General features: G+C 69.9%; 48 protein-coding genes and 3 pseudogenes (1 of these 51 cut by a window edge). 21 read left to right on the top strand and 30 right to left on the bottom strand.

The window, feature by feature from the left end; genetic code table 11:
• Positions 1-130: 130 nt before the first annotated feature.
• The 6 genes and pseudogenes from G4D86_RS39185 to G4D86_RS39210 all read right to left on the bottom strand — a co-directional run.
• Positions 131-668 (bottom strand): annotated as a pseudogene (locus tag G4D86_RS39185) (IS3 family transposase); the annotation flags it as partial.
• Positions 669-1,459: 791 nt separating this feature from the next.
• Complete coding sequence (locus G4D86_RS39190) at positions 1,460-2,866, bottom strand: transposase (RefSeq protein ID WP_240360724.1); 1,407 nt, start codon at positions 2,864-2,866, stop codon at positions 1,460-1,462.
• Between the two features lie 68 nt (positions 2,867-2,934).
• A pseudogene (locus tag G4D86_RS54350) lies at positions 2,935-3,459 on the bottom strand (AMP-binding protein); the annotation flags it as partial.
• Between the two features lie 132 nt (positions 3,460-3,591).
• Entirely contained in the window at positions 3,592-4,536 is a 945-nt protein-coding gene (locus G4D86_RS39200; protein WP_163999420.1) for an efflux RND transporter periplasmic adaptor subunit, read from the bottom strand.
• Between the two features lie 9 nt (positions 4,537-4,545).
• Positions 4,546-5,217: an ABC transporter ATP-binding protein gene (locus G4D86_RS39205; RefSeq protein ID WP_163999421.1), complete on the bottom strand. Its 672-nt coding sequence runs from the start codon at positions 5,215-5,217 to the stop codon at positions 4,546-4,548.
• A 13-nt stretch (positions 5,218-5,230) separates the two neighbouring features.
• Positions 5,231-6,313 (bottom strand): ABC transporter permease, encoded by a 1,083-nt coding sequence (locus G4D86_RS39210; protein WP_163999422.1) that lies wholly within the window; start codon positions 6,311-6,313, stop codon positions 5,231-5,233.
• A 322-nt stretch (positions 6,314-6,635) separates the two neighbouring features.
• On the opposite strand from G4D86_RS39210, the gene G4D86_RS54355 reads away from it, so the two are divergent.
• Positions 6,636-7,049, top strand: a complete 414-nt coding sequence (locus tag G4D86_RS54355; protein ID WP_420821884.1) for a hypothetical protein — start codon at positions 6,636-6,638, stop codon at positions 7,047-7,049.
• A gap of 105 nt (positions 7,050-7,154) precedes the next feature.
• Here G4D86_RS54355 and G4D86_RS39220 read toward each other — a convergent pair whose 3' ends face one another.
• Positions 7,155-7,814: a hypothetical protein gene (locus tag G4D86_RS39220; RefSeq protein ID WP_163999424.1), complete on the bottom strand. Its 660-nt coding sequence runs from the start codon at positions 7,812-7,814 to the stop codon at positions 7,155-7,157.
• Between the two features lie 230 nt (positions 7,815-8,044).
• Between G4D86_RS39220 and G4D86_RS39225 the strand changes: the two genes are divergently transcribed.
• Entirely contained in the window at positions 8,045-9,622 is a 1,578-nt protein-coding gene (locus G4D86_RS39225; RefSeq protein ID WP_163999425.1) for a DUF262 domain-containing protein, read from the top strand.
• 18 nt (positions 9,623-9,640) lie between these two features.
• On the opposite strand, the gene G4D86_RS39230 is transcribed toward G4D86_RS39225, so the two are convergent.
• From G4D86_RS39230 to pdxR, 4 genes and pseudogenes are all read right to left on the bottom strand, one after another.
• A complete protein-coding gene (locus tag G4D86_RS39230) occupies positions 9,641-10,255 on the bottom strand; it encodes a cupin-like domain-containing protein (RefSeq protein WP_163999426.1) in 615 nt (204 codons plus the stop codon).
• A 133-nt stretch (positions 10,256-10,388) separates the two neighbouring features.
• Positions 10,389-10,748 (bottom strand): annotated as a pseudogene (locus G4D86_RS54360) (DUF4304 domain-containing protein); the annotation flags it as partial.
• Positions 10,745-11,752: an alpha/beta hydrolase family protein gene (locus tag G4D86_RS39240; protein ID WP_163999427.1), complete on the bottom strand. Its 1,008-nt coding sequence runs from the start codon at positions 11,750-11,752 to the stop codon at positions 10,745-10,747. The gene G4D86_RS39240 and the pseudogene G4D86_RS54360, both read right to left, overlap by 4 nt.
• A gap of 105 nt (positions 11,753-11,857) precedes the next feature.
• Positions 11,858-13,300 (bottom strand): MocR-like pyridoxine biosynthesis transcription factor PdxR, encoded by a 1,443-nt coding sequence (gene pdxR, locus G4D86_RS39245; protein ID WP_163999428.1) that lies wholly within the window; start codon positions 13,298-13,300, stop codon positions 11,858-11,860.
• A gap of 108 nt (positions 13,301-13,408) precedes the next feature.
• Between pdxR and G4D86_RS39250 the strand changes: the two genes are divergently transcribed.
• From G4D86_RS39250 to trxA, 7 genes are all read left to right on the top strand, one after another.
• Entirely contained in the window at positions 13,409-13,867 is a 459-nt protein-coding gene (locus tag G4D86_RS39250) for a cupin domain-containing protein (protein ID WP_163999429.1), read from the top strand.
• Positions 13,868-13,872: 5 nt separating this feature from the next.
• A complete protein-coding gene (locus G4D86_RS39255) occupies positions 13,873-14,334 on the top strand; it encodes a DoxX family membrane protein (protein WP_163999430.1) in 462 nt (153 codons plus the stop codon).
• A gap of 80 nt (positions 14,335-14,414) precedes the next feature.
• Entirely contained in the window at positions 14,415-15,071 is a 657-nt protein-coding gene (locus G4D86_RS39260) for an LON peptidase substrate-binding domain-containing protein (RefSeq protein ID WP_163999431.1), read from the top strand.
• A 131-nt stretch (positions 15,072-15,202) separates the two neighbouring features.
• Positions 15,203-17,095, top strand: coding sequence for an NAD(+) synthase (nadE, locus tag G4D86_RS39265; RefSeq protein WP_163999432.1), 1,893 nt, complete (start codon positions 15,203-15,205; stop codon positions 17,093-17,095).
• A gap of 149 nt (positions 17,096-17,244) precedes the next feature.
• A complete protein-coding gene (locus G4D86_RS39270) occupies positions 17,245-18,372 on the top strand; it encodes an outer membrane protein (RefSeq protein WP_205520183.1) in 1,128 nt (375 codons plus the stop codon).
• A gap of 151 nt (positions 18,373-18,523) precedes the next feature.
• Positions 18,524-18,847: an FKBP-type peptidyl-prolyl cis-trans isomerase gene (locus tag G4D86_RS39275; protein WP_163999434.1), complete on the top strand. Its 324-nt coding sequence runs from the start codon at positions 18,524-18,526 to the stop codon at positions 18,845-18,847.
• 17 nt (positions 18,848-18,864) lie between these two features.
• The gene (gene trxA / locus G4D86_RS39280; protein ID WP_163999435.1) at positions 18,865-19,242 is read left to right on the top strand and encodes a thioredoxin; all 378 of its coding nucleotides are present in this window, start codon (positions 18,865-18,867) and stop codon (positions 19,240-19,242) included.
• A gap of 77 nt (positions 19,243-19,319) precedes the next feature.
• Here trxA and G4D86_RS39285 read toward each other — a convergent pair whose 3' ends face one another.
• Complete coding sequence (locus G4D86_RS39285; RefSeq protein ID WP_163999436.1) at positions 19,320-19,910, bottom strand: DUF2378 family protein; 591 nt, start codon at positions 19,908-19,910, stop codon at positions 19,320-19,322.
• Positions 19,911-20,149: 239 nt separating this feature from the next.
• On the opposite strand from G4D86_RS39285, the gene G4D86_RS54000 reads away from it, so the two are divergent.
• Positions 20,150-21,370 carry a hybrid sensor histidine kinase/response regulator gene (locus G4D86_RS54000; RefSeq protein ID WP_163999437.1) on the top strand — a complete coding sequence of 407 codons (1,221 nt, stop codon included), beginning with the start codon at positions 20,150-20,152 and terminating at the stop codon, positions 21,368-21,370.
• A gap of 6 nt (positions 21,371-21,376) precedes the next feature.
• Here G4D86_RS54000 and G4D86_RS39295 read toward each other — a convergent pair whose 3' ends face one another.
• Complete coding sequence (locus G4D86_RS39295) at positions 21,377-21,661, bottom strand: hypothetical protein (RefSeq protein ID WP_163999438.1); 285 nt, start codon at positions 21,659-21,661, stop codon at positions 21,377-21,379.
• Positions 21,662-21,794: 133 nt separating this feature from the next.
• Positions 21,795-22,682, bottom strand: coding sequence for a hypothetical protein (locus G4D86_RS39300; protein WP_163999439.1), 888 nt, complete (start codon positions 22,680-22,682; stop codon positions 21,795-21,797).
• A 90-nt stretch (positions 22,683-22,772) separates the two neighbouring features.
• Here G4D86_RS39300 and G4D86_RS39305 point away from each other — a divergent pair, with 90 nt between their 5' ends.
• The 3 genes from G4D86_RS39305 (at position 22,773) to G4D86_RS39315 (ending at position 27,512) form a co-directional block, all read left to right on the top strand.
• Positions 22,773-25,451, top strand: a complete 2,679-nt coding sequence (locus G4D86_RS39305) for a TonB family protein (RefSeq protein WP_163999440.1) — start codon at positions 22,773-22,775, stop codon at positions 25,449-25,451.
• Entirely contained in the window at positions 25,448-26,296 is an 849-nt protein-coding gene (locus G4D86_RS39310; RefSeq protein WP_163999441.1) for a hypothetical protein, read from the top strand. Before G4D86_RS39305 ends, G4D86_RS39310 begins: the two co-directional genes overlap by 4 nt.
• A 190-nt stretch (positions 26,297-26,486) precedes the next feature.
• On the top strand, positions 26,487-27,512 hold the full coding sequence (locus G4D86_RS39315) for an NAD-dependent epimerase/dehydratase family protein (protein ID WP_163999442.1): 1,026 nt from the start codon (positions 26,487-26,489) through the stop codon (positions 27,510-27,512).
• A 12-nt stretch (positions 27,513-27,524) separates the two neighbouring features.
• Here G4D86_RS39315 and G4D86_RS39320 read toward each other — a convergent pair whose 3' ends face one another.
• From G4D86_RS39320 to G4D86_RS39335, 4 genes are all read right to left on the bottom strand, one after another.
• Positions 27,525-28,559 carry a polyprenyl synthetase family protein gene (locus G4D86_RS39320; protein ID WP_163999443.1) on the bottom strand — a complete coding sequence of 345 codons (1,035 nt, stop codon included), beginning with the start codon at positions 28,557-28,559 and terminating at the stop codon, positions 27,525-27,527.
• Between the two features lie 13 nt (positions 28,560-28,572).
• Positions 28,573-29,358 carry a hypothetical protein gene (locus tag G4D86_RS39325; protein ID WP_163999444.1) on the bottom strand — a complete coding sequence of 262 codons (786 nt, stop codon included), beginning with the start codon at positions 29,356-29,358 and terminating at the stop codon, positions 28,573-28,575.
• A gap of 36 nt (positions 29,359-29,394) precedes the next feature.
• Complete coding sequence (locus G4D86_RS39330) at positions 29,395-31,563, bottom strand: NAD(P)-binding protein (protein WP_163999445.1); 2,169 nt, start codon at positions 31,561-31,563, stop codon at positions 29,395-29,397.
• 103 nt (positions 31,564-31,666) lie between these two features.
• Positions 31,667-32,722 (bottom strand): saccharopine dehydrogenase family protein, encoded by a 1,056-nt coding sequence (locus G4D86_RS39335; protein ID WP_163999446.1) that lies wholly within the window; start codon positions 32,720-32,722, stop codon positions 31,667-31,669.
• A gap of 119 nt (positions 32,723-32,841) precedes the next feature.
• Between G4D86_RS39335 and G4D86_RS39340 the strand changes: the two genes are divergently transcribed.
• The 3 genes from G4D86_RS39340 to G4D86_RS39350 all read left to right on the top strand — a co-directional run bounded on the left by G4D86_RS39340 (position 32,842) and on the right by G4D86_RS39350 (position 38,967).
• A complete protein-coding gene (locus G4D86_RS39340; protein ID WP_163999447.1) occupies positions 32,842-34,047 on the top strand; it encodes a hypothetical protein in 1,206 nt (401 codons plus the stop codon).
• Positions 34,048-34,379: 332 nt separating this feature from the next.
• Positions 34,380-34,760 carry a hypothetical protein gene (locus G4D86_RS39345; RefSeq protein WP_163999448.1) on the top strand — a complete coding sequence of 127 codons (381 nt, stop codon included), beginning with the start codon at positions 34,380-34,382 and terminating at the stop codon, positions 34,758-34,760.
• A gap of 46 nt (positions 34,761-34,806) precedes the next feature.
• Positions 34,807-38,967 carry a protein kinase domain-containing protein gene (locus G4D86_RS39350; protein ID WP_163999449.1) on the top strand — a complete coding sequence of 1,387 codons (4,161 nt, stop codon included), beginning with the start codon at positions 34,807-34,809 and terminating at the stop codon, positions 38,965-38,967.
• A gap of 121 nt (positions 38,968-39,088) precedes the next feature.
• On the opposite strand, the gene G4D86_RS39355 is transcribed toward G4D86_RS39350, so the two are convergent.
• A complete protein-coding gene (locus G4D86_RS39355; RefSeq protein ID WP_163999450.1) occupies positions 39,089-39,685 on the bottom strand; it encodes a TetR/AcrR family transcriptional regulator in 597 nt (198 codons plus the stop codon).
• 189 nt (positions 39,686-39,874) lie between these two features.
• Here G4D86_RS39355 and G4D86_RS39360 point away from each other — a divergent pair, with 189 nt between their 5' ends.
• On the top strand, positions 39,875-41,230 hold the full coding sequence (locus G4D86_RS39360; RefSeq protein WP_163999451.1) for a TPM domain-containing protein: 1,356 nt from the start codon (positions 39,875-39,877) through the stop codon (positions 41,228-41,230).
• A gap of 30 nt (positions 41,231-41,260) precedes the next feature.
• On the opposite strand, the gene G4D86_RS39365 is transcribed toward G4D86_RS39360, so the two are convergent.
• From G4D86_RS39365 to G4D86_RS39390, 6 genes are all read right to left on the bottom strand, one after another.
• Positions 41,261-41,590, bottom strand: coding sequence for a c-type cytochrome (locus tag G4D86_RS39365; RefSeq protein WP_163999452.1), 330 nt, complete (start codon positions 41,588-41,590; stop codon positions 41,261-41,263).
• Positions 41,587-43,068 carry a PQQ-dependent sugar dehydrogenase gene (locus tag G4D86_RS39370; protein ID WP_163999453.1) on the bottom strand — a complete coding sequence of 494 codons (1,482 nt, stop codon included), beginning with the start codon at positions 43,066-43,068 and terminating at the stop codon, positions 41,587-41,589. Before G4D86_RS39370 ends, G4D86_RS39365 begins: the two co-directional genes overlap by 4 nt.
• A 435-nt stretch (positions 43,069-43,503) precedes the next feature.
• The gene (locus G4D86_RS39375) at positions 43,504-44,733 is read right to left on the bottom strand and encodes an Ig-like domain-containing domain (protein ID WP_240360725.1); all 1,230 of its coding nucleotides are present in this window, start codon (positions 44,731-44,733) and stop codon (positions 43,504-43,506) included.
• A 173-nt stretch (positions 44,734-44,906) separates the two neighbouring features.
• Entirely contained in the window at positions 44,907-45,596 is a 690-nt protein-coding gene (locus G4D86_RS39380) for a hypothetical protein (RefSeq protein WP_240360726.1), read from the bottom strand.
• Positions 45,597-45,708: 112 nt separating this feature from the next.
• Positions 45,709-46,368 carry a hypothetical protein gene (locus G4D86_RS39385; RefSeq protein WP_163999455.1) on the bottom strand — a complete coding sequence of 220 codons (660 nt, stop codon included), beginning with the start codon at positions 46,366-46,368 and terminating at the stop codon, positions 45,709-45,711.
• 16 nt (positions 46,369-46,384) lie between these two features.
• Complete coding sequence (locus G4D86_RS39390; RefSeq protein ID WP_240360727.1) at positions 46,385-46,987, bottom strand: hypothetical protein; 603 nt, start codon at positions 46,985-46,987, stop codon at positions 46,385-46,387.
• Positions 46,988-47,295: 308 nt separating this feature from the next.
• On the opposite strand from G4D86_RS39390, the gene G4D86_RS39395 reads away from it, so the two are divergent.
• Both G4D86_RS39395 and G4D86_RS39400 read left to right on the top strand, forming a co-directional pair.
• Positions 47,296-48,159 (top strand): exonuclease/endonuclease/phosphatase family protein, encoded by an 864-nt coding sequence (locus G4D86_RS39395; RefSeq protein WP_163999456.1) that lies wholly within the window; start codon positions 47,296-47,298, stop codon positions 48,157-48,159.
• Positions 48,156-50,006: a carboxypeptidase-like regulatory domain-containing protein gene (locus G4D86_RS39400; protein WP_240360728.1), complete on the top strand. Its 1,851-nt coding sequence runs from the start codon at positions 48,156-48,158 to the stop codon at positions 50,004-50,006. Before G4D86_RS39395 ends, G4D86_RS39400 begins: the two co-directional genes overlap by 4 nt.
• 41 nt (positions 50,007-50,047) lie before the next feature.
• Here G4D86_RS39400 and G4D86_RS39405 read toward each other — a convergent pair whose 3' ends face one another.
• Positions 50,048-50,653 carry a MarR family winged helix-turn-helix transcriptional regulator gene (locus tag G4D86_RS39405; RefSeq protein WP_240360729.1) on the bottom strand — a complete coding sequence of 202 codons (606 nt, stop codon included), beginning with the start codon at positions 50,651-50,653 and terminating at the stop codon, positions 50,048-50,050.
• Positions 50,654-50,983: 330 nt separating this feature from the next.
• On the opposite strand from G4D86_RS39405, the gene G4D86_RS39410 reads away from it, so the two are divergent.
• Complete coding sequence (locus G4D86_RS39410; protein WP_163999457.1) at positions 50,984-51,739, top strand: NlpC/P60 family protein; 756 nt, start codon at positions 50,984-50,986, stop codon at positions 51,737-51,739.
• Positions 51,740-51,761: 22 nt separating this feature from the next.
• Here G4D86_RS39410 and G4D86_RS39415 read toward each other — a convergent pair whose 3' ends face one another.
• The 4 genes from G4D86_RS39415 to G4D86_RS39430 form a co-directional block, all read right to left on the bottom strand.
• Positions 51,762-52,394 carry an EcsC family protein gene (locus tag G4D86_RS39415; protein WP_163999458.1) on the bottom strand — a complete coding sequence of 211 codons (633 nt, stop codon included), beginning with the start codon at positions 52,392-52,394 and terminating at the stop codon, positions 51,762-51,764.
• A 29-nt stretch (positions 52,395-52,423) separates the two neighbouring features.
• Entirely contained in the window at positions 52,424-52,867 is a 444-nt protein-coding gene (locus tag G4D86_RS39420) for a hypothetical protein (protein WP_163999459.1), read from the bottom strand.
• Positions 52,868-52,956: 89 nt separating this feature from the next.
• Positions 52,957-53,349 (bottom strand): aspartate 1-decarboxylase, encoded by a 393-nt coding sequence (panD, locus tag G4D86_RS39425; RefSeq protein WP_163999460.1) that lies wholly within the window; start codon positions 53,347-53,349, stop codon positions 52,957-52,959.
• Between the two features lie 106 nt (positions 53,350-53,455).
• Positions 53,456-54,298, bottom strand: coding sequence for an LEA/WHy family protein (locus G4D86_RS39430; RefSeq protein ID WP_163999461.1), 843 nt, complete (start codon positions 54,296-54,298; stop codon positions 53,456-53,458).
• 116 nt (positions 54,299-54,414) lie between these two features.
• Between G4D86_RS39430 and G4D86_RS39435 the strand changes: the two genes are divergently transcribed.
• Positions 54,415-55,798: the 5' portion of an alpha/beta hydrolase gene (locus G4D86_RS39435; protein WP_163999576.1), read on the top strand. Its footprint extends 143 nt past the window's final position; only the first 1,384 of its 1,527 coding nucleotides appear in the window; its start codon is at positions 54,415-54,417; its stop codon lies beyond the right edge, outside the window.

Raw genomic sequence — 55,798 nt, forward strand, 5'->3', positions numbered from 1 at the left:
CCGGCGCCCGCCGCAGCCAGGACAGGTGAAGACGTCGAAGTCGAAACTGCGCTTCAGTAGCGTCGCCCAGTCCAACCGCGCAACGCGCTGCTTGCTCTGCACCTCCGCAGCGCCAGCAGGGGCCTCAACGGAGCACGACGGCCAGGTAGAGGAAGCCGCTCCACGCGGGCACATAGGTGATATCGGCTACCCAGAGCAGGTCGGGCCCGGGCGCCTCGAAGTCGCGGTCCACGAGGTCTGGAGCCGGCCGCGCCCGCTCATCCCGCACCGTGGTGGTGCACCCCTTTCGTCGGCTCGCCCCTGAAGGCAGGCTGCTCGCATCAGTCGAGCGACGCGCTTGCGGCCCACGCAGACGCCCTCGGCGGCCAGCTCGGCGTGGATGCGCGGTGCCCCGTACGTCTCGCGGCTCTTGGAATGGATGGCGCGGATACGTCCGGTCAGCTCCGCGTCGGCTACCGCCCGCTTTGAGGGCAGGCGCGTGCGCCAGGCGTGGTAGCCGCTCTCGGAGACGCCCAGCACCTGCTACCCGCCTGCTTGCTCCAGTTACGTACGCTCTGCTCGGTGCAGCCGAACTCGGCAGCCAGGCTCTTCGCAGACCACCCAGCCCGGTGCAGCTCTACCATCCGCTGCCGGAACTCCGGGTCATACGGTGGACGTGTCTTCGGCATCGTGGGGTCCTTTTCGCACAGCGAGTGGGACTCCGCGAAAACGGTACAACTTCACTGAGGAGCAGCGCCGCGTGCGCGGAAAACAGGTGCGCTTGTGCGGCGCTGCAGGAAGCGCCTTCATTCGCTGTACGGCGGCGCCTTACAGATTTCCGCGAGTTCCGCACGCGAGGAGTGAAGGCTGGGCGCATACAAGAGCCATCCAGTTCCGCATTTGAGTCGCCAGAATGAAATCTTCTCATGGCGGCACCGGTCGCCGCCCTTGGGACACATGGCGTCAAGAGCGCGTTGCAACGGCCCCTGCGACGCTTCGGGCTCGGCCCCCTGCCTCTCTCGAAGAAACACTCGTGTCAGAAGCTGCTCATCACCGGTTGAGTTAACGCTGAGACGATAGGTATCTGAGCCAAAAATCCTGGCGGAAGCCCAGAATCCGTCTTCTTCAGATTGATTCAACCACCCAGCCTCCATGAGACTTGCAACCGTGTGTCCTGGAATCGGAAGGCAGAGTCCAAGAATCGCGAGTCCCCCACAAAGAATGTTCATCTGGGATTAAACCTTTCAATCCAGTAGAAGTTCAGGTCCTGATACGTATACGTATAGGCGGAATGGGCGGCCACTTTCACCTCGGCGTCCGGTAGCCGCTCTGTGCGCTCCCTCGGACGCAGGCGGGCCGTGGCCCTCGAGGGGTGCGCGGCCCCCCGCCACCTGCCTGCGCGCGCACTCCTTGCCTGTCCGGCGGCCTGTGTGGCCCAGCCGGTGCCGCTGAAACCGAGGTGTCGGGGGGCCTCTGCCCTTCAGTGCAGCCACTCGCCTTGGGGAGGGCCCCGTGCAGATGCCAGGGGCAAGGGGACGGAGGGCAACCCCAGGTGCCTCAACACCTCCTTGACGCCGGGGCCTTTGAGCACCGCCAGTACCCTCCGGCGCCCGCCGCAGCCAGGACAGGTGAAGACGTCGAAGTCGAAACTGCGCTTCAGTAGCGTCGCCCAGTCCAACCGCGCAACGCGCTGCTTGCTCTGCACCTCCGCAGCGCCAGCAGGGGCCTCAGCTGAAATTGGCGCTGGCGCCTCGGACTTGGGCACCACCCGGGGCCGCAGCGCCGCTCCCGGGGCAAAGAGGCCATGGAAGCGGACAAGGTTGCTGCCGGGCGGAGGTACCAGCGCGGCCAGCCGCCGCAGGAAGGCGTCCACCGGCAGCACCAGGTGCCTGGTGCCGTCCGGCAGCGGCCGCTTCATGCGGTAGGAGAGGCGCCCATCCTCCAACCTCGTCAGCCTCTCCATCGCCAGGGCCCCTCTCGCCCCGTAGCGGCACAGCCTCTCCAGCCCCTCCCTGTCATTGGCATGCAGGTGGGTGTTGGCGTGCAGGGAGAAGCCCTCCAGTTGCGCGCAGCGAGGGCGACTCCTCGGCGGCGCTCGCACCTCCGCCTTGGCCCACGGCAGCAGCTGCTGCAGGCTGGCGGCTTGCAGGGCCTCGAGGGCGTTTTCGGGCCCCTCCGCCGGCAGCACGCCCCGCCTCTCCAGCAGCCGCAGCACCCGGTGGCGAACCACCGCCACCAGCCGCTCCACCTCCTCTTGCGTGGGGGGAGGCAGCGGCACGAAGCGCGCTCCCTCCCCCTCCTCCACCCAGACGCCGTCGGGCACCACCGAGTGGATGTGCGGGTTGAGGGCAAGGGCGCTGCTGAAGCGCTGCAGGAAGGTGACGGCGCCCGCCTGCGCCCCCCTCACCCCAAGCCTCCTCGCCCGCCTGCGCTGCAGGGCAGCCAGCGCCCGAAGGAAGATGGACAGCACCGCGGAGAAGAGGCGGGCGTCCCTCGCCAGCACCCACCGCACCCGGAAGGGGAAGGAGAGCGTCCACTGCCGGTAGGGCGCATGAGGCAGCACCCGCTCCACAAGGTGCGCCGCCGTCACGTGCGCCCGCCTGGCGTTGCAGGAGGGGCACAGGCCCCGCCCCTTGCAGCTGAAGGCCACCAGCAACTCGTCCTTGCACCCCTCGCAGCGCACCCGGGCGAAGCCATGGGCCAGTACCCCGCACTCCAAATAGCGGGCAAACTCCCGCTCCACGAAGCGCGGCAGGCCTCGGCCCACCGCCTGCGCCTCTTCGAGGAGGGTGGCCAGGCCCTCCCGCACCGCCCCGTGCAGCACCGTCTCTTCCGGCCGCCGACGCGCGTACCCCCGCCCGCACGGCCCCGCCTCCTGCACCCCCATCCCCACCACCGCCCCTCCCCCCAACGCCTAGCCGCCACCACTGCCTTCGTGAGGCACGTCTTCCCAAGCAGCGGCGCGACGCGGGAGAAGACTTCCTGCGAGGCGATGGCGACCTTCGCACCGCTGTCGGTGACGTAGTGCTGAAGCTCCCCGGTCAGCAGCATGGGATTGACCGGGACGACCATCGCGTCGGCACGGAGGATGGCGTAGAAGGCGATGAGGAACTGCGGGCTGTTCTGCATGTCCAGCAGCACGCGGTCTCCGCGCTGCACGCCGCACTCGTTCTGCAGGTAGCCCGCGAGCGCGAGCACCTCCTCGTGCACCTGCGCGTAGGTCCGCACCGTGTCGTAGAAGACGACGGCGGGCCTGTTCGGGTAGCGCAGCGCGGAGACCTGCAGATTCACATACAGGCTGGTGTCGGGGGTGGAGATGGAGTGCGGCAGGCCCACCGGCCAATGGGCGTGGTGGGCGGTGTTCATCGCCTTCGCGTCTGGATTGGGAATCATCATCGGGCCGGCGCCCTCCTGGAGTGGGTCGTCATGGCACGAGCGCGATGGCAAAGACCCCTCCGAAAGAAGGGGAATGACAGGCATCGGAACAAACGGGCACCGCCCGGAGCCAACGGGCGGGTCACCATCGAGCGTTACGACCCATGCCTTTCAGTGGACGGTACAGCTGTCCTGCGTTGAGGCACTCCCCTCGGGTTCGAGGAGGGGAGCGCCCGCTCACCGCGCGGCGGTTCCGGAGGACTCGGCCCGCGCCTGCCCCAGCGTGGAGGGCGTGTCCGACTTCGGCGTGAGGGAGAGATCCACCCGCTGGTTGAGCTTGAGCGGTGTGGGCTCCGCCAGCGCCACCTTCACCAGCAGCACCCGCGTGTCCACCGGGCGGCCTGGGTCCTGGGGCTTGAGGCGGCGGTCCACCACCGCGTCGGGAATGTCCTCGACCCTCCCATTCCAGGACTGGTCATCGAAGCCCTCCGCGGAGACCTCCACCCGCGTGCCCACCTCCACCCGCCCCGCGTCGAACTCGTCCACCTCGGCCTCCACGCGCACCCGCGAGAGGTCGGCGATGGTGAGCAACGGCGTGCCCTCGGAGACCGTCTCTCCTGGATGCACCATCCGGGAGATGACCACCCCGTCGATAGGGGCCACGATGCGCGCCTTGTCCAGCACGCTCTCCAGCGTCTTCACCCGGGCCCGGCCCATCTCCACGCGCGCCTGCGCCACGTCGCGGTCCCGGTGGGCCAGGTCCAGCGCCTGCGCCGTCACCACGCCGGCTTCCTCCAGGCGCTTCTCGCGCTCCAGGTCGACCGCCGCCTGGCGGAGTAGCGCCCGCGCCTCGGAGAGCTGCGCCCGGGACTCGGACAGCGCCGCGCGCTGCTGGGTGGTGGAGAGGAGCGCGAGCACCTCTCCCTTCTTCACCACGCTCTTCTCCTCCACTCGCAGCTCCGCGATGGTTCCCTTCACCTCGGTGCCGACGGTGACCATGGCGCCCGGATAGGCCACCACATGCCCCTCGGCGCGGATGCCGCCGGCTTGCCGGGCCTCCACGACGGGGGGCGTCGCGGGAGTGGCGTCGGCGGGAGGCCGTGTCTGCACCAGGAACAGCACCACGGCGCCCACCCCCACCATCGGCGGCAGGCCCCGCATCATCAGTTTCGACAGCTTCATGCGCGTTCCTCAGTTGGCCAGCAGGCCGTCGGAAATGTGGAGGACCCGGTCCGCGAAGGCGCGGACCCTCGGGTCGTGCGTCACGATGAGCAAGCTGCGGTCCTCCTTCTTGGCCAGGTCGTGGAAGATGCGGAGGATCTGGCCTCCCACCTCGGAGTCGAGGTTGGCGGTCGGCTCATCGGCGAGGAGGATGGGCGGGTGGCCCGACAGGGCGCGCGCCAGCGCCACGCGCTGCTTCTGTCCGCCCGACATGTCCCGAGGCAGGAATCGCAGCCGCTCCGCCAGTCCCACCGCGCGCAGCACCCGCTCCGCCTCCTGCTGCGCTTCCGGCCCCCGGCAACCCTTGATGTTGAGGGCGAACTCCACGTTCTCCAGCGCCGTGAGCGCGGGGAACAGGTTGTATTGCTGGAAGACGAACCCGATGGAGCGCTTGCGCACGTCCGGCAGGAGCTCGGGCCGCCGGGGGTCAATCTTGCGCCCATCCACCTCCAGCTCCCCGCCGGTGGGCGTCAGGATGCAGCCGAGGATGGACAGGAGCGTCGTCTTCCCCGAGCCGGAGGGCCCCTCCAGCACGACAATCTCCCCTCGCTCGAGGGTGAGGTCGATTCCCCGGAGCACGTTTACCGTCTCGCGCCCCTCCTGGAAGGTCTTGATGATGTGCTGCGCTCGAAGGACAGACATGGTTTTCACGCTCCTAACCCCGGAAGACGAGTGCCGGGTCGATGGCGGCGACCTTGCGGAACGAGAGCATCGCGGCCGCGAGACACAGGACGACCGTCCCCACGAAGGTCCAGACCATGAGCAGCGGAGTGATTTGCAGCTCGAGCCCCCCCAGCCGTGACACCAGCGGGCGCAGGGCCAGGGAGGGGATGGCGCCGAGCACGAACCCCACGACCGAGGAGATGAGCGCCTGCCGTGCCAGGATGCCGTAGATGTCCCGGTTGCTGCCGCCAATGGCCTTCACGGTGCCGAACTCCTTGAGGTGCTCCATCGTGGACGTGTAGAGCGTCAGCGCCACCACGACGACACCCACCAGGCAGCCCAGGAAGACCGTCAGCCCCAGGTTGAAGCCCAGGCCGGTGCTGACGATCCAGTAGTTGCGGGAGCGTGTGGCCCACTCGTCGCTCGTGTAGACGTCGTTGTAGGGCAGGCGCTGCTTCATCTCGGCGCGCACGCCCTCCACGTCCGCGCCGGGGGCGAGCTTGACGAGGATGTACATCGTCTGGCTGCCGGTATTCGAGCGCAGGAGCCGCTGCGCCAGTTGGTAGTCCATGAACGACAGGGGCGTGGTGGTAAAGGAGCGCGCCTCGGTGGTGCGCCCGATGATTTTCAGCCGGGTGCCCAGGTACTCGCGGTAGTCCCCGACGGCGAACGGGCCGAAGCGCTTCGCCGCGGACTCGTCGATGAAGACATAGTTGCCGCGCCGCAGGTCCTCCGTGTCACCCTCGAGCACATGCCAGGGGAAGTTCCACGCGCCAAAGTCTTCCATGGCGTAGACGAGCGTCCCCTCCTCAGCTCCGCTCGGCAGGTTCACGTTCATGAACGCGACGATGAGGTTGTCGGCGCGGGCCACGCCGGGAATGGAGCGCACGCGCTCCACGCGGGACTCGGAGAAGGCGTGCGCGAAGTCCACGTTGGGGGTGTTCCGCGAGGTCACCCAGAGGTCGGCGCCGAGCCGCTCGATGGTGATGGTGGCGTTGCGCATCAGGCCCAGGAACAGCCCGACCTGGACGAACACGAGCGCCACCGCGAACGCCACGCCTGAGACCGTAATCAAGAACCTCAACTTGTCGTGCAACAGATTCTTTCGCGCCAGATCCACCATCAGAAACTCCCGCGACGGCCATCAGCCGTCTCCGCTCCCAGACAGAGAACAAGCGACGCGGACGTGACGTGCCGCGGTCCCCCTGGAGTGCCGTCAGCCGCTCGGTAGCAGGCGCCTGTCCCCGTGAGCAGCGGAGCGGGCGACCTCTGTGGTGCAGCGGGCGGCGAAGGCGCGGGAGCTGCTCACGAAGCTCTCTTCCACCTCATGCGGGAACGGGTAGCCCACCATGTATGTCTTCTTCGACGTGGATGGGACGCTCCTGTCCTGCAAAAGCATGGTCCGCTTCCAGGACTTCTACCTGCGCAGGGACGGCCCCTGGCCCCGGGGGTTGGGGCCGCTGCGGAGCGGGCTCGGCTTCGCTCCATTGGGCTTCTGGCAGGTGATGAGAAGGGACCGCTTCTTCATGAACCGGGCCTACTACCGCACCTTCCGGGGCCGGGCGCCGGACGTCGTCCGGGCGCGGGCCTCGGAGTGGTTCGAGCATGAGAAGCGGCGGCGGCCCGACCTCTGGACGTATAGGCGGAATTGGCGGCCACTTTCACCTCGGCGTCCGGTAGCCGCTCTGTGCGCCCCCCTCGGACGCTGGCGGGCCGTGGCCCTCGAGGGGGTGCGCGGCCCCCCCGCCGCGTGCCTGCGCGCGCACTGCTTGCGTGTCGGGCGGCCTGTGTGGCCCAGCCGGTGGCGCTGAAACCGAGGTGTCGGGGTGCCTGTGCCCTTCAGTGCAGCCACTCCCGTTGGGGCGGGCCCCGTGCAGATGCCAGGGGCAAGGGGACGGTGGGCAATCCCAGGTGCCTCAACACCTCCTTGATGCCGGGGCCTTTGAGCACCGCCAGTACCCTCCGGCGCCCGCCGCAGCCAGGACAGGTGAAGACGTCGAAGTCGAAACTGCGCTTGAGCAGCGTCGCCTGGTCCAAGCGCGCAGCGCGCTGCTTGCTCCGCACCTCCGCAGCGCCAGCAGGGGCCTCAGCAGCGGGCGCAGGTCCGGGTGAGACGCCAGCGACACCGCGCGGGCGCCGCGTCCAGCCGCGTCCCTCATCCCCAGCGAGTCGAGCAACGGGGCGAGGCGTTCCGGCAACCACCCCGCTGCCTCCGCCACCACCTTGCCGCGCAGCACCACGGGCCGGTTCTGGAAGTAGTACCGGTCGAAGAACTCCTCCCGGGACAGGGACTCGCGGCGCTCGACCCGTGCATGGCCCTCCGCCTGCCGGTAGAGGTCTCCATAGAGGTCCAGCAGCCCTTCGAGCTTCCGGTGCAGCCCGAGCGCCTTCCGGGTCCCCTCGAAGCACGGGTCCTCCAGCTCGGCCTGCACGGCCGCGCGCGCCAGCCCCGCGTCCACGCTGGCGCCTGCGAGCACCTCGACGAGGTCCGGGGCGTCCGCGCCTCGCAGCAGGTTGTCCACCACCCAGCGCCGCCACTCGGGCGTGAGCCGCGCACCGCCGTTGCCTTCCTTCATCGCGCCATCTTCTCCGACCGAGGCTTGGTGCAGGAAGACTCTCTTGGCGAGCCGACATCCGGGACTTCTTGCGCCATAGGGGCCCTCCCAGCTTCGCATTCAGGCACAGCGCAGCGTGTCGACGGCGCAGCAGCTTGCGGTGCGCGTGACCTGACCGCCATGGGACTTTGTCAGATCACACCCAGCGAAGTAGAGTCACGACCATAACGCTGAGCATCCAGGAAAGCTCCATGCCCGAACTAACAATTCGAAAGCTGCTAGAGCAAATACACAACGGACAAATTCGCATCCCAGCATTCCAGCGCGGGTTTGTCTGGAACGAAAAGCCCGACATGGTGGCGTTTTTTATGGATAGCCTCTACAAAGGATATCCATTCGGCACGCTATTGCTCTGGAGAACAAGGCAATCCCTCAAGGTTGAACGAAAGCTAGGGCCCTTCGATCTCCCTCCTCCCGACACTGACTATCCCATTGACTACGTTCTAGATGGTCAGCAGCGAATTACATCGATTTTTGGAGTATTCCAAACAGACATTCCAGAGCCGGAGCCGGCTCCTTGGACCCATATCTACTTCGACTACAAAGCCAGCCCCAGTGCGCAAGAGTCGCAATTCATCGTTCTAGATCCGGCAGCGGCAGATCGAAGCAGACACTTTCCCCTCAAGTGCCTATTTAACACGGTCGGGTACCGCCAAGCCACCGAGGGCTTGCCCGACGACGCAATTCAAAAAATCGACGAAATGCAGTCCAGGTTCAAAGAAGCCCAGCTTCCTGTCCAAATGATCACCACGGAAGACAAGGCTACGGTCGCAATTGTATTCGAGCGCGTAAACCGTCGCGGCGTGCCCTTGGACACACTGCAACTCCTCGCAGCCTGGACTTGGAGCGTGGAATTCGATCTCACCCAAAGATTTAAGGGCCTAACCGAAGAACTCCAGCCATTTGGCTTCGAGGAGGTAGGCGAAGATACCAATCTCCTACTTCGCTGCGCAGCAGCAATAATAGCCGGGGATGCGTCGCCAGAGACTCTACTCAATCTAAACGGAGCAAGCGTCCGCGAGCGATTCACAGAGGTGCTCAACGGCGTCAAAGGCGCCATTGATTTCCTTCGCACAAACCTGAAGGTCGAGTCACTTCAGAATCTGCCATTCCACACCATTCTAGTTCCGTTGTCCGTATTCTTTTCGGTTCCGGGCAATCAGATTGCGACGTATATGGATGCCCAACGCCAAATACTTGTTCGTTGGTTCTGGCGCACTTGTTTCTCCCGCAGATACAGCAGTGGCGTGCTTCGAAGCTTAAAGACCGATATCGAAGAAGCTGCAAAGCTCAAGAGTGGCGCACATTCAAATCTTGATTCATTCACAACAACCGTTACGCCAGATTTCTTTGAGAGCAACACATTTACAATAGACACAGTCAACACCAAGACAATGATTCTGATGCTAGCTCAGAGGAACCCATTGAGCTTTGTCTCTGGCGCGCCAGTAGACCTTGCCAACGTCCTTAGGGCTGGGAATCGCAATGAGTTCCACCATGTCTTCCCCCGCGCCTTCCTAAAGTCGCGCGGATTCAGCACAGACAACATCAACCCCCTGGCAAACTTTTGCTTCCTGTCTAGCGCGGACAACAAAATCCTCGGCGGTGAAGCACCAAGCATATATCGAGCCAAGATGCCGACTAGCGTTTCGGATATTCTTCAGAGAGCCTTCTGTCCCGAGTCCTTGCTCTTTCGCGACGACTACTTGGCTTTCCGGTCGGAGCGTGCGCGTCTATTGGCAAAGTATGCAAATGACTTGATGAAGTAGCACCGCCGTTGCCTTCCTTCATCGCGCCACCTTCTCCGGCTGGGGGCCGAGCCAGTAGTCCCGCCACTCCGTGTTCCGCGAGGCCCGGTCGAAGCTCACGAACGTCACCGACAAGCTCACGTCCAGCGCTTGCACCGCGTGCCACCACTCCACCGGGATGAGCAGCACATCCCCCGGCCCCACCTCGCACGTGTGCACCGTGGCGCGAGCGAAGTCCGGGAGGCGCGCCACGTCCGGCGCGAGGATGTCCACCGCGCTGTAGAGGCCCCGGTCATTGTAGAGCCAGGGTGTCTCCCAGGAGGGCACCAGCCAGAAGCGCTTGCGCCCCAGCACCTGGCAGAACAGGACGTTGAGATGGTCGTGGTGCAGATTGGACAGCGTGCCCGCCGGGCCGAACCACAGGTGCACGCTGTCCGGCGCGGAGATGTCCGGCTGGATGTAGCCGGCCGGCGCCCGCAGGTCCGCGAGCAATGGCCGGAACGCCTCGCGCAGCAGCAGGCTGTTGCGGGCCACGAGGTACACGTTGTTCGTCTCGCCCCCCTCGCGCATGCGGGCCACCAGCTCGCGCAGGGACAGCGAGCGCCGCAGCCGCTCCGCGTTTAAGTCCGGGTCCGCGTCCGACTCGCGCCCCATCGAGGTCGCCCGTCACGTACCGCAGTTGCGCGCGCAGGAAGAGCTCGGCGCCATGGTCCAGCGCCTGGTGCCGCAGCAGCTTCGCGGGGCCGTCCACCGCGTGGAGAAACGCGGCGGCGCGCGCGAGGTCCGCCGCGAGCCGCTCCGTCAGCTTCGCTTCATCGGTGCTCGCGTCCACCCTCCAGGAGGACGGAGCCCCCGCGACCAGGTGCTCCATCCGCTCGCGGAAGTGACACTCGTGCTCCCGGGGCGCGTCGGGGACGGGCTGTTTCTCCAGGCGGTAGAGAGCGTCGAAGGCGATGGCCACATTCACGTAGCAGCTCGCCTCGCTCGCGGTGTTGCCGTGCGAGCGCTGCACGTTGACCACCTGGAGCGTCTCACCATGACGGCGGCGCCAGGTCAGCTCCTTCTTCTTGAAGCCGCCCACCTTGGCGAGCGGCTTCATCGCGGCGGTGGCAATGGAGGTCAGCGTCTTGATGGCATCCATGGTCATGCGGATTGCTGTGAATGGGGCGCTACACGCGCGAGTGAGTCTCGGACCGCCGCGCACAGCGCCGTCCGCTCGGTGAGGATGGCGGAGACATGCCCGGCGTTCACCCACCGCAGCTCGCTCTTCTTCCAGTGCGCGTGCAGGGTGCGCGTCTCCGCCGCCGGGACGAAGCCGTCCTTCCTGCACGCCAGGAGGATGGCCGCGCCGGGCTGTCGCGGGGGCGGGAACTTCGTCAGGTTCGCCAGGTCGAAGATGCGGCCCAGCCGTTGACGGGCCTGCTCCGCGTCACGCCGGGCGCCGTCGAGCTGTGCGAAGGAGATGGACCACGACAGCAGGCCCCGGGTGAACACGGGCACGGGGGACGCGCCCGCGGCCAGCGCCGCCACGGCGAGCGGTCCCGGGAAGAGCACCGCCGTGAGCGCCGCCATGTACCCGCCCATGCTGTATCCCGCGATGCCCAGGCGCGCGTAGCCGGCGTCACGCAGCCACGTGAGCAGCGCACGGGCCTCCTCCACCATGCCGAGGTTCATCAGCACGTGGTCGCTGACGGTGCGCAGCGCGCCGCCCTTCTGCCCGAGCGGACGGCGCACGCCGTAGTACGGATTCTCCAGCAGGAAGAGGTCGATGCCCTCGCGGACCAGCGGCGTGTAGAGGCGCTCGCGCAGCACGTAGCCCTCTTCGCGCGAAGCGGCGAGCACCACACAGGCCGAGCGCCCACGGGTGTTCTCCGCGCTCAGCCAGCGGACATGTGCCGTCTGGACGGGTGGGGCCAGGAGGGGCAGGGGAGAGGTGAAGGTGCCGTCGCGAAGCCACGTGCCCCGGTGCGGCCTGGCTTCACCCCAGACGGGTGAGACGCGGGCCGGCTCCGGGAGGAAGGAGGTCCCCACCTCCACCTTCTCCAGGAGTTGCTCGTCGCCCCAGCCGTTGGTGAACAGCCGGGCGCGGCGGGCCAGCCCCGCGAAGAGGACATCCACGACGTGCGCACCGAGCGGGGACCAGGACTCCACGCGCTCATCCTATGCGCCCGGCCCTCACCCCTGGCGGCCTGATGCACACCCTGCCTCCAGGACCTGTTCGAGGTTCACCCCTGTGTGCGGGCCGGCGTTGTCCTCTTACGGGCGTTTCGCCGTGGCCGCCGCCGCGACACAGGCGCGCAGGCGGCGAAGTCCCTCGTCGATGTGGGTGGTCGCCACCGCGCCATAGCCGAGCACGAAGCCCGGCTGCGCGGGCCTGCTCGCGCAGTAGCTCGACAGTCCCTCGATGCCCACCCCGGCCGCCTGCGCACGCTCCAGGGTCTCCCGCTCCAGCTTCAGGCCCCCCCGACGGAGCGTCGCGCTCAGGTGCAGGCCCGCCACGGACGGCACCGGCCGGAGCCAGTCGCCGAAGTCGCGCGTCAGCCGCTCCAGGATGCGCTCGTGCCGGCTCTCGTACTCGCGCCGCATCTTGCGGATGTGCCGCGCGAGCAGTCCCTCGTCGATGAAGCGCGCGAGCGCGGCCTGCGCCGGCCACTGGCTGTGCCAGTCACTCACCTGCTTGGCCACCCGCAGCTCCCGTTGGATGGAGGGCGGCGCGATGAGGAACCCCAGGCGCAGCGCGGGGAGCATCACCTTCGAGAACGAGCCGACGTAGATGACCCGGCCGGAGCGGTCCAGGCTGAACAGCGTCTCCAGCGGGCGTCCGCCGAAGCGGAACTCGCTGTCGTAGTCGTCCTCGATGACCACCGCGTCCCGCTGCTTCGCCCAGTCGAGCAGCGCCGTCCGCCGCGCGGGCGACATGGGCATGCCGAGAGGGAACTGGTGCGAGGGCGTCACGTAGACGAGCCGCGCGTCGTCCGGCAGCGCGCGCACGTCGAGCCCCTCCGCGTCGACGGGGACGGACACCACGCGCGCCCCCAGCGACTGGAACAGCATCCTCGCGGGCGGATAGCCCGGCTCCTCCACGGCGACGCAGTCCCCCGGCTCCAGCAACACCCGCCCGATGAGGTCCAGCGCCTGCTGCGCGCCGTGCGTGACGAGGACGTCCCCCGCGTCCGCGTGGACGCCCCGAGCGACACCCACGTGCCGGGTCACCGCCTCGCGCAGCCCGAGGTGGCCGGCCGCTTCCGCGTGCCCCGACGGCGCCGTGGCGGCCCGGAGCTGCCGCGCCAGGAGCCGGCGCCACGTCTCGAAGGGGAACAGCCGCGCGTCCGGAATGCCCACGCGAAAGTCATGGGCCATGGGCGCGTCGGGGGCGCGCGGGTCGGGCAGGGTGCTCCAGATGGCCCGGGCGCGCAGCCGCATCGCCGAGGACGCTCTCACGCGGCCACTGCTCCCGGGCGCTTCACCCTGCACGAAGCTGCCTGCCCGGGTGCGGCCCGCCAGCAGGCCCTCGGCGGTGAGCCACTCATAGGCCACGCTCACCGTGTTGCGCGACACCGAGAGGCGCTTCGCCAGCTCGCGCGTGGGCGGCACCCGCTCTCCGCGCCGCAGCCGGCCGTCGAGGATGGCCGCGCGCAGCTCCCGGTATATCTGCCCGGCGATGTCGCGGCGGCTCTGGAGGTTGACGTGCAGGTCCATACCGCCCGCAACCTTGGATTGGCCCAATGAGATTCGTCAATCCTGGCTCTGCCATCGGGACATCGCGGAGGGCACTCTGCCGTCGTTTCAAGACGCCAGGAGACACCCATGACGCCCGTTGCCCTCGCCGCCTCGCACCCCGTCCACCCCGACCGCATGCCCTGGATTCCCATGGGCCGCCCCGGGATGTCCTTCAAGCCGCTGCGCTTCTTCCGCGACGACAGCGGCTGGACGTACCTCTTCCGGCTCGAGCCCGGCACCGTCATCCCCCTGCACCGCCACACCGGCGAGGTGCACGGCTTCAACGTCTCCGGCAGTCGCAAGCTCCTCGACACCGGCGAGGTGATTGGCCCGGGCACCTACGTCTACGAGCCAACCGGCAACGTCGACACCTGGATGGCCGTGGGCGACGAGCCGACCGTCCTCCTCATCACCGTGCGCGGCGCCATCGAGTACCTCGGCAAGGATGGCGAGGTCACCGGCCGGGTGACGTCCGGCGACCGACTCAAGACGTATCAGCGCTGGTGCGAGGAGCACGGTGCCGCGTTCCTCGCCACCGTGGAGTGACGCCCATGCACACCACCGCATCGAGCCATGTGGCGGCCTCCCCGCGCGTCTGGACGCTGGAGCGACTCGGGCTGCTGTATGCCCGCCTCGCGCTCGGCGGCGCCTTCCTGTCCGCCGTCGCCAGCCGCTTCGGCGTCTGGAAGGCAGACCCGGGCCTCGGGTACTTCGACAACTTCATCCGCTACACGGGCGAGGTGAACGCCTTCATGCCCGCGGCCACCATTCCGTTCCTCGCGTGGGCCGCGACTGTCGCCGAAGTCTCCCTGGGCCTCCTGCTGGTGCTCGGCTTCCGGCGGCGCCAGGTGGCGCTGGGGGCCTCCGCGCTGCTGGCGCTGTTCGGCACCGCCATGGCCCTCTCCTTCGGGCCCAAGGAGCCGCTGGACTACTCGGTGTTCTCCGCCTCGGCGGGTGCGCTGCTGCTGGCGCTGTATCCTGCCCGGCCCGGCGGAACCCACATGTCGGTGTAGCCCGGGAAGAGCGCTCGGCGGGCCGCATGTTTGGAATGCGGCCTGGGGTCGATGGGCTTATCTCCACAGGGGTGCCCCCAATGACCGCTCAAGAACGTGTCGAGCGCGCCGCCAGCGCGCTGAAGGTCTTCCCGCTGCCCTCGGCGGTGCTCTTCCCGCACACCGTCATCCCCCTCCACATCTTCGAGCCGCGCTACCGCGCCCTGGTGAAGGACGCGCTCGCCGGGGACCGCGTCATGGCGCTGGCCCAGCTCGAGTCCGGCTGGGAGGGCGGCTACGGCGGCAAGCCCCCCATGCAGCCCATGATGTGCGCGGGCATCATCATCTGGGACGAGCAGGTGGAAGAGGGGCGCTACAACATCCTCCTCCAGGGCGTGTGCCGCGTCCGCCTGGACAGCGAGCTGGCGGGCGACAAGCTCTACCGCGAGGTCTCCGCCCAGGTGCTGCCGGACCTGCCCTACCAGGGGCCCGAGGAGGAGCAGCTCCGCCAGGCCGTCTTCGAGCTGGCCGGCCGGGTGCCTCCCTCCTTCGCGGAGAACCTGCTGCCGGTGGCCGCGCGCGCCATGGGCGGCACGCTGGCGGACGTGGTGGCCTCCGCCGTCGTCCCGGAAGCCGAGCGCCGCCAGGAGCTGCTCGCCGAGCTGGACGTGAAGCGGCGCCTGGGGGCGGTGATGGAGGACATCGGCGAGCTCATCGGTCGCCTCCAGCCCGTGCGGCCCTCCGGGCCGCTGAACTGACCGCGGGCCCCCCTCTGGCCCGCGGGTTGGACTTGCCTTGAGCGGCGGGCCGGGCATTGCTGGACCCCACACCGGTGCCGGACGGCGGGCCACTCCCGGGCGCGTCCGGCCGAAAGGGGACTGGAACCACCATGCGGCTCGTGAAGCTTGGGCTTGCCAGCGTCAACACCACCGTGGGCGCCTTCAGCAAGAACACGGACAGGGCCCTGGCGCAGGCGAAGAAGATGGCGGCGGACGGGGTGACGCTCGGGGTCTTCCAGGAGCAGCTCATCGCCGGTTATCCGGCCGAGGACCTGGTGCAGTGGCAGGGCTTCATCGACCGGCAGTGGCCGGAGCTGGAGCGCTTCGCCCGCGAGACGGCGTCGCTGCCCACCGTGTTCGTCGTGGGCGTGGGCATCGCCTGGCAGGGCCTGCGCCTCAACTGCGCGGCGGTGGTGGCGGGCGGGCGCGTGCTGGGGCTCGTGCCCAAGGAGAAGCTGCCCACCTACAGCGTCTTCTACGAGGCCCGGACTTTCGGCCGCGGCCAGCCGGGCATGGCGGAAACCCATCGCGGCGTGCCGCTGGGCGACTACCTCTTCCAGTTCGACTTCGGCCTCGTGGCCCCGGAGGTGTGCGAGGACATCTGGAGCGCGGACGGCCCCATGCGCCGGCGCACCTATTCCGGCGCGGAGCTGGTGGTGAACCTGTCCGCCTCTCCCTTTCGTCTGGGGTTCGTGGAGACGCGGCGCGAGCTCATCGCCACGCGCGCGGCGGACCACCAGTGCACCATCGCCTACTGCAACGGGCTGGGCAGCAACGACGGCCTCATCTTCGACGGCGGCGGCTTCCTCAACCAGAACGGCCGCCACGTCATGGAGACGCCGCGCTTCCAGGAAGGCTACGCCGCCGCGGTGGTGGACCTGGACCGCACCCTGCGCCTGCGCGGCGAGGCCACCACCTGGCGCGTGGACCGCGAGGCGTGGGTGACCAACGGAGGCCAGCGGGTCCCCGTGGTGGACTGCACCGCGGCGGTGCGCACGCGCCGCGAGGCCCTCACGTATCCGGTGCCCCCGCATCGCAGTTTCTTCCTCCCGGGGCCGGACCAGCGCCGGCCCGGCCGCGAGGCCCTGTGCGAGGACCTGCTCGACGCGCTGGCCCTGGGCGTGGGCGACTACTTCGAGAAGACGCGCGCCTTCAAGGTGCTGGGAATCGCCCTGTCGGGCGGGCGTGACTCGCTGCTGACGCTGCTCATTGCCCACCGCTACGCGAAGAAGGCGCGGCGGGAGGACCCGGGCTCGCTCATCCGCGCGTTCTACATGCCCAGCCGTTATTCCAGCGACGCCACCAGCGACGCGGCGGAGACGATTGCGCGCGAGCTGGGGGTGCCCTTCCAGGTCGTCTCCATCGACGAGGCCTTCGAGCGCGAGCGCGCCGTCGCCCAGAAGATGCTGGGGGACAAGCCCGTCACGGCGATTACCGAGCAGAACATCCAGGCCCGCCTGCGCGCCCAGCGCATGTGGAACTGGAGCAACTCCTGCGGCGGCCTGTTCCTGCAGACAGGCAACATGAGTGAGAAGTCGGTGGGCTACACAACCATCGGCGGAGACCTCATGGGGGCGCTGGCCGTCATCGCCAACGTACCGAAGACGGTGGTGATGTACCTGCTCGACTACCTGCAGGAGACGACGGGCTACGAGGGCATCAAGAAGGTGCTCGCCAAGCCCGCCGGTCCGGAGCTGGCGCACAACCAGGTGGGGGAGGAGGAATTGATGCCCTTCCCCGTGCTCGACGCCTGCTTCTACCTGCACGCGGGCGAGAAGCTCACCCCCGCGGAGATGCTCCAGGCGCTCACCGCCATGTTCCCGGAGGTGGAGGCGGCGCGGCTGGGTGGCTACGTGGAGAAGTTCGTCCGCCTCTTCCACCAGTCCATCTACAAGTGGGTGCAGTCCCCACTGTCGCTGCACATCGGCAACCTGGACCTGGACCGCGAGCGCGCGTTGCAACTGCCCGTCGTCACCGGCACCGAGTGGCTGCGCGAGGGTTAGCCTCGCGCAACCCCTGTTGCCTCCACACCACGCCCGGCAGCCCCACGGACGGACGGCCCGTGCGGCGATCCGCCCTTGCCGGGTGGCGCCTTGCCGGATGTCACTTCGCAAACAACCTTCAGGTCAGCCACTCGACGATGGAGGGTTGGATGAAAGCGAAGATTCTGGCGGGCGCCATCGCGGCGCTCATGTACGGCACGGCGGCTGTTGCTGCTGACGGCGACTGCCCGCCTTCACGGGCAAGCGCTGACGGGGCGTCGCAAGGGGTGATGCTGGCCCAGTCGCAGGATGAGATGCCCGTGGAGGGAGACGTCCAGCAGGAGGACACCACCATCATCGAAACGGAGCCGGTGCCCGACACGGGCGTGGCGCAGGACCCGCTGCTCGAGGAAGGCGTGGGCGGCAGCGGCAACGTGGGACAGGAGGAACAGGGCACCGGCGGCAGCGGAAAGCCGGGCGAGATGATGCTGCGGTGCGAGCCGGTGAAGGAGGGTACGGGCGGCAGTGGAACGATGCAGGCCCCGCCGTCCCAGGAGCTGACCCCGCCGCCGTCCCAGGAAGTGATGCCGCCGCCGCAGACTGCGCCGCAGACCCAGGAGCAGCCTCCGCCGCAGACCGAGGTGTACCCGCCGCAGGACCAAGCCACGGGCGGTAGCGGCGTTGCCACACCTCCTCCCGACTACCGGCCCTCGGCCGAGGCGGCGGCGGAGCCCATTGAACCGCTGGAGGTGAAGGAGAAGGACAAGAACGACATGACAGGCCTGTCGCTGCTCATCGGAGCCGGCGTGGAGGGCTACACCGGTGAGCTGGCGCCGCGGATCAACCCAGGCGCCACGGCGGGTGTGACGGCGGCCATCCGGCCGTCCAAGGTGTTCGGCATCGAGCTGGGCTACAGCGGCGCGGTGAACAACATCGACATCCCGACCGAGGGCGGCGCGGTGGACGGCCCGGACCTCGTCCGCAACGGCGGCACGGCCGTGGCGACCCTGGGCCTGTTCGCCACCCCCTGGCAGCCCTATCTGCTCGGCGGCATCGGCATCAACGACTACAACTTCCGCGGAGGCGAGGGGCTCGGCTTCACGGACGACACCGTGGGCAGCGTGCCGGCGGGCGTCGGTCTCCGGGGCGCCATCGGCTCATTCCTCGCCGTGGATGCGCGCGTCAACTACAACTTCCTCTTCGACAAGGAGTTCGCCACGGGCGTGGAATCCGGCGGCGGCGACTTCAACGAGGGCGGCAGCTACCAGGGCACCGTGAGCATCGGCGGTAACTTCTGAGCAGCCTGTCGTGGAAGTGGATTTCGCGAGCTGACCTGGTGGCGCGGTGCCCGGAAGCGAACGGGCCCCGCGCCACCGCGCGTTTTACGGTGCGGCGCGTGCACGGCTGGCGCGTTAAGGTGTCCCACCCCCGCGGCAAGAGGAGAGGTGAATGAGCCTGAAGGTGGAAGACGTGAAGGTGGGAACCGGTACAGAGGCGACGGCCGGCAAGTCGGTGACGGTGCACTACGTGGGCACGCTGACCAGCGGCTCCAAGTTCGACAGCAGCCGGGACCGGGGCCAGGGCTTCACCTTCCGGCTCGGCGCGGGCCAGGTCATCGAGGGCTGGGACAAGGGCGTCGCCGGCATGAAGGTGGGCGGCGTGCGCAAGCTCACCATTCCCCCGGAGATGGGCTACGGCGCGCGCGGCTACCCGCCCGTCATCCCCCCCAACTCCACGCTCCTGTTCGAAGTCGAGTTGCTGGAAGTCCGCTAAAGGAAGCGAGGCGCGTCATGGCGGCGGTGGAAATCACGAAGGACAACTTCAAGGAGACGGTGTCGAAGGAAGGCATCGTCATCCTGGACTGGTGGGCGGCGTGGTGCGGCCCGTGTCGGGCCTTCGCGCCCACGTTCGAGGCGGCCTCCGGCAAGCACCCGGACATCGTCTTCGGGAAGATTGATACGGACGCCCAGCCGGAGCTGTCCGGCGCGTTCGAGATTCGCTCCATCCCCACGCTGATGGTCTTCCGCGACGGCATCCTCCTGTTCGAGCAGCCCGGAGCGCTTCCGGCCGCCGCGCTGGAGGACCTGGTCAAGCAGGTGCGTGCGCTGGACATGGAGCAGGTGAAGAAGGAAGTCGAAGCGCGCCGCAACGAGCCGCCCCAGGCCTGACGCGGGGCGGAAGTTCGCCGCGGCCACGGGCGGGGCTCCTTCGCAGGAGCCCCGGCCCGGCCGGCGGCGTGGCGGGGCTACCAGCTCACCAGCAGCGTGAAGGACGAGTAGGGCGGCTCGCCGGACTCCAGCTCCACCCGGAAGGTGAGCTGGGGGTTGCCCTTGAGCAGCCCGCTGAGCGCCATGCCGCGGCTCCACGCGGGGCCGAAGAACTCGTCCCGGAAGATGAGCCGGGCCGAGCGGTCCGACACGCGCTCGTACTCGCGCTCGCCGAAGGTGGAGGTGGCGCCGGCCATGCCCTGTGTCACGGACAGGCCCTCGTTCGGGTCCTTGCCGGCGACGGAGAGCACCATCTCCCCCACGGGCGCGGAGAAGATGATGTTGGCCGCGTGGAAGGAGAGCTTCTCCACTGCGTCCGAGTACGTCATGCCCTGGGCCACCAGCGCGGTGGCGCCCTCGTGGAGCATTTGGAGGTACTCGCGCGCGGAGCGAAACGCCGGGGCGCCCCGGGTGGAGGCGCCGCGCGGGGGCACGTCTCCTTCCACGTCCAGGCGCTTTCCCGTCAGCTCGGCGATGCTCTGCCGGAGGCTCTGGAGGAAGAGGTCCAGCACGGTGTGTTGGGGCTGGCACAGGGCGAGGCGGGCTTGGAGGAGCTCTGGAGAGTCCATGACTCCTATGTACCCCAGCGCGCGTACGTCTGGGGAGCGGGCAGCGGGGCAGGAAGGGTGTCGCGGGGAGAGGGAACTCGCCCCCATGGCGATGTGTTCAGAAAGGGCGCTTCGCAGCGGGCTGACCCTCGGGGGCCCGCTCCGCTGCTCGCTCCCCTCCCTCCTCAAGACGCGGCGTCGCCCCGCAGACGGATTGAAAGGTGCCCTCCTCGCTCTCTCATCTCCCCGCCGTCCCTCCCATGGCCTCCACCGAGCCCGAGTCGCCGCACGCGCGCATCCTCCTGGTGGACGACATCCCGGCGAACCTGCTGGCCCTGAGGGCCATCCTGGAGTCACTGGGACAGGAGCTGGTGACGGTCCGCTCGGGGGAAGAGGCGCTGAGGGAGCTGTTGCGCGGTGACTTCGCCTGCATCCTGATGGACGTGCAGATGCCGGGGCTGGACGGCCTGGAGACGGCCCGGCTGATCCGCGCCCGCGAGCGGACACGGCACGTGCCCATCCTCTTCATCACCGCGCTCAGCCGCGAGGCGGCATACGTCACCCAGGGCTATGCGCAGGGCGCGGTGGACTACCTGCTCAAGCCGGTGGACCCGAACATCCTGCGCGCCAAGGTGCAGGTGTTCGTGGACCTGTACCTGCGCGGCGAGGAGGTGAAGCGCCAGGCGCTGGAGCTGGCGGAGCAGCGGCGGGCCGCGGAGGAGCTGCGGCGCGCGGCGGAGCTGGAGCAGCAGCTGGTGGGCGTCGTCGGCCACGACATCCGCACGCCCCTGTCCGTCATCCTCGCCACGGCGACCGCGCAGCTCGGCACGCAGGCGCTGCCTCCCGCGCAGCGCAAGGCCTTCGAGCGCGTGGCGCGGGGCGGTGAGCGCATCCAGCAGATTGTCGACCTGCTGCTGGACTTCACGCGCGCCCGCCTGGGCGGCGGCATTCCTGTCGTCCCCCAGGCTGGAGACCTGAACGACTTGTGCATCCGGGTGGTGGACGAGCTGCACGTGACGCGGCCGGGCCGGGTCATCCAGTGCGACTTCGCGCGCGACAGCCTGCACGGCGCCTGGGACTTGGAGCGCATGGCGCAGGTGCTGTCCAACCTGCTGGACAACGCGCTGAAGTACAGCCCGGAGGGCACGCCGGTGCGCCTGTCCACGTGGGAGAAGGGCGAGGGCGTCTACCTCGAGGTCCACAACGAGGGCGCGCCCATTTCCCCGGAGCTGCTGCCGCACCTGTTCGAGCCCTTCCGTCGGGGCGAGGGCTCCTCCGAGGCCATGGCCCGCGAGAGCCTGGGCCTGGGCCTCTACATCGCGCAGAGCATCGTCCAGGCGCACCGGGGCACGCTCGGCGTGCGCTCCACGGAAGGGGAGGGCACGGCGTTCCGCGTCTGCCTGCCCCGCCGCATGGACCACCGGCAGGTTGCTCCCTGTGTGGAGTCGGAGTCGCCGGAAGCACTGCCCATGACGGCGTGACGCCGGCTACCCGGACGAGCCCTCGGGCTGCACGTCCACCTGCTCGAGGCGCTGGACGGTGAGTGCCCGCAGGTTGGCGTCGACGGAGAAGAAGATGAGGGCCGCTCCCACGTTGGCGACGAAGCCGTCCTCCACCCGCTGCAGCCGCGCCAGCAGCTGCTCGGGCGCGCCCTGCTCCAGCGCCGAGGCGAGGTTCTCCAGGTGCGTCTCGATGTGGAGTCGCACGTCCTCCGGGAGTCGCTTGAGCTGAAACTCCGCGGATTGGGCGATGAAGATACGGCCGGGGTGCATGTCGGGGGGACTCGGTGAGGGGACCGTTCCAGACTGTGTATCCCGAGTGGGAACGGCCAGTCGCCAACAGTTCAGTGCGGTGGACGATTGTTCATCCCGCTACACACCGTGCACCCGGGGCGCCCCTCGTGCCTCACCTCGCGACGGTGCAGACGCCTCCGCCGTTGAGGTGCGCCTGGTCGACGATGCTCTGGGCGATGAACTCCTGGAGCGTCCTCACGTCATATGCGCCCGGGAGGTAGACGACGGGTTGCCCGCTCGAATCCCTCAGCTCCCGGCCCTGGCCGTCGCGCAGGTCCGTGAGCTGCTGTGAGGCGAGGCTCTCGGGGGTGATGGTGCCGTCCTCGCCGGCGGTGGCGGCGATGGCGTCGAAGCGCAGGCGCACGCCTTTGTGCGTGCCCAGCCGGTCATAGAACATGTGCTCGGCGTGGATGGTGACCTCGGCCTCGGCCACGGAGGCCTCGGGCACGATGATGCCCCGGGTGCCGTCCACGCCGTTGATGCAGTCCTTCATGCGTGCCTCCACGGGGAAGCCCATGCGGAAGGTGAGCACGCCCACGCCGGCCTTCACCGCGCGCCCCTCCACGAAGTAGCTGAAGCCGCGCTCGCGCATCATCGCCGCGTCCTCCGCGGACACCTGCCCGTCTGGGAGTTCGGTGTCGTCCCGGGGCGGGCTCAGCCGGAAGCCCACGTCCCAGCGGCCCGCGGGCAGCCCCTTCAGCTCCGCCAGGGGCACGTCGCCCTTCTGCACGTCCACCAGCACGTGCCGCGCGCTCGTGTGCACCTCTCCAGCGGCGGAGGTGAGGGTGAAGTCCCCCAGCGACACGAGGTAGCGGGTGAACTGGATGGACCAGCCGTCCTCGAAGAGGGTGTCCGGCAGGCCGCGCTGGGTGCCGTCGCCTCCGCTCATCGTCACCTTCACGTCGCCCGTGGCCACGTTGTCGCAGGCCGCGCCCGCGAGCACCCAGGCCGCCAGCGCCGCGCACCACGCCGCCCGGGACTTCCATTGTCGTGCGTTCATGTTTCGTGGATGTAAATGCAACTATGTTGCAAGTCAATCCAGGGCTGGGGTATCTGGGTGTGCAGGTGCCTCGGAGGTCTGGCTCACCCGATGGGTGGGTGGAGTCCGGGGCCCGTGCCATCTGGAGCGAGGTCCTCATCCGTGTGGATTCCGACGCTGGTGCTCTGTGTGCTGAGCGCCACGGCCGAAGTGCCCGTGACGCCGCCCGTGCCCCTGGACGCACCGCCCCCGGTGCTGCCGGTGGGAGTGCCTCCTCCCGAAGTTCCGGCCACGGTGCTCCTGCGAGTCACCATCGATACGGCGGGAGAGGTGTCCCATGTGGAGGTGCGGCAGTCGGCGGGCGTGGCGTTCGACCGGGCGGCGATGGCCGCCGCCGTGCGCTGGCGGTTCCAGCCGGCGCGACGGGGCGAGGAGCGGATTGAAGTGCGGGCCGATGTGCCCGTCACCTTCGTGCCTCCGGTGCACGGACATCACCTGGAGCCCGTGGACGGCACGGAGGACGGGGCGGCGTCGGGCACGGCGGCACGGAATGAGGAGGTAGCGGCGGAGGAGCAGGGCGCTTCACGCTCCGCGGAGGCGGCGGCGGAAGAGCAGGGCGCTTCACGCTCCGCGGAGGCCGTGCGAGAGCCTGCGCTCGTGGACGGTGGTGCCGCACAGGCCGGCCCGGACTCGGAGGCGCCGGCCTTCTCCACCACCGTGCGCGGCACGGCGAGCGCGCCGCCTCCCGTCGCCGTCGGAGACCTCTACATTCCCGTGGGGCAGCTCGCGGACGTGCCGCGCCACTCGGCGGCGGACCTGATGCTGCTGGCTCCCGGCGTCATGCTCGCCAACCACGGCGGCGAGGGCCACGCGGAGACCCTCTTCATCCGGGGCTTCGACGCGGGCGAGGGCAAGGACGTGGAGTTGCGTCTCAACGGCGTGCCCCTCAACGAGGTCTCCCATGCGCACGGCCATGGCTACGCGGACACGTACTTCATCATCCCGGAGTTGGTCGAAGCCCTGCGCGTCACCGAAGGCCCCTTCGACCCGTCTCAAGGCGACTTCGGCGTGGCGGGCACGGTGGAGTACCAGCTCGGCCTGGAGCGTCGGGGCCTCACCGCGTCCGTCGCCTACGGCAGCTTCGCCTCGCGCCGGCTGGCGCTGGTGTGGGGCCCGCCCGAGTCGAACAGCGCCACCTTCGTGGGGCTGCTGCTGCGCCAGGGCCACGGCTTCGGCCCCAACCGCGCGCACGCCAGCGCGGGCGCCATGGCCCAGGTGGAGCTGCGCCTGGGCGACGAGACGCGGCTGCGCCTGTTCGGGACCAGCTATGGCACGCGCTTCTCCTCGGCGGGCGTGGTGCGGGAGACGGACGTGGTGGACGCGCGGCTGCCCTGCGCCGCCGATGCGGACTCGCAGTTCTTCTGCCTGTACGACGCCAACCAGGGCGGCGCGGGCCAGCGCCACCTCCTCTCCGCCGAGCTGTCCTCCCGCCTGAAGCGCGGGGGACGCTTCGTGCAGCAGGGCTACGTCGTCCTCCGGCAGACGCGCATCCGCGACAACTTCACCGGCTTCCTGCAGGACACGCCGCCCGGAGAGGAGGCCCAGCGCGGAGACAACACCGAGGGCTACTACCAGGGCTCCACCGTGGGCCTGCGCGGGCGCTACACGCCGGGGCTCACGTTGCTCGGGCAGCCCCGGCCGCTGGAGCTGGGCTACGAGGCCCGCTTCGATGACGTGCACACGCGCTCGCGGCGCCTGCGGGACAGCGGCGGTGCGCCCTACACCACGCGCTTCGACAACCGGGTGCGCACCACCCACCTGGCGGCCCATGCGTCACTGCGCGCCGCACCGCTGTCCTGGCTCATCCTGCGCGGCGGCGTGCGGCTGGACACCTTCCTCTTCGGCGTGGACGACGAGAACCGGCCCGCCGTGGACCGGGACGGCACGCGCATCCCCGAGGAGTCGCTGGAGGCCTACGGCTTCTTCGCCAGCCCGCGCGGCACCGCCGAGGTGCGACTGTCGCCGCGACTGAGCTGGCTCACCAGCGTGGGCCTGGGCGCGCGCTCCAGTGACGCGGCCGCCCTGTCCGACTCGGAGCTGGCACCGTATGCGCGAGTCACCTCCGGCGAGACGGGGCTGGGCTGGCGGCTGGAGGGCGAGGGGCGGCCCTACACCCTGGAGGCGCGCGGCGCCGTCTTCGCCACGCGCGTGTCGCAGGACTTCGTCTTCGACGAGAAGGCCGGTCGCAACCAGCCCATCGGCGCGTCGCAGCGACTGGGGGCCTTCGTCTCCGCGCGGGGGACGTGGCGGGAGCGGGTGGACGTGCAGGCCTCGCTCGCCTGGGCGCGCGCGACGCTGCCGGTGCCGGGCGGCTCCGCGTGGAAGCTGTGGGACGGCACGGTGATGCCGTACATCCCCCAGCTTCTCGGTCGGCTGGACGCGTCCGTGCGAGGCACCGCCACCGTGGCGGGGGAGCAGCTGGGGTGGAACGTGGCGGTGGGGCACAGCGCCGTCGGCCCCAGGCCCCTCCCGCTGGACCGCTTCAGCGAGTCCGTCTTCCTCTTCGACGTGGCCACGCGCGCGCGGTGGAAGGCGTTCGAGGTGGGGCTCACGGTGGAGAACCTGCTCGACACGCGCTGGAGGGAGACGGAGTTCAACTACGTCTCCAACTTCCGCGGCCCGGATGCGCCCGCGTCGCTGCTGGCCACGCGGCACTTCTCCGCGGGCGCGCCGCGCACCTTCTCGGGCACCTTCACGCTGTACCTGGACCTCCAGGAGGACACGCCATGACGTCCCCGCTGCGCACCACCCGGCGCGCCTTCTCGCTGATGTTGGGCACGGCGCTGGTGGGAGGCGTTGGCGCCTGCGGCCTGTCCGGCACCGGAGGCCGTGGCATCACCTTCCGAATGGGCCTGCGCACCGCGCTCGCGCCCGGTGAGACGGTGCCCGGCGAGCTCACCACCGACACCGGCTGGCGCGTGCGGCTGTCCTCCGGGCGGATGGTGCTGGGCCCCATCTACCTCTTCGAGAACGCGTCACCTCTCCAGGCCCGGGCCACCGGGTTGCGCCGCCTGGGGGAGTGGTTGCTGCCCTCCGCGCGAGCGCACGAGGGAGACTTCTTCTCCGGAGGCCGGGTGCTGGGCGAGTGGGACCGTGAGGTGGTGTTCGACCTGCTGGCGGACGGCGGCGAGGCGCGGGTGCTGGGACGCTCGCCGGGCATCGCCGGGCTGGCGCGCTCCTTCTCCCTGCTGCTCCAGCCTCCCTCGAAGGCACTGGGCGCCGAGGGCGCGGCATTGAACGGTCGCTCGGTGCTGCTGGAGGGCACGGCCTTCCGCCAGGAGCAGCGCGTGCCCTTCCGTGTCGCGCTGGACTTCCCTCCACCGCTGGAGCTGCAGCGCGTGGACTTCGTGCCCATCGAAGCGGAGCTGGATGACGAGGGGCTCTTCGTCGTGGAGGTGCAGCCGCACCGCTGGTTCGAGGGCGCGCACTTCGACCGGCTGGCGCTGCCCCCCGGCGGAGGCCCCGTGGACCTGACGCCGGAGACGCAGGTGCACCGCGCCCTGTCCGTCAACCTGCGCCGCTACACGGCCTTCGCCGGGACGTGGGAGCCTGCTCAGGACATCCCGCGTCAATGACGGGTGGGGTCGGCCCCGCCGTTCGAGGCGCAAGGCCGACTCCGTGCACTCGCTGCTCCCGCGGGGCTGGGAACAGACGTTGAGCGACAGGAGCACTTCCCCTGAGGCCGGGGCAGCCGACCCGTACAGGGCGCGGTGGCGCGGCGCTCCAGAGGGGAGGTCCTAGCTTGAGCGGCGGGAGGGGTGAGCCGTGCGAGTCCTCGTCACCGGGGCCACCGGGTTCCTCGGAGCCTGGGTCACCCGGGCCTTCGTCCAAGCGGGACATCGGGTGCGAATCCTCGTCCGTGCCACGAGCTCGCGTGAGGTCTTGAAGGCCCTGCCTCTGGAGGAGACCGAGGGCGATGTCCTGGACCGGAGCGCCGTTGCCCGGGCCCTGGAAGGCGTGGAGGCCGTCGTGCACTGCGCCGGTCTGGTGGCGCTGCGTCCACGTGACCGGGAAGCCTTGTTCCGGGTGAATGTGGAGGGCAGTCGCTACGTGCTGGAGGCGGCCCGGGCCCGGAGCCTGCGGGTGCTGTTCACGTCCACGGTTGGCACCCTCGGTTCCACGACGCTGCCCGTTGCTCGCGACGAGTGCGCCGGGGCGGACGCGCGCGTGGGAGGCTCGGCCTACGTCGAGTCGAAGCGGGCAGGGGAGGAGCTGGCGCTGGCCATGGCGGCACTGGGCGCGGACGTTGTCGTGCTCAACCCGGGCAACGCGCTGGGGCCGGGCGACGCGCGCCTCACGGGCACACGCTTCGTGTCGCACTATCTCCAGGGCTCCCTGCGTTTCTACCTGCAAGGGGGGATGTCCTTCTGTGACGTGCGAGATGTCGCCGCCGCGTACGTCTCCGCCCTGGAGCGGGGCCGTCCGGGAGAACGGTATCTGCTGGCAGGTGTCAATCTCAGCTATGGCCAGCTCTTCTCCGAGCTGTGGCGGCTCACCGGCCTCCACCGGCCCTGGCCGCTGCCCTGGCCCGCCGCGCTCGGGATGGCCTTCTCGTCCGAAATGGCCTCCGCCTTCTTCGAACACCCGCTGGAGGAACTGAACCTCTCCGTCGTCGGGTCCGGGCAGCGCTTCACCTTCGCCAACGTGGGCAAGGCGGTCCGCGAGCTGGGCTACCGCGTGCGGGACTTCCGCGCCACGCTGGCCGACACCCTCGTGGACCACCTGTCCCGCGGCTCATTCCCCACGATGACTCCCCGCCTCCGCGCGCTCCTGGCGCAACACGTCCCCTGAAGCCCGCACCCCTCAGGCCCGCTCCAGGACCCACGCGGGGAGGGCCTCCAGGAGGCGCTTGTCGGGGGAGTCCCGCAGGTCGCCGTACGCTCGTGAGAACTCGTGCCGCGCGGCCCCGGCGAGCCCATGGGCCACCTGCCTCGCGAAGGTGATGGAGCCATGGTCGTCCATGCCGCCGCGCACCCAGCGCAGCTCCTCCTCCCGCCGCTCCGCCCGGGGCTGGCTCAGCAGGCGTGACAGCCGGCTGCGGCCCTCCGGGTCCTGCGCGTGGAAGAAGTGGAGGAGCATCAGCGTGCGCTTTCCCTCCAACAGGTCACCGGCCAGCTCCTTGCCGTAGCTCGCCTCGTCGCCCACCAGGTTCAACAGGTCGTCCTGAATCTGGAACGCCGCGCCCACGAAGAAGCCGAAGCGCAGGTACCGGTCCAGGTCCACTCCGTCCCGGGTGCCGATGAGCGCGCCCACTCGCAGGGGATAGATGGTCGTGTACCAACACGTCTTCTTCAGCACCATCCGCAGGTAGTCGCCCTCGTGCAGCTCCACCACGTTGTGCTGCCGCCACCAGAGCTCCAGCGTCTGTCCCTCCACGGACTCGCGGGTCATGCGCTCGGCCTCCTGGAGCACCCGCAACGCGAGCCGGGTGCCCAGTGTGCCCACGTTGTCCAGCAGCGGCTGGAGGCTCAGGGCGGTGAGTGCATCCCCCACGTGGACGGCCAGCGGAGTGCCATGCCCGCGGTGCAGCGTGGGGCGCCCACGCCGTTGCTCACTCTCATCCTCCACGTCGTCGTGCACCAGGAAGGCGTTGTGGAGCAGCTCCAGCGCCACCGCCGAGTTCAGCGCCTCCGTCATCGACGCGCCGAACGCGCGCGCGGTGGCCAGGCACAGGCCCGCGCGCAGCGAGCGGCCTCCGCGCTCGGGGTAGTCCGCGACCAGCTCCTGGAAGGCATGGTCGGAGGGCCTGCCTCGCAGGTAGTGCCGCATCCTCTCCCGCGCCGCCGTCCCGTACTCCGCGAGCTTCTCCCGCACATGGGCCGCTTCAGGGGTGCTCATGGAGTGTTCCTCCTCAAGGGGCGAAGAGGCGCACGCTGATGGTGCCTCGCGGCATGCCTGTCCGCTCGTCCAGGATGAGGCCGCTGTAGATGCCGGGAGGGTGGTCGTCCGGAATGCGCAGGCGGAGGGTGACCCGGTCCTCTTCGGGGGCTGTCTCGAGGCGCGCTCCCGTGAGGCGAGGCACGTCCGGCTCGGGCGCGCGCAGGTCGTGCACCCGCAGGGGTATTCCGACCGAGCGCATGCGCAGGTCGATGGACACCTCCGCGCGCCGTCGGGTGTCCAGCTCCAGCGTGACACCGGGTGCGGCCAGGGCTTCCGGAGCCGTCGCCACCGGCGCCGGTGCCGGCGTGGTGGGAGGGGGCTCTGGCGCAACGACTCCCGCGGAGAACGGGCCCGCCGTCCCCAGCGGCGACGCCATGTCCGGCGCTCGCGGGGGGAAGCCCGCGGGGCTCATCGTGCCCAGCATCTCCATCCACAGTCCCGCGAAGTCCGCGAAGCTCCGCATCAGGGTGGCCATGCGCTGGGGCATCCCGTCCCCGGGCCCGACACCCCCGCCCGCGCCCGCGTACGGAACCCCCATCATCCGCGCGACGTTCTGGCCCTGGCGCATGTACTCCTCGATGACCCGGTACCCCATCTCCACGCCCCGGGAGACCGGGTCCGCTGGGGGAATCGCCGCTCCCGCTCCCGCTTCCGCGGAGGGTGGCTGCGCCCCAGGCGGGCCGAACATCGTCCACCAGTTCCGGATGGGTTGCGTGCGCCCCGGCTCCGGCCTCTTCACGCGCTCGTCTGGATTCATCACAGGCTCCTGGAAGAAGGGGACTGGCAGCGCCGCTCACGGGTGGTCGAAGCCGACGACTTCCTCGAGCCGGGGCGTGCCGGAGAGCGCGTGCGCCGCCAGCCGGCCCGACATCACCGCGGCCTCCACGCAGCCTTCGTTGAAGCCGCAGTCCGTCCAGTCGCCAGCGACGGTGAGGTTGTCGTAGGTGTGGTCGAGCGGGGAGATGCGGAAGCGCAAGCTCCCCGGCAGCGACAGGGTGTAGCGCTCCGTGGGGCTCACGTTCGCGGTCCAGTACTGTGAATCGAAGCGGGCCTCGCCCTGGGGGCCGGCCTCCGCGGGCGAGGCCGGGTCCATCAGCACGTCCCACCGGAAGCCACCGGCGGCGCCCTGACACCGCGGCCACAGGTGGACGAGGTCGCGCTGGAGGAAGCGCACGGCGTTGCGGCGGACCCGCTCGTGCTGCTCGTCCGGGAAGGCCGGGCGTTGCCGCTCCGCCTCGGGCGTGTCGGGCAGCACGCTGCAGAAGTAGGCGATGGCGCGCGGCGGCCGGGGCCAGCTCTCCTCCGAGGCCAGGTGTGTCATGTCCGCCCAGGTGTCGAAGGGCTTCACGAAGCCGGAGATGTTGATGGGGCCGTCATGCCAGCCCAGCTCCCGCATGCCCGTGCCGAGCCAGAGCTGGAACGCCTGCGTGGGCACCGTCTTCACGCGCTCCACCATCGCGCGCCAGCGTGGGTCCTGGTCCACCAGCTCCCGGCAGACCCCGCGCACGGCGCCTCCGCCCACCGCCAGCACCACCAGGTCGAAGTCCTGGCCCACCCGCAGCACGCGCGTGCCCGCCTTGCGCAGGTCCCACGCGGATTCGAAGCGCCACCCCTCGCGCTGCAGCCTCTCGCCGTCCACGAGCTGGCTCCAGTCCGGCGCCGCGGGCCAGCATGGCAGCCCGCGCACGTCCACGAGCGGCTGGTACTCGCCGCCGCCCGCCACCTCGGCTTGCACGTCGAACTCCAGTGCCTCCACGTGGGGGCGCTCACCTGGAGCCCGCCGGGCCGGGTCCGACAGCCGCACGGACTCCAGGCGGTGGAAGAACGCGAAGCTCGCGCCCCGCCGCTTCAGCACCTCGTAGAAGGGCGCGAAGACGATGTCCCCCATGCCCGAGCGCATCTTCCAGAAGAAGGCGCCGCGGTACGTGAAGAACGCCCGCAGCGCCCCTCGCAGGGCCTGCCCGGCGGCGATGCGGGGCCGCCGCGCGTCGCCGTCCTCGTAGGCGAAGGCCAGGTCGTACAGCGCCCGAATGAAGGCGCTGTTGATGGAGCGCTCCGAGGCGCCGTTGAGCCGCAGCCACTCGCGGCAGTCATAGTCGTCGATGGCGTCGAAGCCGCGCGGGTCCGCCAGCAGGCGGAAGCGCAGCGCGCCCCGCACCACCGCGAGCACCAGGTCCGCGATTTCCCAGAGCCGGCGCAGCTCGTCGTCGGCCGCCACCTGCTGCTCCATCAGCCCGCGCAGCGACGACGCCACCATGTCGTGGAAGCGCAGCAACAGCTCCATGGGGTAGCGGCGCAGCGTCCCGAGCGCGACCTCCAGCAGGTTCAGCGCCTCCACCACCGCGGCCAGCGAGGCGAACCCGCCCAGCTTCAGCAGGCGCGCCATGGACTCCAACAGGGCCTCCGGGCTGCCCACGCCCGGTGCGCTCCCGGACGCCTCCGCGCCGGACGCGGACGGCGGGCTCCCGGGCGCCTGGATGGCGGACAGCAGCGTGCGCAGCAGCTCCAGGGCTCGCGCCAGGTACTCGCCGACGGTCCACCGCGGGAGGGTCGCGCCCGGCTCCCCGGGCAGTCCCTCGAACGGCGGCAGGTGAACCTTCCACGGCAGCCAGCGTCCGCTCGGAGAGTAGTCCGCGACGCCGTTGAACGGGTCGGGCGTGAAGGCATCCCGCCAGTCCGCGATGGGGCAGGTGGCCGGGTCGCGCCGCAGCTCCGCGTAGCACTCGCGCATCAGCCGGAACGCGTTCTCGTAGAACCCCATCCACAGGTGCAGGCCGTGCTCCTGGATGCGGTCCGCCGGGCCCCGGCCGGACGCGCCCTTGCCTCCCAGCCTCCAGCCGAGCTGGTACATCGTGACGTGATAGCGCCCCTGGTGCTCGGGACGCGTCAGCTCGAAAGCAGCGCTGACGCCCGCGCAGCCACCCCCGATGATGGCGACCTCGATGGGCCTTCCGCGTGTCATTGCCCGCCATTGCACGAGCGCGCGCGCATTGCGTCAATGCGACCCGCGGTCGCCGTCCTCGCGCCGACGCGGGCTCACCCCCGCGTTCAGGGTCGCGACTGCATCAGGGGAAATCCCGTACCACGCCCGGGAAGGCGAGCACGAACTCCGGCCCGTACACCCGGGCGGGAGTCTGGAAGCCCGCCTCCACGTCTTCCGCGAGCACCCGCCGCGCGAGGGCCCAGGCGGTGGTGCAGGAGAAGCCATAGACCTCCGGCGTGCGCAGGCGGCCGCGGAGGCACCGCCCCGCTCCGTCCTCCACTTCGCACACGATGACGGCCTGGCGCCCGGCGCGCTGCTCCTCCGTGGGACCTGGCGGGAAGGCCTGTGCCTGCAGCTCCAGCCACAGCTGCCCCAGGGGCGTGGACAACAAGTTACCCAGGGAGCGGTTCGCCAGCATCAGCATCCGCAGCGCGGGAATGGCCTCGCAATACACCTCGATGTCGGGGATGCCGGTGGAGGCATGGGCCGTGGCCACGTCCGCCCAGCTCAGCGCCACGCACGGCCGGGGGCCCGCGCCGAAGTCCAGCTCCCGCATCCGGGAGCCGGGAGGAATGCCCACCACCTGGTTCCCCTGGCGGATGAGGACGGCCTGGCCCGCGCCTTCGGCAAGCGTGCGCAAAGAGCCGCGCGAGATGAGCTCCAGCCCGGAGATGCCCAGCACCAGCTTGCGCGCGCCCGGAAGCTGGCGCGCCAGTCCCAGCGCGAGGCAGTCCGAGGGCACCACGTCGAAGCCCGCGCCGCACAGGAGCATCACTCCCCGCTGGCGCGCCCGTGCGTCGTGCGCTCGCACGGACTCGATGGCGGCGACCTCGCCGCTGAGGTCGAGGTAGTGGACGCCCGTGCGCAGGCACGCCTCCACCATGGGAAGGGACGTGGCCGAGAAGGGGCCCGCCGCATGCAGCACGGCGCGCATGCCGTGCAGGGCCGCGTCCAGGCTGGCGCCTTCCAGGCTCGCCACCCGGTGCTCCAGTCCCAGCTCCGCGGCCACTTGTGCCAGGCGGGCGCCATCCCTGCCTCCCAGCACCGGACGCAGCCCGTGCTCGCGGGCGGCCCGCGCGAGCAGCCGGCCCGTGTACCCGGTGGCTCCGTAGAGCAGCAAGGGCGTGGATGGTGCCATGGCGTTCACCCCCACGGCAGCCTACGACGGGACGCCTGTCCCGCCGCGCGGCCACGGGTTGAGTTCCGGGGAACTGACGCCAAGTTGTCAGGAGCAGGGCCTACCGCTGGAGGCACGCCGTGTTCCTGGGGACCGAGTTTCCCTTTCCATGGAGGCGTGGAGCACCGGCCACTCTGGAGGAGGAGCGCATCGCCAGCCGGGCCGCGGCGCTGAGCCTCTTCCTTCATGCGTCCGGTGCTCCCGGGGGCGTCCTCGACGGAATAGAGCCTGGCCCTGGCAACGATCCCTCGTCCATCTCGTCCTTGACCGCCGTCTCGCCCTACACGGTCGTCACGCCCATCCAGGAGGCCTTTGCCTTCCTGCGCGGTGCTCGCGGACCGTACGCGCGACGGGCCTTCAACATGGCCAGGGCCCGGCTGGCCGCCGCGACCTATGCGGGGAGCAAGGAGCAGAACGCGCTGTTCAGACCCGCTCTCGTCGGGTTGATGGGGCAGCAGGAGGTAGGACAGCTCGAGAAGGCCTTATTCAAAGCCACCGATTCGTCGAGACTCTACGAACTGGTTCCAGATGCGGTGCGGCGGATGACGTATGGACTGCGGCCCATTGGCAATGCTCGGCAGGATCGGGAGGAGGCTCCACCCTGCCGCGGGGCGGAGCGGTCCCTGCTGAGGGCGCCAACGACCGTTCCCCAGGGGGATTCTGTCGTGTTCGACCCTAGAAGCCTCATCACGACAGTGCAGCTCTGTGGGAGCACGCGCCTTCCCTTCGGTGAGCTCAAGAGGCTCGCCGACCCACGACAGTGGGAAGTCGATTCCCTGTTCTGGACGTGTTCCAGGCAAATCGCCCGGGATGCCCTGGGGGGATGGGGGCCAGCGCCCACCGCGATGGCGGCGCCCCTCGGCTGCGAGTGGAAGGGCAACCTCTTCGAGGAAGTTGAATGGAGCTGGAACGTGGATGTGGGCCGGGTCGCCGCGTTCGACGTCATCCTGGACATCAACTACCAGATCAATACAGCGGCTCCGTCGTACAACATGGAGTTCTCCCTCAACCGGAGTCTGGGCAGCATGTTGTATGGGACTGCAAGGGCGGGGGGCATCGAGGTGGACGAAGGCTTCGAGCGCGTCATGCCCCATTCCCAGTCCACCTCTGATGCTCCTCAATTCAGCATCTGCCTCAGCAAGTGCTTGCGGTACTCGAGCCTCGCGGACCGGCGCACCTACCAGGGGCCTGCCATGGCCGGGGCCTTTCTCAACCTCATGGCTCCCGCCCTGGTAGGGCTCTGGCTCTACGAGCTCTTCGATACATTCTATTCGCATGAGCCGTGACGTGAGCAGGTCCCCGCGTCCTCCTGGCGGCCATTCATTCGCTCGGGCCGCGCTTGCTTCCCAATCGTCAGGAGCCGATGGACCGTAGGGACTGGGGGAAAGACATGTCAGGGATTGGCTGTGGCGCGGATTACGGTGGCGCGGCGTCCTCGGGCGCCATGCAATTCTGGGCTTCGTGGGCGATGGCTTCCAGTTCCACCTACACGAACATGCTGCTGCGAGGGTCGACGTGGCTCCAGTCGATGTTGATGGGAGGGGGGAGCCCGTGCTCGTGCCAGTGCTCAGGGCAGGGAAAGGGTCCACCATGTTCTGAGCCACCGCTGAGGGGCTTCATGGAGGACTGGTACCAACTGGCTTCCTTTCCCTTCGAGTGGTGGTCCCGTTGCCGGGGCGACGATATTCCGGTGGTGGGCATCGTCCTGGATACCGAGGCCAAGGCCTCCAGCAAGGGTCCGTACCAGGTGATGACCCCCTACTGCGTCCGCGACTTCAACCTCCAGACGACGCCACTCCTCAAGCTGGGAGACGCCAACAAGAGCATCCTCCCCGATAACATCGAAGTGGAGCTGAGGCCGGATGGCAATACGCTCTCGGTCTCGTTGGTCGAACTCGGCAATGCCACTATCGAAAATGGGTATTACGCCGGCATGGTCTGGGCTGTGGCTGGGACTGAGCTCCGGCCCCTGGCCATCCTCAATGTGTACGTGACGTAGGCGGCGCGGGCGGGAGTCCGCGGCGGTCCCTGGGGGGGAGGCCGAGGTGGACGAGGCACAGGGCGTCAACGACACGGGGCCACCCGGAGTGACGAAGCCGCTCGCTCCGGAGGACGCCTCCGACTTCGGAGGCCCGCTGCTCCAGGCCGTGGCCCGTCGGCTTCAATCGGCGCCGGTGCCTGCTCCGGGGCAGTGGCTCGGCGGTCTGGACGGGCATCGCTACGAGGTGCTCGCGGTGCTGGGCAGCGGAGGCATGGGCCGTGTCTTCCGCGCGTGGGACCACGCGTTGCACCGAACGGTCGCCTTGAAGTTCCTCCACGCGGAGCCCGGGGCCGACATGCCGAGGCTGCTGGCATTGTTGCGCGACGAGGCGAAGTCCATTGCCCGGCTGGACCACGAGAACATCGTCCGCATCCACGACGTGGTGGAGTGGGACACCGGCTTCATCCTGGCCCCGGGAGAGGGCCCATTGCACGTGCCCTTCCTGGTGATGGAGGCCCTGGACGGCGAGTGCCTGCGGTCACTTCTGCGGCGCGGGAGGCCGGGCCCGCGCCGCTCACTCGACATCCTCATCGGTGTGGCTTCCGGGCTCGCGCACGCGCATGACCGCGGGGTCGTCCACCTGGACCTCAAGCCCGGCAATGTCTTCGTCCTGGGCGACGGCAGGGTCAAGCTGCTCGACTTCGGCCTGGCCCGCCTCATCTCCGACAGCGCTCCCGTGACGGGCATTCCAGGTGGCGGGACTCCCGCATACATGGCTCCGGAGCAGTGGCAGGGAGGCCCGCTGTCCGCGCGCACCGATGTCTGGGCGGCGGGGCTCCTCTTCTTCGAGCTCCTCGTGGGCGAGCATCCGTTTCCCACGGCGGGGCCCGAAGAGCTGCGCGCTCGGGTCACGTCTTCCACCCCCATGCCCTCGGTGCGCGAGCGACGGCCGGAGTTGCCGGAGGCACTGGACCGTCTGGTGGCGGAGGCCCTGTCCCTCCGTCCCGAGGAGCGCCCTGCGGATGGGCACGCGCTGCTGGCGCGGCTCCACGCACAGGAGGCACGGTTGCCACCTCCGCGCGAGCGCACGGGGATTCTCGTCGCGGAGCGCTGGCTGTTGACGGTCGTTTCCTGCTCCCTGTCGCTGGTGGAGCTCGGGGACGAGGACATCCTCGATGGTGAGGAGCTCCATGCGCTGGAGGTTGGCTTCCATTCCGCGTGTGCGCGCATCATCCGCCAGTACGGCGGGGTGCTCGCCACCTGCATGGGCGCGGAGGTGCAGGCGTGCTTCGGCTATCCCGAGGGCAGGGAGGACGCAGCGGTGCAGGCGGTGCGCGCGGCGCTGCGGCTGAAGGACGCGCTTCCGCGGGAGCTGGTTCCCCTGTTGTCTGGCGGAGGGGTCGTCGCGAGGGTGGGCGTACACACGGACCTGGTGACGGTGGCGGACACCGCCCCTGAGCCGCACGGCTTGATGTCCGCGATTCGGGGCGAGGCGCCGCGCGTGGCGGCATGGCTGGCCACCCAGGCGGCGCCGGACACCGTCCTGCTGAGTGAAGGTACGCACACGCTCGTGCGAGGTGTCTTCCAGACGCACTTCCTGGGGACGCGCGCGTTCGCGGGGCTGCTGCGCCCCACGCCCGTGGGTGTCCACCAGGTGGAGCGGGAAAGGCGGGGAGGAAGTCGGTTCGACCGGGCGCTGGTGACGGGCAGGCTGACGCCGTTGATAGGACGTGAAGGCGAGCTGCGGCGGCTGGTGGCGCTGTGGCGGGGCGCCCGCGAGGGGCAGGGCACGTATGTGCTGGTGAGCGGGGAGGCGGGCATCGGGAAGTCCCGCCTGGTGCAGGAGCTGTACGACCGCGAGTCGGGGCACGTGGGCACGTGGGCGCGATGCCAGTGCTGGCCGCAGCTTCAGGGCAGCGCCTTCTCTCCGCTCGTGGACTGGCTTCATCGCTTCCTGGAGCTGGTTCCAGACGAGCCGCCCACACGGTGGAGGGAGCGACTGGAGGCGCGGTTGGGCGCGCTGGGCATGCTTCCAGAGCACGCGGACCCTCTGGCCTCCTTCCTCGCGCTGCCCGTGCCCCAGGGGGCGCAGTTCCTCCAGCTCTCGGTGGAGCGCCAGCGGGAGTGGATGATGGAGAGCCTGGCCACGCTGCTGCTGCGGCTCGCCGCCGTGGCGCCGCTGACGTTCTTGCTGGAGGACGTGCACTGGGCGGATCCGTCGACGCTCCTGTTCCTGGATGTCCTGGTGGGGCGACTGGAAGGGATGCCGCTGTGTGTCCTGCTCACCGCGCGACCCGAGTTCGAGCCGCGGTGGGCGGACCGCGCGGGCTTCCAGCTGTTGCCGCTGGGGCGGCTGTCCCCCGCGTGCACGGTCGACCTCGCGCGCGCGGCGGCGGGAGGAAGGCCGCTTTCCGAGGGCGTGGTGGCCCAGCTCGTGGCGCACACGGATGGAGTTCCCCTCTTCATCGAGGAGCTGACGTGGATGCTGCTGGCGCAGGGGGCCCCGGAGGGAGCCTGGCCGGGGGAGCCCCTCAAGACCCTCCCGGCCACCCTGCACGAGCTGCTCCAGGCCCGGCTGGACTCGCTTCCGCTTCCGCTCAGGGCCCTGGTGCAGCAGGCGGCCACGCTGGGGCGCGAGTTCCGCTACGAGATGCTGCGCGCGCTGTCCTTCCTGGGCGAGGACGAGCTGCTGCGGGAGCTGGACGCGCTGGAGAAGGCCGGGCTGCTCTTCCAGCAGGGCGAGTCCTACGCCGCCACGTACACCTTCAGGCATGCACTGGTGCAGGACGTGGCCTATCAGTCGATGCCGCGGGAGGTGCGCCAGCGCCACCACGCCCGGGTGGTCGAGATGCTGAGCCTGGTATTTCCCGAAGTGTTCGAGGAGCAGCCAGAGCTGCTGGCGTGGCATGCCACCCAGGCGGGACTCGTGGCACAGGCAGTGGGCCTGTGGCACGACGCCGGCCACCATGCCGAGGGAAAGTCCGCCTTTCCCGAGGCCATCAGCCACTTCTCCCGGGGACTGAAGCTGCTGCGGCGGCTGCCGGCCACCCATGAACGAGACCAGCGGGAAATTGCCCTGCAGGTGGGATTGGGAATGGCGTTCATCTCGGTGCGGGGCTTCGCCGCTCCAGAGGTGGAGGCCGTGTATTCGCGGGCGCGTGTCTTGTGCGAGCGATTCGGTGACGTGCCCCTGTCCGTGCTCTGGGGCGTCTGGGTCATCGCGCTCGTGCGGGGAGACCGCGAGGGCACCGACCGGCTCGCGGTCCACTTCGAGCGCATGCTCGAGACGAAGGAAGACCCCATCTGCCAGGTGGTGGTGGGCGCCGCGCTCGCTTCGCGCGCCTTCTGGCGGGGCGACCTGGCCGATTGCCAGCGCCGATGCGTGGAAGCACAGGTCCCGCTGGCCCGGCGTGACCTGCAGGAAGTGCCCATGCTCATCCGAGGGGGCGCTCACAGCTACGTCATCGAGCAACGGCTCAACGTGTACATGTATCGCGCGTTGAGCGCCGTGGTGATGGGGCTGTCGGACCAGGCAAGGACGGAGTACCAGAAGGGGCTGGTGCAGGCCGAGCAGATGCACCAACCCTACGCGCTGGCGACGGTGCTCATGTTCGGGGCAGCCATCGCACACGAGACGGGGGACCTCCGGGCGGCGCTGGACGACGCGGCGCGCACCATGGCCCTCTCCTCGGAGTATGGCTTGCCCTACATGCTGGCCGTCTCCACCTGCCTTCATGGCTGGGCGCTCGCGAGACTGGGGGAATCGGAGCGGGGCCTCGACACGGCCCGACAGGGACTTGCCGCGTTGAAGGCCATGGGCGCCTGGGTGGTCTTCCCGCTCTACTCGGAGGCAGTGGGCTGCGCGTGCATGCTCGGAGGGCACCTCCAGGAGGGACTGGAGGCGGTCCGCGAGGGGATGGAGGTGGCTGACTCGGGACTGGCCCGTCATGCCCTTCCAGAGCTGTGGCGGCTGCGGGGAGAGCTGCTGCGGCGGAGCGGGGATGAGCGGGGTGCCCGGACCTGTTTCCTTCGGGCATGCAAGGAGGCACGCGCGATGGGCGCCCTGCTTCACGAGCTGCGCGCGTCGCTCGGCCTGGGAGGGTTGCTTCGTCGTGTCGGAGAGGAGGTGGCGGCGAGGGACCTCGTCGCGGCGGTCTACGACCGGTTCACCGAGGGGCTCGACGTCGCGGACTGCGAGGCGGCTCGGCGGTTCCTGGGGCGGTAGCGCGGGGTTTCAAGTCACCGCCGCGGACATTTTCACGGGCTCGAAGCGGATGGCCGCGGGCCCGGGCGAACAGCGGGTACGGGTCCCGGCGCATCTCATCGGAGAGAAAGTCCAGCATGGCTCATGGCCTCCGTGGCCCTGGCGATGGGGAAAAGGCGCGCAGGACGGCGTCGACGACGCCGCGCGCGAGCCGCTCGTCGACGGGGCCGCCGGTGATGAGGAAGCGGTAGAAGAGCGGGCCACCGAGCAGGTCGAGCGCGAGCTCCTGGTCGAGCCCCTTTCGCAGCTCGCCCCGCGCCACGCCGCGCTCCAGCACCTGCCGGAGGGCCTCGCGGCGCACCCCGACGATGCCGGAGCGGACGGCCTTGGCGATGAGCTCGCTGCGGGCCATGGCGGCGACGAAGCCGGACAGCAGGGCGCCTGACGATGGGTCCCGGTACATGCCCAGGGCGTCGCGCATCATCCGCCGCAGGTCACCCTCGACAGTCCCGGTGTCGGGGACGGGGATGGCGCGCATGACGCGCTCGACGGCCTCGGCGGCGAGCGTCTCCTTCGTGGACCAGCGGCGGTACACGGTCGCCTTGCCCACCCCGGCGCGCGAGGCGATGGCGTCCATGGTGAGCGCGTCGTAGCCCACCTCGCGGATGAGCTGGACGGCGGCGTCGAGGATGGCGCCGTGCGCCTCCTCGCTCCTCGGGCGGCCGGGGCGGCGGCTCACGTTCACTTCCGGAGCGGGCGGCGGTGGGCTCGCGGCGGTCCGGGGCTGTCGCTTGGATACGAGACGACGTCGTTCCATGAATCCAGGCTAGAGAGCTGGATTACGGAACGCAACCGTATCGAAACAAGGCGACAGGCCGGGTGGTATCGTCTGTTCAGGACTGGTCGTGCTCCGCTCCGAGGTTCCCCGATGGTGCAGTCCCTCTGCCTGACGCTGTTGCTGCCAGCCATGCTGCTGGGCGGCATCCCCGACCTGCGCCGGCCCGTCACGGACCCGGACGGGTTCCTGTCCCGCGAGGACACGGGCGCCGTCGCGGACCGCCTGGTGCGTCTGCGCTCGGAGACGGGCGTGCAGATGGCGGTGCTCGTCGTGGCCACGACGGGGAGGGTGCCCATCGAGGACTATTCGATTCAGGCCGCGGAGGCGTGGAAGGGCGGCGAGAAGGGCCGGGACGACGGCGTGCTGCTGGTGGTCGCCGTGAAGGACCGGCGCATGCGGCTGGAGGTGGGCTACGGGGTGGAGGAGCACCTGCCAGACGGGACGGTGCGGCGCCTGCTCGACGCGCAGGGCCCGCTGATGCGCGTGCGCGACTACCGGGGCGCGCTGCTCGCCATCATCCAGGGCGTGGGGGAGCGGCTGCCGGGGAACGTGTCGGCCGGGACAGAGGTGGCTCCGCGGCCTGACGCCGTGAGCGGGCAGACTCCCGGCCTCCCGACTTCCGGTAGCGATGCCGTGGCCACGCCCACCGCCGGGCTTCCGGGCGCGGAGGGTGGCGCCATGGCCGAGACGACGGCCGACCTTGCGAACGCGGAGCGCGGCGCCAGGAGTGAGCCGACCTTCCTGGACCCAAGCGCGGGGCGTCAGCCCCGGGTCGAGCCGCCTCCCTCGTATGAGGGGCGCGATGCGTTCCTCGCCCTGGTGCTGTCGGCGCTGGTGGCGGTGCTCCTGGTCGTGGCGCTCGGACCCTGGAGTGAGCGGCTCGGCTCCACGCTCCTGGGCGTCGTGAAGGGCGCGCTCTTCCTCGTTCCACCCATCCTCATCTCGCTGCTCAGCCCGGTGTCCGGAGTCGCCATCTTCCTCGGTTACGCGGGGCTGTTCGCGGCGCTGCTCGTGGGCATCCGGGCCTGGCAGCAGGGGCGCGGCACGGGGGCGCGGACCATGGGCGCCATCCTCTTGGGATGTGTCGTCGTCGGCATCGGGGCCGCGCTGGTGAAGGCCAACCCCGCCAGCCTGCCGTCCTTCTTCGACAAGACGTTCCTCTTCGGCCTGATGGCGATGGTGCCGGTCGCGCTCTCGGTGCTGGGATTCAACGTCTTCACCGCGCCGCCGGCCGGTGGGGAGGCCTACTCCGGCTCCACTCCCCGCTCGCATGACACGGACTGGATGTCATCGTCCTCATCGTCCTCATCGTCCTTCGGCTCCGACGACTCGTCGTCTTCCTCGTCCTCCTCGAGCTCGAGCTCCAACTCCAACTCCAACTCTGACGACTCGTGGCGTGGCGGAGGCGGCAGCTTCGGCGGAGGCGGGTCCAGCTCATCCTGGTAGAGGAGGGGCTCGGCGTGTGGAGTCACCGACTCAGGGTTTCTCCTCCTGCATCTCGTTCAGGAACGCGACGATGGCGTCCACCTCGGCGTCGCTGAGCATCTCGTCGGTGAAGGCGGGCATGGCGCCCACGCCTCGGCGAATCTGCGTGCGCATGGCCACGGACGGCAGGGGCTTGTTGTTGAGGCTCGGCCCCAGGCCCCCGGCGCCGCCCGGGTGACAGGGATTGCAGTTGCGCATGAAGAGGATGCGCCCCTCCTGCTGCTGCGCATTGAACTGGCGCGGCGTGCCGAAGGCGGGACCCCGGCGCGCCGGGCCGCAGGCCGCCACCAGCGCCAGCACGGCGAGCATGGCGGTCCTCATGGCTTCTTTGCCTCCGGCGCCGCGCGGGTGATGCGCCAGAGCACGCCCGTCTTCTCGAAGGGCTGGATGACGCCCTTGGCCTTCACCAGCATCACCCCGAAGTCGACGATGTAGAGCGCCCGGCCGCTCGGGTCGAAGCGCGCGTCGATGGGCCGCTCCAGTCCGCCCTTCCCGAGCTTCGTGGCGGGGCCGCCGCTGCCCTCGCTCTTGTTGGCGACGAAGTCCTCGATGACGCCGTTGGACACGTCCACGCGCACCACCTTGAAGCCCACCGGCGCCAGCGTCTCGCCCGTGTCCGGGGACTGGTCTCCGAACTGCGCGACGAAGGCCTCGCCCACGTGGCCGAACTCCGCGCTGCGCGAGAAGTCCAGGTGGTTGGAGGACGAGTGCACGCCGAACAGCGCCACCGGCCTTGGCGGCGTACCCGGGGCCTCCTGGAGGACGCGCTTGGGTACGTCGCCACCGGGCACCTTGAACCACTCCTGGTCCACCGGCTTGCCGCCCGCGAAGTCCGGGAAGCCGTACCACGCGCCCTGCTCCACCTCCCAGAGGTAGTCCGCCACGCCGAACAGCGGCCGGCTGCCGCGCACGTCATGCCCGTTCTCCGTGACGTACAGCCGGCCGTTGGGTGCGAAGGCGAGGCCGAACGGATTGCGGAAGCCCCACGCCACCAGCTCCGGGTCGGTGGAGCCGGGGACGAGGCGGAACACGGCGCCGCTGCACGGCATGGCGCCCTTGATGACCTGGCCCGGCTTCGTCTCCGTGCCGAAGGGGACGAATGCGCCCGTGCTCACGCGCCCCGTCTTTGGCGCGAGCGGGTTGTCGCTGGGGTAGTTGACGCCCGCGAGGGTGATGTCGCGGCAGGGCAGGTCATGGAACGCAGGGTTGCGCTCCAGCCAGCCGAGGCTCGCGTTGTCCGGGCCCACCACGCCCGAGTTCGTCGCGGTGCCCACGCTGAAGTAGAGCGCACCGTCCGGCCCCACGGCGGGGCCGTTGGTGTGGTGGTCCCCGAGGCCAGGCAGGTTGGACACGAGCGGCGTGGTGCGGCCGTCCGGGGTGATGCGGACGATGCGGCCTCCGCCCTGCACGCCGCCCTCGGCCACGTAGAAGGCGCCCTGGTGCCAGGCGACGCCCGTCCAGGGCGGGTGGTCTCCCCGGGCGACCTCCGTGAGGCGGCCGTCCTTCTCCACGCGCACCAGGCGGGACTGGGCGAAGGCCTCGCCGTAGCTGTAGCCGGACTCGGTGACGTAGGGCGTGCCGTCCCCGTCGAAGGCGACGCCGGTGGGGTAGGTGAGGCCGGTGGCTACGACCTCGACGCGGTAGTCCTCCGGCACGGCCACGTCCGCCGGATTCACGCGCCGGGGCGGTCTGAACTCCGTCGAGCCTCCGCCTCCGCCCGCGAAGAGATGGAAGCAGCCGGGGAGCAGCAGCAGCGCGCACGCCGCCAGGAGCGGACGCGCGAGGGGGAGCAATCGCATACGCGGCGCGGGGACCTCGGGTGGGGCTGCGTGAGGGCCCGACGCTAGGAGTCGCCTCGGCGCGCGTACAACGCGGGTCGGAGATGACGGTTGCCTGCGAGACAGACGGCTCCTGGTGCGCGGTATCCGTGGGCTGCCTGTTGGGCGGGCGCAGGCGGGATGCGGTGGGCCCCGCGAGTTCCGCCCCTCCCGTCGGGAGGAGGGCTCGCGGAAGGAACGTTCATTCCGCGGCGGCCGGCCGCCGGGGGGGCACCTCGCTCCCCCTCGTCGGGAGGAGGACTCGTGGAAGGAACGTTCATTCCGCGGCGGCCGGCCGCCGGGGGGCACCTCGCTCCCCCTCGTCGGGAGGAGGACTCGTGGAAGGAACGTTCATTCCGCGGCGGCCGGCCGCCGGGGGGGCACCTCATTCCGTGCAGGCCGCACCCGCTTCGTGGGTCAGTACCGCTCGAAGACGAAGGTGAGCGTCTCGTGCTCCGTCGGTCCGAAGGTGAGCCGCAGGAAGCGGTCTCCCGAGGGGGCGGTGAACTTCAGCACGTGGGTGATTGCGGGGAGGCAGACCGGGGCTGCGGGCTCCAGCGTGGAGGCCACGAGCGTTTCGCCCTCGGTCGTGTCGTGCACCGCCACGGGGACGGACTGGCTCAGGTAGAGCGCCACCGTCTGCTCGCGGTCGGGGTCCGTCACCACCTCCGTGTAGCCCCGAAAGGTGGCCCCGTCCGCCGGCAGCGTCAGGCCGTAGAAGGTGTGGCCCGTGTCCGTCGCCGGGTAGAAGCTCGTTGGTGCACTGCCCGCGGTGATGGCCTGGGACGGGTTGAGCAGGGCATGGGTGCACGCGTGCTCGACGTTGGCGTCGCGCCGGCCGGTGGTAAAGTCCAGCTTCCCGTCTCCGAGCCCGGCGTGGGCCGTGTCCACCGGTTGGTCCGTGGCACTCCGCAGCGCCGTGACGTCCAGCGTGTACCGGTTCTCCTCCTCCAGCGGAGGCAGGTCCGACTCGGGGCGGGGAATGGCCACCGTCAGCGTGAGGCCATCCGAGGACCAGGTGCCTGTCAGCGTGCGCGGTGCATTGGCCGGCGTCGTCACGTCCCGCAGCGTCACCTGAGTTGAAGACGCATCCATCGGCTCGTTGAAGGTGAGGGTGAGCACCTTGCGCAGCGCGAGATTGGTGGCGTCGGCCTTGTAGAGCTCCACGGGCAGGATGCCGGTGGCGCCCTCAGCGGGCTGGGACGCAGTGACGTGCGGCCGGGCGGCGGCCGTCCCATGCACGGTGAAGTGGAAGGTGAGCGGGGCCGCGAGCCGGTTGCCGGCCAGGTCCTCGAAGTCCGCCTCCACGGTGACTTGGACCCGCGCGCCCGCGGAGAAGGGCTCGGCGGGGTGCACCATGAGGGCGCGTCCCTCCTCGTTCCAGTGGCTCATGCCGAGCGCCCACGCTGCTCCGTCCACGGCCACGCGCACGGTGCCCCGGTCTGACTTCATGGGCTCGCCGAAGCGCACGGTGACGGCGGAGTCGGCGGACACGTGCGCCTCGTCCGGGGCGGGGGTGGTGCCCGTCAACGTGGGCGACGCCGTGTCGCCCGCGTCCGGCGTGTCAGGCGTGTCGTCGGAGTCGCAGCCTGTCAGGGCGAGCGCGGCGCAGGTAGCGAGCAGGGCGGTGGTGTGGACGAGTCGCATCGGTACTTCCTCCAGAGGGGCGCTGGCGGGGGCGCCAGCAGGGTGCGTGGGAATCGGCGTCGGGGGTGCCCCTGCGTGGAAGGGCGCTCCGGCGGTGGGCGCAAGCAGGGAAGGTTCACGGCGGTGCCGGAGCGCCCTCGCGTGGAAGGGCACTCCGGCGGACGCGTTCGCGGCTAGCAGTTGAAGATGGCCGGGTCGTTGTCGTTGCAGTCGAAGCGACGGTTCACGTAGCCGGACGGCGGCTCGCACGCGGTGAGCACGGAGTTGGTGCTGGTGCCGTAGGTGTCGCCGTCCGCGTCGCGGTACCAGCGGACGCGGTTGTCATCCAGGTACTCCGGCACCACGCGCACCTGGTTCCCGGTGACGGGTCCCAGGGCCAGGATGTACGTGCTGCCCACCGTCAGGTCGTACGTCACCACCTGCGACAGCCCGCAGCCGGAGGTGATGCTCTCGCTGAGCCCCGGCGTCACGGTGGCGCCGCCGGAGGTCAGCAGGGTGAAGGTCGCCGAGGGCGACAGGTAGAACGCGACGGACTCCGTGGTGTCACCCGCCGTGGTGGCCGAGGGGACATATGTCACCGAGCCCTCCGCGCCGGCCGGCAGCGTCACGGTGTAGTGCTTGTGCTTCGTGCTGATGGCCGGAGCGCTGGTCGTGCGCGTGGCGTTCGCCGTCACGTTCACGTTGTCGGCGCTGTTGCCGTAGTGGACGCAGGCGTGGTCCGTCATGTTGGTGTCGTCCACCGACGTGCAGCCGGCGGGCAGCTCCTGCTCCTGCTGCCCGGGGGACTCCGTGTCCCCCTCCTCCATGGTGCCGCAGGCCGCCAGCGACAGGCCCAGCAGCGCACTCCAGAGCTTCCTCTTCATCCAATTCATGTGGGGTTCCTTTCAATGTGATTCAAGTAACTGAGTTGCAATTTCGGCCCGGTCGTTTCCCGTGCCCGCGAGCGCGGTGGCCGTCACGGAGGAGTGATGGGGGTCAGGGCAGGTGCTCAATCACCATGCCCAGCTCGGGCAGGGCGGTGGGACCGAGCGTGAGCGTGTACTGGACGCGGTCCGTCAGCTCGTAGCCAACCATGTGCTTCAGACCGTCACAGTGGTCGTCGGTGGCACGGGTGCCGGCCGGCATCACGGTGGCCTGGATGGCGGTCTCCGTCAGCGAGACGGGGACGTCCGGCGTGCCGAGGTAGATGACGAAGTTGCCGGTGGCGAAGGCCTTGTAGCTGAAGGTGCCCACGTACTGGCCGCCCTCCGGACGCAGCTTCACCGTGTAGTACGTGTGGAAGTCGTCCACGCGCGGCACGCGGGTGGTGGAGGCGGTGACGGTGACGTAGGGCCCGTTGGAGACATGCCAGCAGGCATGCTCGCCGTTGTCGCCGAAGCTGAAGCCCTCGCTGGGGACGTAGTCGGGGTCCGGCTCGCACGCGAGGCCCTCGGCCGTGGCCCTGTAGCCCCGGTTGCAGTGACACCAGTCCCCGCCAGGCTCCCGGTGGATGTGGCCGGCGGGCGCGCAGGGGTCCGTGGTTGCGGGAGTGTCGTCGGGTGGAGGGGCGATGACGGGCGGAGGCCCGTCGCCGCCACAGGCGGAGAGCGCCATGGCACACGCGGCCAGGGCGAGGGCGCGGAAGGGTGGGGACATGGCTTCGTGGGCGCGACTACTCCTCGGAGTGGTCGTGCGCGGCTTCCTCGATGACGAGGGTGAACTCCGAGTTGCGCTCCGCGATGGCCAGGAACTGGAGGTGGTACTCCGTCCCGCCCTCGAGGTCCGCGACGATGGCGGTCTTCAGGTCGCCGCACACGCTGGTGGGCACGCTGTAGCGGCACTCGCGGGTCACCTCGGCGCCGGTGGCGGCGTCGTAGATGCGCACGCCGCGGTGGCGCGACAGGAGGAAGGCGAACTCGCCGGACTCGTCGGGAATGAAGCCGACGCGACCACCCCAGCCGCAGAAGCCCGTGGCGGGCAGCGTGACGTTGTACGCGGTGTGGGGGAGGCTCACGTCCACCAGCACGGGTGCGCCCAGGGTGGCGGCCGTGACGGACTCGAAGGGACCGAGCTCCGCGTGGACGCAGGCGTGCTCGGCCACCTCACCCAGTTCCACCGGGTCGCACGAGGCGAGCAGCCCCTGCTCCTCCGACGTCAGGGTGGCTTCCCAGTCCTGCTCGGCGGCGGGCTCCTCGGCGGGAGCGCCGCAGGCGGTGAACAGGGCCGCCGCGCCGGCGGTGAGCAGGGACTTCTCGAACAGCTGCCAGGTCTTCATGGATGGGTTCCTCGTCGGGACTGCTGGGGGACTGCCGCTGCGACAGGCGTGCGATGGCACGCGCGCAATATGTATCTGAGATGTAGATGCAATCAAGTTGCGTTTACTGGGCGGTCGACGCGCGTGCATCGGCCAGCCGACGTCGCCATTCGACTCAAGGGTGGGTGTGTTTGGACCTTGGGGATTTCTTACGTTTCGAGAACGTTTGTTGCCCCTAGCACCTCGAGTCCACTACGACGCACTTCGCGCGTGGTGCCCCGCGCGTGCGGCCGTCCCCCTCGGCCGCCCCCCCCTTTCGAGGTGCCTGCATGAGACTGCCGTCCTTCCTGCTGCATGCGGTGGTGCTGGTCGCTGTCGCCGTTCCCTCGCTGGCGCAGGCGGCTTCCTACCTTCGGGTGGTGAGCTGGAACCTCCGTCACGAAGGCTGGGCCGCGGAGCAGACGTACACGGACGATGCGAAGCAGATCTGGAACCAGTTCGGCTCCAACAGCACGTCCAACAACGGCTGTGACCTGGTGTTCCTCCAGGAGGTGATGAACACCGACGTGATGCCGGCGCTGGCCCAGGCGCTCACGCAGGTGTCCGGCGTGTCGTGGAGCTACGCGCAGACGCCGCTCATCGGTCGCTCGTCGTACAAGGAAATCTACGCGGTGCTGTACCGGACGGACACGGTGTCGCTGCTGTCGTCCTCGGTGTACAGCGACTCGGGCGACAAGTTCGAGCGCGAGCCGCAAATCGTGAAGGTGCGGCACACGCCCACGGGCGCGGACTACACGTTCATCAACTGGCACGCCATCTGGGGCACCGCCGCCGAGCGCGACGTGGAGGTGCGCAACATCGACACCGTGTTCAAGTCGGTGCAGGACGGCAGCACGAGCGACCAGGACGTCATCCTCGTGGGCGACCACAACATGGCCTGCAGCGGCGCCTCGTGGGTGGAGTTGACGGGGCTGTCGCCGGCGGTGTCCTGCAAGCTCGACGTGGCGACGACGCTCAACACCAGCGGTGGCTTCGCGAACGCGTATGACCACTTCTGGATGCAGGCCTCGTACGTGACGGAGTTCTCCTCCTCGGGCCGGGACTACATCGCCAGCACCACGGACTACGTCACCCGCCTGTCGGACCACGCTCCCGTCTACGTCTCCCTGTACTCCAGCAGCGACACGGATTGAGCCGCACGCTTCACAAGGCAGGCTGGAGCCTGGCCGCCGCGCTGGTGGTGGCCGGGCTCGTGCTGTGGTGGGTGTGGCCTCGGACTCTCGAGGCCGAGGCCGTACCCGCGCGCCCGGCCGATGTCGTGGAGGCGGTGACGCCAACGCCTGTCGTCTCCGAGGTGCCCACGCGCGCGGAGCCGGAGGGCCCGAGGTTGCGCGCGGTGCTGGAGGGTGAGCATCCGTTCCACGGCGAGGCGCGCGTGGGCGCGGCGTTCATCTCCGAGGAGGACCGGCGCACGTGGGAGGCGGCGAAGCGCGAGGGCGGTGGCGGCGCGGGGCCGGAGCGGCTGGAGGACCTGGCGAACGTGGCCGAGTGGCGTCCGGCGGTGGTGACGCCGTCTGCTTCAGGCGGGACGCTGGGGCCGGAGCCGGTGCCGGTGGCGAACCGCTACCGGGTGCTCGCCTGGGAGCCGGATGGGACGTTCTGGTGGGGCGACGGGGTGCCGGAGTCCGTGGAGGGCCTCGTGGACCTGGGCGTGCTGCGCGCGCGGCGGCCCACTGGAGTCCGCGTGCGGCTGGCCGGAGCGAGGCCGGAGCAGGGCCCGTTCTCCGTGCGGTTGGAGCGCGTGGTGGACGCTGACTCGCGAGTGGCCGAGCGCGCGAGCAAAATCCTCCCGGTGGTGGCGCACGCGGCTCCCGTCGTGGCGGCGGCGCTGCGGGATGGCACGCCCGTGCCGCTTCAAGAGGGAGTGCGCGCAGCTCCAGCGGACACGGCGGCGCGGAGCGAGGGTGCGCTCGTGCCGTCTCGAGCGGGAGCGCATGTTGCTCCGGTTGGTGCGTCGGCTCGGAGCGAGAACACATCGGTGTCGCTGATCTCGGGGGCAGGGGAGACGCAGTTGCTGCCATTGCCGCCGGACCCCGCGGTGCGGCTGTGGCTGCGCAGCGCCTCGGGACGCGAAGGCGGACCCGTGGAGGTCGCGCTGCGCGAGGGGCGCGTGGAGACGGTGGTGCTCGACGTGGACGCGCTCTTCCCTGGAGGCGTGGGCGGCACGGTGACGCTGCGAGGGCGGGTGTTGCTGGAGGGCTCGGACCGGCCTCCGCCCGGCGCGCGGCTGCTGGGGCCGGAGGGTGAGGCCGTGGCGCTGGAGCCGGATGGACGCTTCACCGCGCCAGGGCTGCCGTCATGGCAAGCCTCGCGCTTCACCGTGCAGCTGGAGGCTCCTCCCTCCGGACGCCCGGTGTCGCCGGCTCGACATGAATTCGAATTCACCCCCGAGCCCGGCGCGACAGACGCGGAGGTGACGTGGCGCGTGCCGGTGTACCGGTGGCTGGTGCTGCGCATGGAGGGCTTCACCCGGGCGCAGCTCCAGGCGCGGGCGCGGAGGCCCTACCCGGTGTTCCTCCTGCAGCGGCGGGACGGAGACGGGCCGTCATGGCTCACGCACCCCGCCGACGTCTTCCAGGACGAAGAGGACGGCGTCGCCGTGTCGCTGCTCCAGCCCGGGACGTATCGCGTGCTGGCCGCGGCCTCGCCGTACGAAGTCCACGCCAGCACCTCCGCGGAGCTGGGCGGAAACGCCACGGAGCGCACCGTCTCCGTGCAGGTAGATGAGGGCGGCGTGCCCTGCGAGGTGCACGTCACGGTGGCGGGAGCGCCGGTGTACGGAGCGCTCGTCACCAGCGCCAGCACCCTGGGCTCACTGCCTCCCGCGCGGGGCCGCACGGACGCGGAGGGACGCTGGCGGCTGGGCCGCGTGCGCGCCGACTCGCTCCACCTGGAGGTGGAGGCGGACGGTCATCCTCCGTGGGCGGGCGAGGTCGCCGCGGCCTGTGAGGCGTCGGGCGTGGTGGAAGTCCGGCTGTGATGCCGCTGGGAGCCCGGGCCCATCCCCGGGCCCCCAGCGCATCAGGCCGCGTTGGCGGTGATGGCGGGGGGCTCGGCGCGAGTGAGCATGGGACGCGGCGCGCGCGGCTCGGGAGGCACCACGACGGCGGCCGGCTCGGTGGCTTCCGGCTCGGTCTCCTCGGCGGCGGCGGCCTGCTCCTCGGCGCGGTTCCAGCAGCCCATCGCTTCCACCCAGCCCTCCAGCATGTCCATCAGCGCGCTGCGCTGCTCCCCCCCGAGAGGCAGCAGCAGCTTGGCCATGCGCTCCTGGACCACGGAGTCCGCCTGTTCCGCCAGGGCGCGGCCCTGCTCGGTGAGGCGCACGCGCACGCGGCGCCGGTCATGCCGCACGGAGCGCTCGCGCTGGACGAGCTTCGCGTCCTCCAGTCGGTCCAGCAGCCGGCTGAGGCGGGGAAGGGCGATGCCGCCCAGGCGGTCCGCGAGGACGTTGACGGGCAGGAGGCTCTCGGCTTTCAGCCACCAGATGGCCTGGACCTCCATGGGGTCCAGCTCGGTATGAGGCAGCGAGCCCAGCGGGCTGCTGAGCGCGCCGCAGCGCGCTACGTCGATGATGAGATTCCGCAACCTCGCGACCTGCACTCGCACTTCCATCGAGAGTTCGGACATCTGCACGCCTCCGCTATCGGGGCCGCGGCTTCTCCGGCCGAGAAGTCCGCCCTGCCACCTGGCTTCGATGGGGCTTCCGCCCCGGCTGGGAAAAACAACGTCCGGCGCGAGAGGGCATATCGGACCCCTCTGAATTCATCCGGGCCCGCGCGGTGGATCACCCCCTGGCGCGTCGGCCAGAAGCGCCTCGTGCTCACCGGGAGCCGGTGCCGGGCAGGTCCTCCCTGGAGGGTGGGGAGGTGTCCAGGGCCGGGCACGCGCCGCCCCTTTCCGCCAGGAGTCCCGACGTTGCGGCGTCCCCACCATGGAGGGACGGGGGGACGGCACACCATGGCTCGCGGGTTGGTTGTGGGGGACTCGGGGCCCGAGGTGCGGCGGCTGCAGGAGTTGCTCACCCAGCGGGGCTACCCGCTGGCCGTGGACGGCGACTTCGGCGAGGTCACGCGCGCGGCGGTCGTCACCTACCAGGCGCAGAACCTGGACTCCAACGGCGAGCCGCTGGTGGCGGATGGCCAGGTGGGGCCGGCCACGTGGTGGAGCCTCACGCACCTGCGGCCCATGCTCCTGCATCCTCCCGTCATCGACTTCACCGTCATGCCGCTGCCGGAGCTGGGCGGCAGCGCGCGCGGAAGGCATGCGCTGGAGGCGGCCATCGGCGAGCTGAAGGCGGGCGCGGGCGAGGTGGGCGGACCCAACGCGGGGCCGTGGATTCGCAAGTACCTGCACGACCTGGCGCCCGAGGGCAGCACGTGGTGCGCCGGCTTCGTGAGCTGGTGCTTCTGGCAGGACCCGGGCGGCCCGCCCTTTCCCTATACCGTCAGCGCGCGGAAGCTCTTCGGCGAGCTGGGCCAGCGCGGCTGGGCCCACCTGTCAGGAGAGCCCTACATGCCCCAGCCGGGGGACCTCGTCGTCTGGTCTCGCTTGGATGCGGACGGCCGCGAGGACCACGTGGGGCTGGTGCACCACGTGGCGTACGGCGTGCTCTACACGGTGGAGGGCAGCCACGGCCCGCGCGTGCAGGGCTTCAGCTACGCGCTCAACCACATGGACCGGCTGCTGGGCTACGCGCAGGTGCCCGGGCCGTGAAGGCGGAAGCCCTGAAGCCGCGTCAGCTCCCGCTGGCCTTCTGGCGGTGGGCCTTCGCCTTGGCGTGTGCCTTGTCGAAGCCCTCGTAGAAGCGCACGGCCTGCTCGCCCACCATCTGGATGTGCTGGTTGTTGAAGTAGGCCGTAATCGGCGCGGCCACCAGCGGCATGGCCCGCCCCAGCGTGTGCATGCCGCCCTTCTCCAGCAGCATCGCGGCCAGCTTCCCCATCACCTTGGGCCCCGCGCGAGGCAGCGGGCCAATGCCGTTGGCGTAGCCGAAGAGGTCCAGCATCTCCCCGCGGGCGCGCTCCGTCTTGAGGTTCGCCTTGTAGAGCGTGGCCACGTCGGTGAGCAGGATGATTTGCAGGTACGCCATGAAGAGCAGGTCCGCCGGCAGCGCCACCAGGCCGAAGACGCCGCTCACCCCGCCCACCATGCTGGCGAGGTTCTTCTTCTCGTCGATGAGGCGCTGGGCCAGGTCCTTCGGCTGCGACTGGGGGTAGCGCTTCTCCAGCTCGGCCACGCGCACGCGAGCGCGCGCCACCTCCGCCATGACGATGTCCGAAAGCTTCGCCGAGCTGAGCTTCTTCAGCTCGCTGGGGGTCAGCATCTTCATGAAGGCCAGCCGCTCGGCCACGCGGTCGTAGATGCCCATCCGTCACTCCTCCTTGTCCCGCCTGTCCTCTAATAACCCCGCTCGGACAGGTAGAGGTCCACGAGCGCGCCTTCTTCGTACCAGGCGTGCCGCATCTCCACGTTGAACCAGCGCGAGTCCGGCTTCGCCCCGCGCACCTCCAGCTTCACCTGGTTGGGCGACGTGTCGATGACGGCCGCGCGCGCCTTGCACGCGGAGCCCGGCTCCTCGCCATAGCCACCCTCCAGGCACACCTCGTCACCCACGGACAGCCGACGGGTGTACTCGGTGGCGAGGTACATGGCTTCGTCGCACGCGGAGCGCGCGCCGGAACTGCCATGCACCTGACAGCGGTCCTTGGAAGGAGCCTTCACGACGGGGATGGCCCCGTAGATGGGGTCCTCGTCGTTGGGATTGGGGCGGAACGAGCCAATGGCCTTGCAACCCGAGAGCACCAGCGCCAGCGCGCAGGCAGCCGTCCACATCCGCCTCATTGTTTCAACGCCTCCGGGGCCATCCGCCCCTCCCTTAAGGATGGGCGGAGCATGGCAAAAGCCACCCGGTGGGGCAAAGCGGCCAGGCCTCAGGCCGAGCGGCGCTGGGGGCCCGGAATCTCTTCCTTGATGCCGGGGACGATGCGGTTCTTGCCGTCCACGAACACCACGGTGGGCTTCCAGCCGGCGAGCTCCGCCTCTTCCACCTCGGCGAAGGTGGCGAGAATCACCAGATCACCGGGCTGGTTGAGGTGCGCCGCCGCGCCGTTGATGCAGATGACGCCGCTGCCCGAGGGGCCCTCGAGCGCGTACGTCTCCAGGCGCGTTCCCCGGGTGACGTTCCAGACCGCCACCTTCTCGTAGGGGAGGATGTCGGCCGCGCGCAGCAGGTCCACGTCGATGGTGACGGAGCCCTCGTAGTCCAGGTCAGCCTGGGTGACGGTTGCGCGGTGGATCTTGGCCTTGAAGAGGATGCGGCGCATGGCGGAAGTCCGGGAACCTGAGGGGGGCGACGACCCACCGTAACGTCAAGGGTGCTCCGGGACAACCCTGGGGTTCAGTCCTCGTCGCCCGGGGGGCAGGCAGGCGTCATTTCACGAAGTTGAGCAGTTGGCTCAGGTTGAGCGGCACGGACTGGGCGTCCGAGGTGAGCTTTCCATCCAGCTTCACCTGGGCGTTCCCACCCGAGCGCAGCGCCATGGCCGCCGAGGCCGCGCTCAAGAGGTTGATGGTGAGCGGCAGCGTCACCTGCTTCGTTCCGCTGCCGTCCAGCAGGCCCAGGTTGCCTGTGGACAGGTTGCCCACATTCGCGCCGCCCACCTTGAGCGCGCCGGTAATCCCGGCCACGGGCAGCGGGAAGCTGTTGCGGTTCTTGATTTCGAGGGGGAACTCGATGGTGGCGCTGGTGCCGCTGATGCCCTTGATGCGGGGCGACTGGAAGGAGACCTGCGGAATCTTGGGCACCTCGAAGGCGCCCTCCTTCGACAGCGGGAAGTTGAGCACGCCGATGGGCGTCTTGATGCCCACGCTGCCCTCGGCCTTGTAGGCCGCCTTGTCCTTGTTGAGGAACGTCTCCACCACCGGGACGATGTCCGCGAACTTCACGTTGGCGGGGAAGACGAGCTCGCTCTTGCCGTTCTTCTTGAGCGACAGCCCCTTCTTCGGCTTGCCGGCCACCACCTGCTTGCCCTCGACGAAGAAGGAGTAGTCCACCGAGGCCAGGTCCAACCCGAAGCTGTTGGGGTTGTTCACCTCGTACACGAGGTCCACGGTGGCGTCGGACAGGGACGCGCTGGAGAGGCGGGCCGTCTTGAAGGTGAGGGTGGGCTTCTTGAAGGCCCCCTTCAGGAGGTTCTGGAGGGCGGCACAGCCCGTCAGCGTGGTGAAGGACAGGACTGCCAGGACGAGGAGGGCGCGTTTCATCTTGGGCATGGGCGTATCACCGGACGCGGATTTGTAGCGCGGATTCAATGGCTCCGTCCGGACGTGGAGGATGGGTGTACCGCGTTGCGGGCCGGGTGGTATGTGGCAGGTCTCCCCGCACCATGATGGAGGCACCCTTGCCCGGGGTCCGGACACACATCCCCTCCTTTGCTCCGCACCGGCTCCATGCCCTGCGCTGGCTGGCCCTGGGGCTCGCGGCGCTGGCGCTGGCGGGCTGCTCCCGGGGCGGGCCCTCCGGCGCCGAAGGCCAGAAGCTGGCGCTGAGCCCCTGCCGGCTGGAGGGAGTGGCCAGCCAGGCGCTGTGCGGCACGTACGAGGTGTTCGAGGACCGCGCGGCGAAGGCGGGCCGGAAGATTCCCCTGCGCGTGGTGGTGGTGCCGGCGCTGGCGGCCCAGGCGGAGCCGGACCCGCTGGTGCTGCTGGCAGGCGGCCCGGGCCAGGCGGCGTCGCGTGTGCCGCAGGTATTGCTCGCGCTGGAGCGCATCCGCCGCAAGCGAGACATCGTCCTGGTGGACCAGCGCGGCACCGGGGGCTCGAATCCGCTGGAGTGTGAGCCGCACCCGCTGGAGGAGGGGCTGGCGGCGCGCTTCGATGACCGCGGCGCGGTGGAGAAGCTGCGCAAATGCCGCGAGGGCTGGGCCGCGGACGTGCGCCAGTACACCACGCCCAACGCGATGGATGATTTGGACGAGGTGCGCGCGGCGCTCGGCTACGACAAGGTGAATCTCTGGGGCGTGTCCTACGGCACGCGCGCGGCGCTGGTGTACATGCGCCAGCACCCGGATCGGGTGCGCACCGCGATTCTGGACGGCGTGGCGCCCATGAGCCTGTACCTGCCGCTGAACGCGCCGCGCGACGGGCAGCACGCGCTGGATTCGCTGCTGGCCCACTGCGGGAAGGACGCGGCGTGCGCGAAGGCGTACCCGGACCTGCGGCCTCGCGCGGAAGGACTGCTGGCGAAGCTGACGGCCGAGCCCGCGCGCGTCCACGTGCCGCACCCGCGCACCGGCGTGCCGGAGGAAGTCACCCTGTCGCGCGCGGCCTTCGTGTCCGAGCTGTTCAGCCAGCTCTACAACCCGGAGATGGCGTCGCTGGTGCCGCTGACGTTGGACAGGGCGGCGCACGGCGAGTGGGCCCCCTTCGTGGCGCTGAGCGTGGGCCAGTCGGAGAGCGCGGGCCACACCGTGAGCCACGGCCTCTACTACGCCGTCGTCTGCGCGGAGGACGCGCCCTTCTACGACGCGGCGGCGGTGGAGCGCGAGGCGAAGGGGACGTGGTTCGGCCCGGAGATGGGGCTCGAGACGCTCGCCATCTGCGCGGACTGGCCGAAGGCCACGCTGCCCGCGGGCTACCGCGAGCCGGTGGTGTCGGACGTGCCCACGCTGCTGCTCTCCGGAGAGCTGGACCCGGTGACGCCGCCCGCGTGGGCCGAGGACGCGAAGCGCACGCTCAGCCACAGCCTTCACGTGGTGGTGCCCGGCGTGGGCC

The organism is Pyxidicoccus caerfyrddinensis (assembly GCF_010894405.1).
In the GTDB taxonomy this organism is placed as follows: domain Bacteria; phylum Myxococcota; class Myxococcia; order Myxococcales; family Myxococcaceae; genus Myxococcus; species Myxococcus caerfyrddinensis.

Bases quoted from the DNA above. Each gene is read 5' to 3' on its own strand.
- G4D86_RS39325 (WP_163999444.1), bottom strand. From the start codon at position 29,358: ATGAATCCAGACGAGCGCGTGAAGAGGCCGGAGCCGGGGCGCACGCAA.
- G4D86_RS39410 (WP_163999457.1), top strand. From the start codon at position 50,984: ATGGCTCGCGGGTTGGTTGTGGGGGACTCGGGGCCCGAGGTGCGGCGG.
- G4D86_RS39300 (WP_163999439.1), bottom strand. From the start codon at position 22,682: ATGAACGCACGACAATGGAAGTCCCGGGCGGCGTGGTGCGCGGCGCTG.
- G4D86_RS54000 (WP_163999437.1), top strand. From the start codon at position 20,150: ATGGCCTCCACCGAGCCCGAGTCGCCGCACGCGCGCATCCTCCTGGTG.
- G4D86_RS39285 (WP_163999436.1), bottom strand. From the start codon at position 19,910: ATGGACTCTCCAGAGCTCCTCCAAGCCCGCCTCGCCCTGTGCCAGCCC.
- G4D86_RS39260 (WP_163999431.1), top strand. From the start codon at position 14,415: ATGACCGCTCAAGAACGTGTCGAGCGCGCCGCCAGCGCGCTGAAGGTC.
- pdxR (WP_163999428.1), bottom strand. From the start codon at position 13,300: ATGGACCTGCACGTCAACCTCCAGAGCCGCCGCGACATCGCCGGGCAG.
- G4D86_RS39405 (WP_240360729.1), bottom strand. From the start codon at position 50,653: ATGTCCGAACTCTCGATGGAAGTGCGAGTGCAGGTCGCGAGGTTGCGG.
- G4D86_RS39420 (WP_163999459.1), bottom strand. From the start codon at position 52,867: ATGAGGCGGATGTGGACGGCTGCCTGCGCGCTGGCGCTGGTGCTCTCG.
- G4D86_RS39295 (WP_163999438.1), bottom strand. From the start codon at position 21,661: ATGCACCCCGGCCGTATCTTCATCGCCCAATCCGCGGAGTTTCAGCTC.
- G4D86_RS39220 (WP_163999424.1), bottom strand. From the start codon at position 7,814: ATGAAGGAAGGCAACGGCGGTGCGCGGCTCACGCCCGAGTGGCGGCGC.
- G4D86_RS39200 (WP_163999420.1), bottom strand. From the start codon at position 4,536: ATGAAGCTGTCGAAACTGATGATGCGGGGCCTGCCGCCGATGGTGGGG.
- nadE (WP_163999432.1), top strand. From the start codon at position 15,203: ATGCGGCTCGTGAAGCTTGGGCTTGCCAGCGTCAACACCACCGTGGGC.
- G4D86_RS39345 (WP_163999448.1), top strand. From the start codon at position 34,380: ATGGAGGACTGGTACCAACTGGCTTCCTTTCCCTTCGAGTGGTGGTCC.
- G4D86_RS39335 (WP_163999446.1), bottom strand. From the start codon at position 32,722: ATGGCACCATCCACGCCCTTGCTGCTCTACGGAGCCACCGGGTACACG.
- G4D86_RS39360 (WP_163999451.1), top strand. From the start codon at position 39,875: ATGGTGCAGTCCCTCTGCCTGACGCTGTTGCTGCCAGCCATGCTGCTG.
- trxA (WP_163999435.1), top strand. From the start codon at position 18,865: ATGGCGGCGGTGGAAATCACGAAGGACAACTTCAAGGAGACGGTGTCG.
- G4D86_RS39230 (WP_163999426.1), bottom strand. From the start codon at position 10,255: ATGGGGCGCGAGTCGGACGCGGACCCGGACTTAAACGCGGAGCGGCTG.
- G4D86_RS39380 (WP_240360726.1), bottom strand. From the start codon at position 45,596: ATGAAGAGGAAGCTCTGGAGTGCGCTGCTGGGCCTGTCGCTGGCGGCC.
- G4D86_RS39370 (WP_163999453.1), bottom strand. From the start codon at position 43,068: ATGCGATTGCTCCCCCTCGCGCGTCCGCTCCTGGCGGCGTGCGCGCTG.
- G4D86_RS39275 (WP_163999434.1), top strand. From the start codon at position 18,524: ATGAGCCTGAAGGTGGAAGACGTGAAGGTGGGAACCGGTACAGAGGCG.
- G4D86_RS39385 (WP_163999455.1), bottom strand. From the start codon at position 46,368: ATGTCCCCACCCTTCCGCGCCCTCGCCCTGGCCGCGTGTGCCATGGCG.
- G4D86_RS39270 (WP_205520183.1), top strand. From the start codon at position 17,245: ATGAAAGCGAAGATTCTGGCGGGCGCCATCGCGGCGCTCATGTACGGC.
- G4D86_RS39205 (WP_163999421.1), bottom strand. From the start codon at position 5,217: ATGTCTGTCCTTCGAGCGCAGCACATCATCAAGACCTTCCAGGAGGGG.
- G4D86_RS39225 (WP_163999425.1), top strand. From the start codon at position 8,045: ATGCCCGAACTAACAATTCGAAAGCTGCTAGAGCAAATACACAACGGA.
- G4D86_RS39255 (WP_163999430.1), top strand. From the start codon at position 13,873: ATGCACACCACCGCATCGAGCCATGTGGCGGCCTCCCCGCGCGTCTGG.
- G4D86_RS39305 (WP_163999440.1), top strand. From the start codon at position 22,773: ATGGGTGGGTGGAGTCCGGGGCCCGTGCCATCTGGAGCGAGGTCCTCA.
- G4D86_RS54355 (WP_420821884.1), top strand. From the start codon at position 6,636: ATGGTCCGCTTCCAGGACTTCTACCTGCGCAGGGACGGCCCCTGGCCC.
- G4D86_RS39375 (WP_240360725.1), bottom strand. From the start codon at position 44,733: ATGCGACTCGTCCACACCACCGCCCTGCTCGCTACCTGCGCCGCGCTC.
- G4D86_RS39330 (WP_163999445.1), bottom strand. From the start codon at position 31,563: ATGACACGCGGAAGGCCCATCGAGGTCGCCATCATCGGGGGTGGCTGC.
- G4D86_RS39190 (WP_240360724.1), bottom strand. From the start codon at position 2,866: ATGGGGGTGCAGGAGGCGGGGCCGTGCGGGCGGGGGTACGCGCGTCGG.
- G4D86_RS39395 (WP_163999456.1), top strand. From the start codon at position 47,296: ATGAGACTGCCGTCCTTCCTGCTGCATGCGGTGGTGCTGGTCGCTGTC.
- G4D86_RS39430 (WP_163999461.1), bottom strand. From the start codon at position 54,298: ATGCCCAAGATGAAACGCGCCCTCCTCGTCCTGGCAGTCCTGTCCTTC.
- G4D86_RS39310 (WP_163999441.1), top strand. From the start codon at position 25,448: ATGACGTCCCCGCTGCGCACCACCCGGCGCGCCTTCTCGCTGATGTTG.
- panD (WP_163999460.1), bottom strand. From the start codon at position 53,349: ATGCGCCGCATCCTCTTCAAGGCCAAGATCCACCGCGCAACCGTCACC.
- G4D86_RS39365 (WP_163999452.1), bottom strand. From the start codon at position 41,590: ATGAGGACCGCCATGCTCGCCGTGCTGGCGCTGGTGGCGGCCTGCGGC.
- G4D86_RS39415 (WP_163999458.1), bottom strand. From the start codon at position 52,394: ATGGGCATCTACGACCGCGTGGCCGAGCGGCTGGCCTTCATGAAGATG.
- G4D86_RS39320 (WP_163999443.1), bottom strand. From the start codon at position 28,559: ATGAGCACCCCTGAAGCGGCCCATGTGCGGGAGAAGCTCGCGGAGTAC.
- G4D86_RS39250 (WP_163999429.1), top strand. From the start codon at position 13,409: ATGACGCCCGTTGCCCTCGCCGCCTCGCACCCCGTCCACCCCGACCGC.
- G4D86_RS39390 (WP_240360727.1), bottom strand. From the start codon at position 46,987: ATGAAGACCTGGCAGCTGTTCGAGAAGTCCCTGCTCACCGCCGGCGCG.